This is a genomic window from Dehalococcoidia bacterium (genome assembly GCA_035310145.1).
In the GTDB taxonomy this organism is placed as follows: Bacteria; Chloroflexota; Dehalococcoidia; order CAUJGQ01; family CAUJGQ01; genus CALFMN01.
The window spans coordinates 1-46,586 of the sequence record DATGEL010000035.1 but is presented as its reverse complement, the minus strand read 5'-3'; the positions used below and the strand labels follow the sequence as shown (position 1 = coordinate 46,586).

The 46,586-nt window shown below is 70.2% G+C and carries 50 protein-coding genes and 1 pseudogene; 31 read left to right on the top strand and 20 right to left on the bottom strand.

Annotation, left to right across the window (positions count from 1 at the left end):
* Nucleotides 1–136: 136 nt before the first annotated feature.
* From VKV26_06390 to VKV26_06360, 7 genes are all read left to right on the top strand, one after another.
* The gene (locus VKV26_06390; protein HLZ69527.1) at nt 137–580 is read left to right on the top strand and encodes a hypothetical protein; all 444 of its coding nucleotides are present in this window, start codon (nt 137–139) and stop codon (nt 578–580) included.
* 167 nt (nt 581–747) lie between these two features.
* On the top strand, nt 748–945 hold the full coding sequence (locus tag VKV26_06385) for a DUF1059 domain-containing protein (protein ID HLZ69526.1): 198 nt from the start codon (nt 748–750) through the stop codon (nt 943–945).
* Between the two features lie 57 nt (nt 946–1,002).
* On the top strand, nt 1,003–1,308 hold the full coding sequence (locus tag VKV26_06380; protein ID HLZ69525.1) for a hypothetical protein: 306 nt from the start codon (nt 1,003–1,005) through the stop codon (nt 1,306–1,308).
* A gap of 66 nt (nt 1,309–1,374) precedes the next feature.
* Entirely contained in the window at nt 1,375–1,869 is a 495-nt protein-coding gene (locus VKV26_06375; GenBank protein HLZ69524.1) for a DinB family protein, read from the top strand.
* Nucleotides 1,870–2,126: 257 nt separating this feature from the next.
* Nucleotides 2,127–2,771, top strand: coding sequence for a hypothetical protein (locus tag VKV26_06370; GenBank protein HLZ69523.1), 645 nt, complete (start codon nt 2,127–2,129; stop codon nt 2,769–2,771).
* A 261-nt stretch (nt 2,772–3,032) separates the two neighbouring features.
* Nucleotides 3,033–3,272 (top strand): hypothetical protein, encoded by a 240-nt coding sequence (locus tag VKV26_06365; protein HLZ69522.1) that lies wholly within the window; start codon nt 3,033–3,035, stop codon nt 3,270–3,272.
* Complete coding sequence (locus VKV26_06360; GenBank protein HLZ69521.1) at nt 3,269–3,514, top strand: DUF2630 family protein; 246 nt, start codon at nt 3,269–3,271, stop codon at nt 3,512–3,514. Before VKV26_06365 ends, VKV26_06360 begins: the two co-directional genes overlap by 4 nt.
* A gap of 19 nt (nt 3,515–3,533) precedes the next feature.
* Here VKV26_06360 and VKV26_06355 read toward each other — a convergent pair whose 3' ends face one another.
* From VKV26_06355 to VKV26_06340, 4 genes are all read right to left on the bottom strand, one after another.
* Nucleotides 3,534–4,745, bottom strand: a complete 1,212-nt coding sequence (locus VKV26_06355; GenBank protein ID HLZ69520.1) for a CaiB/BaiF CoA-transferase family protein — start codon at nt 4,743–4,745, stop codon at nt 3,534–3,536.
* Nucleotides 4,746–4,886: 141 nt separating this feature from the next.
* Entirely contained in the window at nt 4,887–5,264 is a 378-nt protein-coding gene (locus VKV26_06350; protein HLZ69519.1) for a hypothetical protein, read from the bottom strand.
* Nucleotides 5,265–5,294: 30 nt separating this feature from the next.
* Nucleotides 5,295–6,053 (bottom strand): SDR family NAD(P)-dependent oxidoreductase, encoded by a 759-nt coding sequence (locus VKV26_06345; GenBank protein ID HLZ69518.1) that lies wholly within the window; start codon nt 6,051–6,053, stop codon nt 5,295–5,297.
* 161 nt (nt 6,054–6,214) lie between these two features.
* Nucleotides 6,215–7,156, bottom strand: a complete 942-nt coding sequence (locus VKV26_06340; GenBank protein HLZ69517.1) for a serine/threonine-protein kinase — start codon at nt 7,154–7,156, stop codon at nt 6,215–6,217.
* A gap of 611 nt (nt 7,157–7,767) precedes the next feature.
* Here VKV26_06340 and VKV26_06335 point away from each other — a divergent pair.
* On the top strand, nt 7,768–8,388 hold the full coding sequence (locus VKV26_06335; GenBank protein HLZ69516.1) for a hypothetical protein: 621 nt from the start codon (nt 7,768–7,770) through the stop codon (nt 8,386–8,388).
* A gap of 180 nt (nt 8,389–8,568) precedes the next feature.
* Here the strand turns inward: VKV26_06335 and VKV26_06330 are convergent, their stop codons facing one another.
* The 3 genes and pseudogenes from VKV26_06330 to VKV26_06320 form a co-directional block, all read right to left on the bottom strand.
* Nucleotides 8,569–9,738 carry an acyl-CoA dehydrogenase family protein gene (locus tag VKV26_06330; GenBank protein ID HLZ69515.1) on the bottom strand — a complete coding sequence of 390 codons (1,170 nt, stop codon included), beginning with the start codon at nt 9,736–9,738 and terminating at the stop codon, nt 8,569–8,571.
* A gap of 107 nt (nt 9,739–9,845) precedes the next feature.
* Nucleotides 9,846–10,235: pseudogene (locus VKV26_06325) on the bottom strand (SDR family NAD(P)-dependent oxidoreductase).
* Between the two features lie 621 nt (nt 10,236–10,856).
* Entirely contained in the window at nt 10,857–11,321 is a 465-nt protein-coding gene (locus VKV26_06320) for a VOC family protein (GenBank protein HLZ69514.1), read from the bottom strand.
* A 167-nt stretch (nt 11,322–11,488) separates the two neighbouring features.
* Here VKV26_06320 and def point away from each other — a divergent pair, with 167 nt between their 5' ends.
* The 6 genes from def (at nt 11,489) to VKV26_06290 (ending at nt 21,308) form a co-directional block, all read left to right on the top strand.
* Nucleotides 11,489–12,040, top strand: coding sequence for a peptide deformylase (gene def / locus VKV26_06315; protein ID HLZ69513.1), 552 nt, complete (start codon nt 11,489–11,491; stop codon nt 12,038–12,040).
* 16 nt (nt 12,041–12,056) lie between these two features.
* Nucleotides 12,057–13,559: an HD domain-containing protein gene (locus VKV26_06310; GenBank protein ID HLZ69512.1), complete on the top strand. Its 1,503-nt coding sequence runs from the start codon at nt 12,057–12,059 to the stop codon at nt 13,557–13,559.
* Nucleotides 13,560–13,601: 42 nt separating this feature from the next.
* Complete coding sequence (gene yajC, locus VKV26_06305; protein ID HLZ69511.1) at nt 13,602–13,955, top strand: preprotein translocase subunit YajC; 354 nt, start codon at nt 13,602–13,604, stop codon at nt 13,953–13,955.
* Nucleotides 13,956–14,044: 89 nt separating this feature from the next.
* Complete coding sequence (gene secD, locus VKV26_06300) at nt 14,045–16,759, top strand: protein translocase subunit SecD (protein HLZ69510.1); 2,715 nt, start codon at nt 14,045–14,047, stop codon at nt 16,757–16,759.
* A 20-nt stretch (nt 16,760–16,779) separates the two neighbouring features.
* Nucleotides 16,780–17,589 carry an enoyl-ACP reductase gene (locus VKV26_06295; protein HLZ69509.1) on the top strand — a complete coding sequence of 270 codons (810 nt, stop codon included), beginning with the start codon at nt 16,780–16,782 and terminating at the stop codon, nt 17,587–17,589.
* Nucleotides 17,590–17,897: 308 nt separating this feature from the next.
* The gene (locus tag VKV26_06290; GenBank protein ID HLZ69508.1) at nt 17,898–21,308 is read left to right on the top strand and encodes a carboxyl transferase domain-containing protein; all 3,411 of its coding nucleotides are present in this window, start codon (nt 17,898–17,900) and stop codon (nt 21,306–21,308) included.
* A gap of 25 nt (nt 21,309–21,333) precedes the next feature.
* Here VKV26_06290 and VKV26_06285 read toward each other — a convergent pair whose 3' ends face one another.
* The 4 genes from VKV26_06285 to VKV26_06270 all read right to left on the bottom strand — a co-directional run bounded on the left by VKV26_06285 (nt 21,334) and on the right by VKV26_06270 (nt 24,055).
* On the bottom strand, nt 21,334–22,155 hold the full coding sequence (locus VKV26_06285) for an anti-sigma factor (protein HLZ69507.1): 822 nt from the start codon (nt 22,153–22,155) through the stop codon (nt 21,334–21,336).
* Between the two features lie 42 nt (nt 22,156–22,197).
* Nucleotides 22,198–22,737: a sigma-70 family RNA polymerase sigma factor gene (locus tag VKV26_06280; protein HLZ69506.1), complete on the bottom strand. Its 540-nt coding sequence runs from the start codon at nt 22,735–22,737 to the stop codon at nt 22,198–22,200.
* Between the two features lie 335 nt (nt 22,738–23,072).
* Nucleotides 23,073–23,282 (bottom strand): hypothetical protein, encoded by a 210-nt coding sequence (locus tag VKV26_06275; GenBank protein HLZ69505.1) that lies wholly within the window; start codon nt 23,280–23,282, stop codon nt 23,073–23,075.
* A gap of 5 nt (nt 23,283–23,287) precedes the next feature.
* Complete coding sequence (locus tag VKV26_06270) at nt 23,288–24,055, bottom strand: hypothetical protein (GenBank protein ID HLZ69504.1); 768 nt, start codon at nt 24,053–24,055, stop codon at nt 23,288–23,290.
* 139 nt (nt 24,056–24,194) lie between these two features.
* On the opposite strand from VKV26_06270, the gene VKV26_06265 reads away from it, so the two are divergent.
* On the top strand, nt 24,195–25,202 hold the full coding sequence (locus tag VKV26_06265) for an LLM class flavin-dependent oxidoreductase (GenBank protein ID HLZ69503.1): 1,008 nt from the start codon (nt 24,195–24,197) through the stop codon (nt 25,200–25,202).
* An 88-nt stretch (nt 25,203–25,290) separates the two neighbouring features.
* Here the strand turns inward: VKV26_06265 and VKV26_06260 are convergent, their stop codons facing one another.
* A complete protein-coding gene (locus VKV26_06260; protein ID HLZ69502.1) occupies nt 25,291–25,956 on the bottom strand; it encodes a hypothetical protein in 666 nt (221 codons plus the stop codon).
* 106 nt (nt 25,957–26,062) lie between these two features.
* Nucleotides 26,063–26,941, bottom strand: coding sequence for a hypothetical protein (locus tag VKV26_06255; GenBank protein HLZ69501.1), 879 nt, complete (start codon nt 26,939–26,941; stop codon nt 26,063–26,065).
* Between the two features lie 171 nt (nt 26,942–27,112).
* Between VKV26_06255 and VKV26_06250 the strand changes: the two genes are divergently transcribed.
* From VKV26_06250 to VKV26_06205, 10 genes are all read left to right on the top strand, one after another.
* The gene (locus VKV26_06250; protein ID HLZ69500.1) at nt 27,113–27,859 is read left to right on the top strand and encodes a hypothetical protein; all 747 of its coding nucleotides are present in this window, start codon (nt 27,113–27,115) and stop codon (nt 27,857–27,859) included.
* 303 nt (nt 27,860–28,162) lie between these two features.
* Nucleotides 28,163–28,540: an iron-sulfur cluster assembly accessory protein gene (locus tag VKV26_06245; protein ID HLZ69499.1), complete on the top strand. Its 378-nt coding sequence runs from the start codon at nt 28,163–28,165 to the stop codon at nt 28,538–28,540.
* A 139-nt stretch (nt 28,541–28,679) separates the two neighbouring features.
* On the top strand, nt 28,680–29,552 hold the full coding sequence (locus tag VKV26_06240) for a sulfurtransferase (protein ID HLZ69498.1): 873 nt from the start codon (nt 28,680–28,682) through the stop codon (nt 29,550–29,552).
* Nucleotides 29,553–29,673: 121 nt separating this feature from the next.
* Complete coding sequence (locus VKV26_06235) at nt 29,674–30,117, top strand: iron-sulfur cluster assembly scaffold protein (protein ID HLZ69497.1); 444 nt, start codon at nt 29,674–29,676, stop codon at nt 30,115–30,117.
* Between the two features lie 355 nt (nt 30,118–30,472).
* On the top strand, nt 30,473–31,408 hold the full coding sequence (locus tag VKV26_06230; protein ID HLZ69496.1) for an FkbM family methyltransferase: 936 nt from the start codon (nt 30,473–30,475) through the stop codon (nt 31,406–31,408).
* A 160-nt stretch (nt 31,409–31,568) separates the two neighbouring features.
* A complete protein-coding gene (locus VKV26_06225) occupies nt 31,569–32,258 on the top strand; it encodes a class I SAM-dependent methyltransferase (GenBank protein ID HLZ69495.1) in 690 nt (229 codons plus the stop codon).
* A 406-nt stretch (nt 32,259–32,664) separates the two neighbouring features.
* The gene (locus VKV26_06220; GenBank protein HLZ69494.1) at nt 32,665–34,155 is read left to right on the top strand and encodes a PLP-dependent aminotransferase family protein; all 1,491 of its coding nucleotides are present in this window, start codon (nt 32,665–32,667) and stop codon (nt 34,153–34,155) included.
* A gap of 309 nt (nt 34,156–34,464) precedes the next feature.
* Nucleotides 34,465–34,755, top strand: coding sequence for a hypothetical protein (locus tag VKV26_06215; GenBank protein HLZ69493.1), 291 nt, complete (start codon nt 34,465–34,467; stop codon nt 34,753–34,755).
* A gap of 147 nt (nt 34,756–34,902) precedes the next feature.
* Nucleotides 34,903–36,015, top strand: coding sequence for an NDP-sugar synthase (locus VKV26_06210; GenBank protein ID HLZ69492.1), 1,113 nt, complete (start codon nt 34,903–34,905; stop codon nt 36,013–36,015).
* Between the two features lie 269 nt (nt 36,016–36,284).
* Nucleotides 36,285–36,434 (top strand): hypothetical protein, encoded by a 150-nt coding sequence (locus VKV26_06205; GenBank protein HLZ69491.1) that lies wholly within the window; start codon nt 36,285–36,287, stop codon nt 36,432–36,434.
* A 146-nt stretch (nt 36,435–36,580) separates the two neighbouring features.
* Here VKV26_06205 and VKV26_06200 read toward each other — a convergent pair whose 3' ends face one another.
* Nucleotides 36,581–37,285: a class I SAM-dependent methyltransferase gene (locus tag VKV26_06200; GenBank protein HLZ69490.1), complete on the bottom strand. Its 705-nt coding sequence runs from the start codon at nt 37,283–37,285 to the stop codon at nt 36,581–36,583.
* Nucleotides 37,286–37,362: 77 nt separating this feature from the next.
* Here VKV26_06200 and VKV26_06195 point away from each other — a divergent pair, with 77 nt between their 5' ends.
* Nucleotides 37,363–37,956, top strand: coding sequence for a TetR/AcrR family transcriptional regulator (locus VKV26_06195; GenBank protein HLZ69489.1), 594 nt, complete (start codon nt 37,363–37,365; stop codon nt 37,954–37,956).
* Between the two features lie 133 nt (nt 37,957–38,089).
* Here the strand turns inward: VKV26_06195 and VKV26_06190 are convergent, their stop codons facing one another.
* The gene (locus VKV26_06190; GenBank protein HLZ69488.1) at nt 38,090–38,455 is read right to left on the bottom strand and encodes a hypothetical protein; all 366 of its coding nucleotides are present in this window, start codon (nt 38,453–38,455) and stop codon (nt 38,090–38,092) included.
* A gap of 245 nt (nt 38,456–38,700) precedes the next feature.
* On the opposite strand from VKV26_06190, the gene VKV26_06185 reads away from it, so the two are divergent.
* Complete coding sequence (locus tag VKV26_06185) at nt 38,701–39,423, top strand: SUMF1/EgtB/PvdO family nonheme iron enzyme (protein ID HLZ69487.1); 723 nt, start codon at nt 38,701–38,703, stop codon at nt 39,421–39,423.
* A gap of 3 nt (nt 39,424–39,426) precedes the next feature.
* Nucleotides 39,427–40,131: a purine-nucleoside phosphorylase gene (locus tag VKV26_06180; GenBank protein ID HLZ69486.1), complete on the top strand. Its 705-nt coding sequence runs from the start codon at nt 39,427–39,429 to the stop codon at nt 40,129–40,131.
* A gap of 6 nt (nt 40,132–40,137) precedes the next feature.
* Here the strand turns inward: VKV26_06180 and VKV26_06175 are convergent, their stop codons facing one another.
* Together VKV26_06175 and VKV26_06170 are read right to left on the bottom strand one after the other, a co-directional pair.
* The gene (locus tag VKV26_06175; GenBank protein HLZ69485.1) at nt 40,138–40,734 is read right to left on the bottom strand and encodes an AAA family ATPase; all 597 of its coding nucleotides are present in this window, start codon (nt 40,732–40,734) and stop codon (nt 40,138–40,140) included.
* Nucleotides 40,735–40,740: 6 nt separating this feature from the next.
* On the bottom strand, nt 40,741–41,517 hold the full coding sequence (locus VKV26_06170; GenBank protein HLZ69484.1) for a serine protease: 777 nt from the start codon (nt 41,515–41,517) through the stop codon (nt 40,741–40,743).
* Between the two features lie 319 nt (nt 41,518–41,836).
* Between VKV26_06170 and VKV26_06165 the strand changes: the two genes are divergently transcribed.
* Nucleotides 41,837–42,010 (top strand): hypothetical protein, encoded by a 174-nt coding sequence (locus VKV26_06165; protein HLZ69483.1) that lies wholly within the window; start codon nt 41,837–41,839, stop codon nt 42,008–42,010.
* Nucleotides 42,011–42,094: 84 nt separating this feature from the next.
* Here VKV26_06165 and VKV26_06160 read toward each other — a convergent pair whose 3' ends face one another.
* Nucleotides 42,095–43,213 carry a hypothetical protein gene (locus VKV26_06160; GenBank protein HLZ69482.1) on the bottom strand — a complete coding sequence of 373 codons (1,119 nt, stop codon included), beginning with the start codon at nt 43,211–43,213 and terminating at the stop codon, nt 42,095–42,097.
* Between the two features lie 135 nt (nt 43,214–43,348).
* Here VKV26_06160 and VKV26_06155 point away from each other — a divergent pair, with 135 nt between their 5' ends.
* Nucleotides 43,349–44,332 carry a threonine/serine dehydratase gene (locus VKV26_06155; GenBank protein HLZ69481.1) on the top strand — a complete coding sequence of 328 codons (984 nt, stop codon included), beginning with the start codon at nt 43,349–43,351 and terminating at the stop codon, nt 44,330–44,332.
* Nucleotides 44,333–44,344: 12 nt separating this feature from the next.
* Here VKV26_06155 and VKV26_06150 read toward each other — a convergent pair whose 3' ends face one another.
* Nucleotides 44,345–44,614 carry a hypothetical protein gene (locus tag VKV26_06150; protein ID HLZ69480.1) on the bottom strand — a complete coding sequence of 90 codons (270 nt, stop codon included), beginning with the start codon at nt 44,612–44,614 and terminating at the stop codon, nt 44,345–44,347.
* 228 nt (nt 44,615–44,842) lie between these two features.
* Here VKV26_06150 and VKV26_06145 point away from each other — a divergent pair, with 228 nt between their 5' ends.
* Entirely contained in the window at nt 44,843–45,979 is a 1,137-nt protein-coding gene (locus tag VKV26_06145) for a class II histone deacetylase (protein HLZ69479.1), read from the top strand.
* Nucleotides 45,980–46,015: 36 nt separating this feature from the next.
* Here the strand turns inward: VKV26_06145 and VKV26_06140 are convergent, their stop codons facing one another.
* Entirely contained in the window at nt 46,016–46,441 is a 426-nt protein-coding gene (locus VKV26_06140; GenBank protein ID HLZ69478.1) for a hypothetical protein, read from the bottom strand.
* Nucleotides 46,442–46,586 lie beyond the last annotated feature (145 nt).

Here is a 46,586-nt window from a genome sequence, read left to right as displayed (position 1 = left end):
CCCACGCTGCGTCCGTCAGTTCTCCCCGCCCGACCATGCCCAGCTCCTGTGGTGTGCACACCCTCCTGCACAGGATACCGGGCAACGGGTCCATTCATCAGACAGACCCTAATCCCCCACCGCCGCGATTCGCTCCGTGGCCTTCGCCGCCCCCGTCCTGATCTCACGCGCCGCGCCGGCGGCCGATCCGCAACGCCAGAGCTTCACCGTCGTGGTGCAGGACTCGGAGGCGGCGGTCAGTCCGGCGGACTTCCTCGACCACCTCACCCAGGGCGCCCAGGAGGCGGAGGACGCTCCGCTCTACCGTGACGGCAAGAAGATCGGCCTGGCCGAGACCATCGTGATTGTGACCCGCGTCGCCGGCGACGACGTGGCCGGCCTGATCGCCTGCAGCGTCGAGCTGCCTGAGGGCAACCTGCTGTTCCACGGCTCTGCCCACCTCGCCGGCCTGGCCACGGGCGCCGCGCTTCCCGTCGTCGGCGGCACCGGAACCTATCGCGGCGCCAGGGGCACGGTGACCCTGATCGCCGCCGAGGACGGCACGCACACCACGCTGAACTTCGACATCTCCATGGAATAGAGGGGAATAGAGGGGAATAGAGGCGGGCGGCGCGCAGGTGGGTGGGCGCGCCGTCTTCGCAGTCGACGCTGCAGGCCCTATCCGGCCGACCTTCCCGCCGTATCTCACCACACGGACGGCCATCGCCGGTTCTTGCGCCCGCGGGCGGGGTCCAGGGGGTCGCCAGGATGCGCGTGCAGCAGGCCTTCATTTGCCGGGACACGGGAATCGACCCGGCCTGCGACTGGGAGGCGCGCGACACGGACGAGCAGGAGCTGCTGACGAGCGCCTGCGTGCACCTTCAGCGCCGTCACGCGGCCGCCTGTGATGCGCGCCAGTTGCGCTCGCTTCTGCGAGCAGCGGTGCGCGGCGTGGGCGGAATCTGACGGGCAATGGCATAGAGCTGACGGAACCGCTTCCGCCAGAGCCAGGAGAAAGTTGTCATGATCGTCGAGCGGTTGACATTTCAGGCAAAGTTTGGTCAGGGTGATACCATCACGCAGGCGTTCAAAGAGTTCAACGAGAAGTTCGCGCCACGGTACGGTGTCACCGGCCGGCTGCTGGTCGACGTGACTGGCCCGATGTTCACCGTCGTGGCCGAGACCGAGTATCGCGACATGGCGCATGTGGCCGAGACGGAAGCCGGGATGCAGGCAGCGTTCGCCGATTCGGAATGGCAAGGCTGGTTCGCCGCCTGGCAGGGCGCCGTGACGTCCGGCAGCCGCGAGCTGCTGCGAGTGGTCGCCTAGGATCGGGCGTGCGCCGGGCGCCGTCACGCCGCCCGGCGCACCGCATCGCACAGAGGAGCGCGCAGCATGGAGATCGCAACGTTGCGCCAGGCGCTTGAGACGTCTTTTCAAGAGAACCGCGCCCTGATCTCCGCCTTGAGCGACGCCGATCTAGCACGGCGCACACCAAACCCGAAGTGGCGCGTGCGCCAACTCGCGGCGCACATCGCGCAGGACGACGGCGGCACGACCTATGTCGGCAAGCTGCTGGCGAGGGGCAAGAACGCGAAGGCGCCGGACCTCCTGATCAACCTCGCCAACTGGTGGGGGTTGCGCAAGTACCGCAAGGCCCACGCCGCCGACCTGCTGCCGGTGATGGATCAGAAGCACCGCGACCTGCTCGCCTGGATCGAGACACTGACGCCGGAGCAGCTGCAGCGCGACGGCGAGATCTCACAGCTGGGCCGCATGACGCTGGGCGAATTTCTGGACAGGAATCAGCAGCACAGCCGCGAGCACGGCAACGAGATCCGCGCCGCGCTGGGCCAGTCGCGGCCTGCCCGCGAGCGGCAAGCCGGGTAATCCCCGGCCGCGCCGCTCGGGGCGACACTCGTCGCCCGTCCTGGCGGGCCAGGCGACGGCGAGGCTCTGGCAGCAGCCTCGCCGTCGCGGCGTGTCCCGTACCTGCTGACCGAGGCGATCGGACACGGCGCCGCCCGGCGAATCCAACCGCGCCGGCCCGGCGTACTCTCTGCGAAGCCTGCAGGCACTTCCCACACATCTGACCGTGGTGACTGCTGACGATCGCCGCAAGACGGCGCGGCGAGAGTCCGTCCTCGTTGGGCGCGCTCGCGTCGAACGGTCGGCAGTCGCTGCCCAAACTCAGGGAGAGATTCATGCCCTTCTCCTCGCTGCGCTCAGGGCGTATCCTCACCGCGGCCGTCGCGCTCGTGGGGGCTGCGCTGCTGTCACATGCCGTATCCGCCCAGCAATCTGGCGCCACGTTCGACATGGTGCCGGGTGCGGGCATCGCTTCCTGCCTTCCCAACGCCCACGGACACGTCAGCATCCGCTCCGAGGGCGTCGTCGAACGCATGCGCATCGACGTGCGCGGCCTTCCAGCCAATGCGCAGTTTGACCTCTTCGTGACCGAGCTGCCGAACAAGCCGTTCGGCATCGCCTGGTACCAGTCCGACCTGGAAACGAACAGCCACGGCGAGGGCCACGTGGAGGTGGTGGGCCGCTTCAACGTTGAGACGTTCTCTGTCTCCACCGGCGGCCCGGTGACCACCTTCCCGCCGACGCACATGTACCATCTCGGCCTCTGGTTCAACGACCCGCAGCTGCCGTTCGACCTCGGCTGCGAGCCGGGGCAGGCCAAGCCTTCCGTGACGCCGTTCAACGGTGAGCAGCACGCCGGCATCCAGGTGCTGAATACGTCGAACTTCCCCGACAACGCCGGCCCGCTCAGCCTGGTGAAGTAGGGCACCCGGCCGCGGCGCGGCCACTGCTCCATCCCGAGCCCTTGCCGACGCAGCGCAACCGTGCGCACGGTTGCGCTGCGTCGGCCGTGCTGCCAGGCCATGCTCACACCGAGGCTTCAGCGGTGCGCGGCGTGGCGGGCGCCTTCCACCCCGCCGCCCGCCGGCGCCCGACGCCAACTTGGGGACGCCACGGGCGGCGGCTCGGCCGCATCGTGTACGCTGCATGTGACCGCAGATCAACGGTGCGGCGCAGGGGGCACGATGTCCGCGCAAGATGACGGGGCAGCCAGGCCGGCTCACCCGGCGGAGTCAGCGGCCACACCGCCGGCCGAGGCGCCGCTCGATCCGGTCGAGGAGGCGGACGAGGAGTCGTTTCCCGCCAGCGATCCGCCGCCCGGCCCGGCGCACATTGGAGGGCCTTCCGCGCCGCCCGAGCGCGACGCGAAAGGCCGCGGCGGCTCGATCAGCCCCTCCGGCCGCAGCAGAGGAGATCACGCGTGAACGACCGCAGGATTCTGGACCACATCAACGAGCTGGTGGATGAGGAGCACGCGCTCTACCGCCGCGCTGAGGAGGACGGCGGCCTGAACGCGGCCGAGCGTGAGCGATTGCACCAGCTCAAGGTGCAGCTCGACCAGGCGTGGGACCTGCTGGACCAGCGCCGGGCGCTGCGCGGCGCCGGCCGCGACCCGAACGAGGCGCACGAGCGCTCCGCGAATCTGGTCGAGAACTACCAGCAGTAAGCGACCCGCCACCCCGGCGTCAGTCCGCGGCGGCGGGCAACCGCGGCGCGGCGATCACGCCCTTCTCGGCCAGCGCCGCGATCTGCTCGTCCGTATAGCCGAGCCGCTCGCGCAGGATCTGCGCCGTGTGACCGCCGGGGGCGTCGGCGCCGGTGTGCGGGCCGCCAGGGGTGCGCGAGAGCTTGACGGGTGTATTGGAGACGCTGAGCCGGGCGCCGTTCCAGGCGGGCAGCTCCACCACCATCTGGCGCGCCTGCACCTGCGGATCGGCTACCACCTGGTCGACGCCGTTCACCGGCCCCACCAGGCAGACCGGCGCCAGCAGCGCCAGCCACTCGTCGCGCGGCTTCTGCTTGAAGACCTCGATCAGGATCGGCTCCAGCGCCGCGTGGTTCTTCGTGCGCAGCCGGTTCGTCTTGAAGCGCTCGTCCAGGATCAGATCGTCGCGGCCGATCGTGGCGCAGAACAGCTCCCAGTCCTTGACGCCGGCCAGCACGAACCAGCCGCCGTCGCTCGTCTCGAATGCCTGAAAGGGCGTCGTCAACGGGTGGCGCGTGCCGATGCGGCCCGGCACCTCGCCCGTGGCGCAGTAGCGGATGATCGCGTTCTCCAGCAGCGCAACCTGAGCGTCGAGCATCGCCACGTCGATGCGCTGGCCCTTGCCGGAGCGGTCGCGTTCTACCAGCGCCGAGAGCACGCCGATCGCCGTGAACAGGCCGCCGGCCATGTCGCCGATCGAGTAGCCGGGCCGGGCGATGGGTCCATCCGGGTGGCCGGTGATGCTCATCACGCCGCCCATGCCCTGCACGATCACGTCCACGGCGCCGCGGTCGCGGTAGGGGCCGGTCTGGCCGAAGCCGGACGTTGACGCGTAGATCAGGCGCGGGTTCAGCGCGGCCATGCGCTCGTAGCCGAAGCCCAGCCGCTCCATCGTGCCGGGGCGGAAGTTCTCGGTGAGCACGTCGACCTGCGGCGCCAGGCCGTAGACGATCTCCTTGCCCTCGGGGCTGCGCAGGTCGAGGGCGAGGCTTTGCTTGCCGCGGTTGACGCTGAAAAAGTAGGTGTTGATGCCCTCCACAATCGGCCCGCCGCCGCGGTTGTCCTCGTTGGCGGCCACCTGCTCGATTTTCCAGACCTCGGCGCCGAGGTCGGCCAGTTGCATCACGCCGTAGGGTCCGGCCAGATGCCAGGTGAAATCGAGCACGATGATACCGTCGAGCGGTCCGGGCATGGTCTTTCCTCACAACATCACGATGCGACTTTTCGCTGCCGCCAGTATCCCCCACCACGCGGGCGCCAGGCACGCACCGGCGCCCCAATCGGCCGGCGGCGCGAGTGTCGCCAACATTCTCGCGGGCAGCCGCGCGGGCGCCTATGCCGGGCGCCCGCGCCGGGCGCGGGCCGGCCGTTTGGGCGCCGGTGCCGGGGCTTCCGCGGCCAGCGTGCGCAGCGCCTGCTCGGCCAGCTCCGGCCAGGCGGCTTCGTGCGCGTACGGCACCTGCACCCAGGCCCGCATCGGCCGGCCGGCCATCGGCTCGAAGAGCGTGGCGCCGGGCAGATCGAGCGCGGCGCGGTGCTCCGCGCCCGCCAGCTTGAACACCATCTCGCCCTGGTAGAAGCCGGCGAAGAGCTTACCGTTCAGCTTCAGGCAGGGCATGCCGAACGCTTTGCCGGCCGTCACGGGGCCGTCACCGCCGCCGAGCGCCGCGCCGATCGCGTGGTAGCGGCTCGCCGCCGCATCTTCACTCATCGCCGTGTCCTCTCCCGCCACCTGCGTCTCTCAGGCCATCGTCAGCCCGCCGCTCACCGAGAGCGTCTGGCCGGTGATGTAGGCGGCGTCGGGGCCGGCGAGGAAAGCGACGGCGCCGGCGATGTCCTCCGGCTTGCCCAACCGGCCCCAGGGCACCGCCCGCTGCAGCGCGTCACCCAGCCGCGGGTTACCCTCCTTCAAGCTCGCCAGCAACGGTGTATCCGTGGGGCCGGGGCAGATGCAGTTGACGTTGATCTGGTGCCGGGCCAGCTCGCGCGCCAGCGTCTTGGTGAAGGCGATGATGCCGCCCTTGGTCGCCGAATAGACCGCCTCGCCCGTCGAGCCGACGCGGCCCGCATCCGAGGCGATGCTGACCACGGCGCCGCGCCCGCGCTCGACCATTCCCGGCAGCACGGCCTTGCAGCAGTGAAACGTGCCCTTGAGGTTGATGGCGATGATCCGGTCCCAGGTCTCCGGCTCGCTCTGCAGAAACGGCTCGATCTTGTCCCAGCCGGCGTTGTTTACCAGCACGTCGATGCCGCCCAGCTCGCGCTCGACCGATGCCACCGCCTGGGCCACCGAGGCGGGATCGGTCACGTCGAGCTGGACGGCCAGAGCGCGATCGCCGGCCGCGTTCGCCGTCAGGGCGGTGGCGCGAGCAGCCTGGAAATCGAGATCGGTGCAGGCGGTGTTGGCGCCGTCCTGCGCCAAGCGCAGGGCGATGGCGCGGCCGATGCCGCTGCCCGCGCCCGTGACCAGCGCCACGCGTCCGCTGAGCGGTCCTGCCATGCTGCGCCTCCGGTCGGGAATAGGGACAAGGGAACAGGGAACAGTATAGGCGGTGAGCGGCTTGCGGAGGCGAGCCGTGGCCGAGACACAGGACTGAGCGCGCGGCGAAGCTGACGCTGCTGCCTGGTTGCTGTTGGCCAGCTAGAGGGAAGCCGACGCGATCAGCCGAGCGCCTGAGCGACGACCACGGCCGTGATCACGACGGCGATCAGCGCCACGAAGCCGACGGCCATGGCGCCGGCCAGCAGCAGCATGCGCCGCTCGGCGTCGGGCACACGCGCGGCCTGCTCTTCGGCGAAGGCAAAATCGGCGGACGTGAGCTGCTGGTAGCGATCGAGATCGGCGAGCAGCGCCGCGGCGTCCTGGTAGCGCTCGTCGGGGTTGCGGCGCATCGCCTTCGCCACGATGCCCGCCAGGCCCGGCGGCACGCTCGGCGGCAGCGCGTCCGCCTGGCCGGAAAGATGCTGCTGCATCACCACCAGCGGGTCGTCGCCGGGGCGGCCATAGGGCGGGCGGCCCTTCAACATCTCGTAGAGCAGGATGCCGAGCGCGTAGATGTCGGTGCGGGCGTCGCCGCGCTTGCCCTGGATCTGCTCTGGAGCCATGTAGGCGGGCGTACCGTGCGCGTTGGTCAGCCAGCGCCAGGTCATGCGCCGGGCGCCGTCCATTAAGGCGATGCCGAAATCGATGATCCGCGCCGTGCCGTCCGGCGTGACGATCACGTTCTCCGGCTTCAGGTCACGGTGATAGACGCGCTGTTCGTGCAAATACTGCAGGCCGGCGGCGAGCTGCCGTGCGATGCTGACCGCCTCGTCCACCGGCAGGCGGCCGCGCTCGCGCAGGATGCGGTGCAATGGTGTGCCGTCGACGTACTCGAGCACGAGGTAGGGCGCGGAACGGTTGTCGCCGGCGTCGACCGCGGCCTGGATGTTGGGATGGCGCAGCGCCCGCGTGATCTGCATCTCGCGGCGAAAATGCTCGAAGACCGTGGGATCGCCCAGCAGGCTCTCATCGGGCCACTTGAGCACGACCTGCTGCCCGTTGCGCGTGTCGCGCGCGAGATACGTCGCGGCGAAGCCGCCTTCGCCGAGCGGCCGCTCGATCTCGTAGTGGTCGATGCGCTCGCCGAGCTGGTGCAGTGGCCACCTCCCGGCTTCATCTTATCGCAGGCGCATCATTAGGTTCGCTGCATGCCGTACGTGCCCTGCTCCCAAACGCCGCCTCCTGCCGTACGCCGCGGCGGGGCCGGCCGAGCCCGGCAGCGAGAGATGGCAAGCGGAGAAGCTGGAGCGAGCATGCGCGCGTGCAGATGCTTACGCGGCGATTGGCTCCGCCGCTACGGCTGCCGCTGGCAAGCCGGTGGTGCCACCGACCGCGGTCGCTGTTGGCGTCGGAACGCGCGCGACGTAAACAATTATTAGCACTCAATCTTTCTGAGTGCTAAACTGACCAGCGGCGCCGGCACCCGGCGCCAGTGAAGCTGCGAGAGCGCCATCCCCGCCTCGGCAGCCACGGAGGAGGAAGGTGTTTGTTCTGTCGCGCATCCACCGTTCGCCCGCGGTCGGCGGCTCGCGCCTCCCGCTCGCGGGCGTGACCGCGTACTGTGTGCCGGTGATTCCCACGGTTCGGTTCGCCGGGGCCGCAGGCTCCGGCTGAGATTCGAGCCAGTTTCTGGAAGCGTCTTGGAGGCGCTCCTATGTTACGCAAAGTTGCAATGCCCCTCGATCTGGCGCTCGGCAGCCTGCTGGCGATCGCCGCGGCGGCGTTCGGCGTGGTCGGTTTCTTCGCCGGACTGAAAGATAATTCCCACACCACACAGTGGTTCCTCGCGGCGCTGATCCTCGGCGTCCTCTCCGGAGCCGTACTCGTCGACGAACTGCGCACGGCGGCTGGCGACCAGGCCCGGCGCGTCGATGCCTGGCTCGGCAGCCTGCTGTTCGTGCTCGCGCTCGCGGCGGGGGTAGTCGGCTTCATCGTCGGTCTGGCGAACAAGGCGCACGCAAGCACCTGGCTCGTGAGCGGCGTCATCCTGGCGGTCCTCAGCCTTGCCGCGACGATGGACGAGCTGCGCCGCAACCGTATGGCTGCCGGCGCTGACGCCTACGCCGGGCTGGGGGTAGCGTTTGGTCTGCTCGGCCTGGCGCTCGGCGTCGTCGGCTTCATCCTCGGCCTCGCGAGCAAAAGCCACGCCGATGTCTGGCTGTGGGCCGCGGTGGTGAGCAGCGTCGTGGCGCTCGGCTGGGTGTTCGAGGCCGAGCATCGGGCCGTGCTCGGTATCGCGCGGGAGGCTGGACCGCAGCCGCTCGGTGGCCCCGGTCTCGCCGGCACCAGTTGACACGGCGTGCCACTGCCCCCGGTAACGGCTGCACACGAGGCGGGGTTGCGAAGCCGCGGCCCCGCCTCCGCGATCTGGTGTTTGAGCGCCTCGACCCCGTCCGGCGAGAGAGACAGCCCCGCGACGCTCGCCCTCGCTCCGCATCCCTTTCGCGGCCGGAACTACTTTACGGAACCGAACTCAGAGGCCGCTGCCGCTCATGTCGAAGCCGAGCAGCGCCTTGCCGGCAAGCTCCAGGCTGAGCGGGCCGAGCATGTAGTGCTGCGTGGCGACGTGCACGTCACGGAAGCAGCGTTCCAGCGGGCTCGTTTCGTAGATGCTGCTGGCGCCGCCGGCGTTGTACATCAGGTCCACCGCCTGCGCCGAGGCCGTCGCGGCGTTCGCCGCGGCCAGCAGCACCAGCGCCCGCCGCTCCGCCGCAAGCTCGACGCCGGCGTTCGCGGCCCGCCATGCGTCGCCAAGCGCCTCTGTCCGAAAGGCGCGGGCGGAACGCAGCAGCGCCTCGGCGCGGGCCACGTCGGCCTGCACGGCGGCGCGCTCGCGCAAGAGGCTCGTCTGGCCGGTCGGCGTCTTCGCCTGCGCCAGCTCTTGCAGCGCCTCGATCGCGTGGCGGGCGATGCCGGTACAGGCCGCGCTCAGTGCGCTCGCCAGCAGGCCAAAACGGGGCAGGCGGTAGAGCGGCTCGGTCCGCAGCGGCGGCTCGGCGAAGTCGAAGCTGCGCGCCTCCGGCACGAACAGGTCATGAAAGGCGTAGTCGTGGCTGCCGCTGCCGCGCATCCCCGCCACGCGCCAGGTGTCGATGATCTGCACCTGCGCGATCGGCACAACCATGATGCGCGCCGCCGGCTGGCCCGCGGGTGTGAGGCGACGCTGGTCACCGTCGTAGATGAAGCAGCCGCCGACCATCCAGGCGCACTGCTGCACGCCGCTGCCGAAGGCCCAGCGCCCGTCGACGCGGTAGCCGCCGGGCACGGCCACGGCCGTGCCGCGCGGGCCGTAGACGCCGCCCGTGATCGTGTCCGGGTTGTCACCCCAGATCTCGCGCTGCGTCTCCGGCGGCAGCCAGCCGGCCACGATCGCGTTGCCGGCGCCGATCAGCACGTTCCATGCCGCGGAGCCATCGGCACGGGCCAGCTCATCGATCACCTCAATAAAGGTGAACGGATCGACGAAGCTGCCGCCAAACTCGGCCGGCGTCCACATGCGCCAGAAGCCCGCCGCGCGGAACGTGTCGATCAGCTCGGCCGGCAACCGCCGTTCGCGTTCGGTCTCGTCGGCCAGCACGCGCAGGCGCGGCGCCAGCGCCCGCGCCGCCGCGATCAGATCCGTTGCCGCGCCGGTACTCGTCATGCCGCTTCCTCGCCGGGTCATAGGTGACAGGGTACAGGATGGGCGGCACGTGCGGCCCGGTAATCGGCACGCGGTTTTACCCTACCCCCTACACCCTCATTACACCCTCAACCCTTCGACGTGAGGCGAGCAAGGCGCAGCGTGTAGAGGTCGTCGCGCTCGACCTCGCCGGCGTGGGCGAGCAGCAGTTCGAGGTCATCGGCGGCGTCGATGTAGCGGCCGCCGAGCCCGTCCACGCGGCCGCGGGCAATGGCGACGATCAGAGCCGCGACCCGTTCCGGCGGTTGCCACGCCAGCGACTGCCAGTGCGGATAGGCGGCACGGCCGGCCTCTGAGGCGAGGATGCGCTCGGTCAGCGCCGTGCGCACGCCGCCGGGGTGCACGGCGAAGACGCGGATGCCGCGCGGCTGCACGGCGGCGTGCAGGCTGTCCGTCAGGCGCAGGACGGCGGCCTTGGCAGCGGCGTAAGCGGTAGAGTACGGCCGCGGCTCGAGCGCGGCGCCGCTGGCGGCGGCCGCGGCCGCGCGCGATCATGCCGGGCAGCACCGCCCGGCAGCAGAGGAACGGCCCACGCAGGTTCGACTCGACATCCGTCCACCAGAGATCGGGATCGACTTCCCACAGTTCACCCACGGCCAGGTGGCTGCCGGCGGCGTTGACCAGCAGGTCGATCGGCCCAAGCTCTGCCGCGGCGCGGGCGGCCGCCGCTTCGACCTCGACCTGCCGCGTAACGTCCGCCGTCAGCGCCAGGCAACGACCGCCGTCCGCTGCGATCGGCCGCGCCGTCTCCTGCACTTCCGCCACGCTGCGGGCCAGCACGGCGATGGAAGCACCCGCCGCGGCAAGTGCCTGCGCGATCGCCCGGCCGATGCCGCGGCCCCCGCCCGTCACCAGCGCGACACGGCCGCGCAGTTCCCCGTCGTCAACCATCGTCTCTCTCGGTCCAGTCAGCGACTACAAACCGCCGTGGCAACGAGCGCCCCCGCTCCAGCGTACCGGAGCGGGGGCGTGGAAGGCGCCGCGGCGGTTCGGATCAGGCGTTCGACCGACTGTTCGTCAGAGACGTAACAGACGGCGCAACGTCACGCGGCGCATGGGCAACGATCTCGTCCGCCGATTCAGCCGGCGTACTTCGCCAGCTCGGCGTCGAGATCGAGATCGACGTTCTCGCCCCAGCGGGCGCCAGGAATGCTCCAGAAGACCTCGAACTCGATCCCGTCCGGGTCTTCGCCGTAGAGCGAGAGGCTCATGCCGTGGTTGGTGCCGCCCTTGTAGCAGCCGGCGGCCTGCATGCGCGCCTTCGCCTGCACGAGGTCGCGCACGTCGCCCACCTCCCAGGCGGTGTGCAGCAGCCGCGCCGCGCCCTTGTCAACCGGGCGGGCGTCGGGTTGGGGAACCAGCGCCAGGTCGTGGTCGGCGCCGCTGCCGGGGAGCACCAGGAAGGCCATGCCGTTCGGCCGGCGGCGGTGCAGCTCCATGCCGAGCACATCCTCGTAGAAGCGGATGCTGCGCTCTACATCCGAAACGATCAGCACCGCGTGTTGCAGGCGCTTGATGCCGATACCCGTGTTCGTCGCCGTCATTGCCGTCGCTCCTTCGTCCCGCCGCGCGACCATCTCCTGTACAGCCGGCGTGCGCTGACCATTGTAGCGCCCTGCCGGCTCATCGCCCGGCGCTATCGTCTGCGCCCCTGTTTCGTACAATCAGTGCGGGCGGCGCGGCCGAGCGGCGCCGCGGTGGAGTGTTTGCGGTGGCGATCCGGCCGATTGTGCAACTGGGTGACGCGAACGAGGCGGTGCTGCACCGGCCCAGCTCGCGCGTGAATCCGCGCGACTTGCAGAGCAAGTCGATGCAGCAACTGATCGACGACATGTTCGAGACGATGCGCGACGCCCCTGGCGTCGGCCTGGCGGCGCCGCAAATCGGGTTGCCCTGGCGGCTGGTGGTGGTCGAGAAGGTGCACGACGACTTCCCCGAGCTGGTGCTGGTCAACCCGGAGATCGTCAAGCGCACGGGCGAACGCCGCGTAACGGAGGGCTGCCTCTCGCTGCCCGGCTACCAGGGCGAACTCACGCGCGCCGAGTCTGTAGTGGTGAAGGCGCTGGACCGGCACGGCAAGGAGTTCCGCATCAAGGCGCCGCCCAACTCGCTGCTCTCGCAGGCGCTGGAGCACGAGATCGGCCATCTAAACGGCAACCTCTACATCGACAACCTCGCCAGCCGCGACGACCTGTACCGCATCACGCCCGCGCCGCGCCGTGGCGGCGGTGCCGCGCTGAAGGAGGCGGACGAGGCCGAGTGAGCCCGTCCGCGACCCCATGCGCACCGCCCAGGACGTTTTGAGCGCCGTGCCCGAGCGGCTGCTGCAGGCGCTGCGCGACGCGGCGCCGGCTGACGAGGCGCGCCTCTGGCTGGTCGGCGGCTGTGTGCGCGACGCGCTGCTCGGCCGGCCGAACCACGACCTGGACCTGGCCGTGGATGGCGATGTCTCCGCGATTGCGCGGCGGCTGGCCGGGCGGCTGGGCGGCGCCGCCGTGCCGCTTGACCCGGAGCACGGCACGTATCGTGTCGCCCTGCGCGAGCCGATCGAGGACATCCGTGAGCTCGACCTGACGCGGCTGCGGGCGCCGGCGATCGAGCAGGATCTGCGGCTGCGCGATTTCACGATCAACGCCGTCGCCCTGCCCGTCGCCGACTCGTCTCAATTGCTCGACCCGACAGGCGGCACGGGCGACCTCGCTGCCGGCAGCGTCCGCATGACGTCGCCGGAGACCTTCAGGGACGATCCGCTGCGGCTGCTGCGCGCCGCGCGCTTCGCCGTCGAGCTCGCGTTCACGATCGACGATCAGACCGCCGCCGTGGCCCGCCGGGACGCGCACCTGCTGCCCCGTGCCGCCGCGGAGCGGCAGCGCGACGAGTTCGCCCGCGTTCTCGCCACGGACCGGGCGGCGCAGGGCGTGCGGCTGCTGGACCGGCTCAGCCTGCTCCGCCTGTTGCTGCCCGACCTGGAGGCGGCGCGCGGCGTCGGGCAGCCGCGGGAGCACTACTACGACGTGTTCGAGCACAGCGTCGAGACGCTGGCCGCGCTCGACCTGATGCTGCGTCGCGCGCCGCCCGGTGAACGGCACGGAGCCGAGCGCTGGGCGGCGCTCTGGGCGCGGCTGGCGCACGTGCCGGATGTTGCTGCGCGGCTCGACGGGCTGGTGGCGGAGGGCCGGCCGCGGCGGGTGGCGCTCAAGTTCGCGGCGTTGCTGCACGACGTGAGCAAGCCGGAGACGAAGAGCATCGACCCGAAGACCGGCAAGGTGCATTTCTACGGCCACCCGGACCTGGGCGCTAAGCGCGCCGGGCGGCTGGCGCGAGCGCTGCGCTTCTCTTCCAGGGAGATCGAGCTGATCGAGCTGCTGGTCGCGGAGCACCTGCGGCCCGGCATGCTGGCTTCGCCCGGCGAGCCGCCGACGCCGCGTGCCCTCTTCCGCTTCTACCGCGATCTGGACGGCGCCGTGGAGGAGCTGCTGCTGCTCAACCTGGCCGACCACGCCGCGGCGCGCGGTCCGCGGCTGCGCTTCGAGGAATGGGTCCGGCACGTTGACTATATAACGTGGCTGCTGCGTACGCTGTATGAGGACGAGACGGTCTCGCACCCGCCGCGCCTGCTGGACGGCAACGACCTGATGCGTGAGCTGGCGCTGGCGCCCGGCCCGCTGATCGGCAGGCTGCTGGAGGCGGTGCGCGAGGCGCAGGCCGCGGGTGAAGTGCGCGACCGCGAGGCCGCGCTGGCGCTGGCGCGGCGCGAGCTGGCCGCGGCCGGCGAAGGCTAGTCCGGGGCAGCGGGCGGCGTGCACGGGCAGGGGAGAGACGCCATGGCGATCATGTTCCAGCTCATCCTCACCTCCGCCATCATCCTCGGCGGTTTCTACTTCATCCTGCTGCGGCCGATCTTGGACCAGCAGCGCAAGACGCGGCGCGACCTGCTCGCGCTGGAAGTCGGCGATGAAGTCGTCACCACCGGCGGCCTGATCGGACGCGTAAGCGACATCCGCCAGCCGGCCGACGGCCCGATCGAGCTGCTGCTGGAGCTGGCGCCCGACGTCACCGTGCGCGCCCTGACGACGGCGATTCTCGAACGGCGGGCGCCCGCCGCCGCGGCGGTTTCCGTCGAAGGCGACGCGGCCGGCGGCGAGTTGCCAGGCGGCGCGGCGCCGCACTCGGCATAACGGCGCATCCGGCTTGACGAGGCCGCGGGGCGCGGCCGAAGCTGAATGGGTTTCCCGTCCGCGGGTTGAAGCGAGGTTTGCACCCGGTCATGCGCAACAACACCAACCGTGCCATGCTCGCCTTCGTCGTGGCGCTCTTCGTCGTCGCGGTCTACATCATTTGGCCGAACGACCCGAAGAAGTACCTGCCGGGCTTCGTCCCCTGGCCCAGCGGCTCGGGTCTGCACCTGAGCGGCTTCAAGCGCGAGCAGATGCGGCTAGGCCTCGACCTCAAGGGAGGGGCGCGGACGGTGGTCCAGGCGCAGCTTCCCTCCGGCTACGACACGAAGAACCTGCCCGCCGCCATGGACGAGGCGGTCAAGATCTACGAGAACCGCGTCAACAAGTTCGGCCTCTCTGAGGCCGAGGTCACCAAGCAGGGCAACGACAAGATCGCCGTCGACGTGCCGGGCATCACCGCCGACGAAGAGCGCAACCTGATCGGCAAGACCGCGCAGCTCGAATTCAAAGAGCCGCAGATCGACCCCACCACCAGCGCGCCGAAGACCGACGCCAACGGTCAGCCGCTTTTCACCCCCGCCTGCCTCGACTACGGCTGCCCCAACGGCGAGCAGCCGCTCACGGGCAAGCTGCTCAAGCCGAACTCCTACGTCTCGCAGGACGCCGCCGGCCAACCGGAAGTCGCCTTCAACTTCACCTCCGAGGGCGGCAAGATCTTCGGCGCCGTCACCGGCCGCAACATCGGCAAGCAGATCGCCATCTACCTGGACGAGGACCAGATCAGCGCCCCGACCGTGCAGGCGCAGATCAGCGACAGCGGCGTGATCACCGGCCTCACCGCCAACTCCGCCAAGCAGCTCGTCGCCCAGCTCAACTCCGGCGCCCTGCCGCTCAACTTCAACGTCGTGCAGCAGACGACCGTGGACGCGACGCTGGGCAAGGACTCCGTCTCCAAGACGGTGTTCGCCGGCGAGATCGGCTTCCTCGCCGTCGCCTTCTTCATGATCGTCTTCTACCGGCTGCCCGGCGTGCTGGCCACGCTGGCGCTGATCGTCTACACCGCCGTGGTGCTGATGATCTTCAAGCTCGTGCCGGTGACGCTGACGCTGCCGGGCATCGCCGCCTTCGTGCTCTCGATCGGCATCGCCGTGGACGCTAACATCCTGATCTTCGAGAGAACAAAGGAGGAGTTACGCGCGGGCCGCGGCCTCAACTCGGCGATCGAGCAGGGCTTCCGCCGCGCCTGGCCCTCGATCCGTGACAGCAACGTCTCCACGATCATCACCAGCCTGATCCTGTTCTACTTCGGCGACCAGTTCGGCGCCGCGCTGGTCAAGGGCTTCGCCTTGAACCTGGCGATCGGCGTGGTGATCAGCCTCTTCTCCTCGATCCTGGTCACGCGGCTCTTCCTGCTGCTCACCGTGGGCACGCGGCTGGGGCGCAGCAAGTGGATGTTCGGCGCCCAGCGGCCGCAGTACGCCGCCCGCGCCGAAGAGCTGCAGCGCCGCGAGCCGCGTCGCCTGCCCGGCTTCCTCAACCTGGTGGGCAACCGCAAGTACTACTACGCGCTCTCGATCGCGATCATGGTGCCGGGGCTGATCTCGCTGGCGGCGCCGGGCGAGCGGCTGCGGCCGGGCATCGAGTTCACCAGCGGCACGACCTTCACCCTACGCTTCCAGCAGCCGCCCTCGCAGGCGCAACTCGCGCAGCAGCTCGCCAGCTACGGCTTCGGCGACCCGGCACTGGCGCCGAAGGGCAACGACGAGTGGACCGTGTCGTTCCCCGGCGGCTTCTCGGCCGACCAGTTGCAGCAGAAGCTGAGGGCCGACTTCTCGGTCGACAAGTTCGCGCCGAGCGCCGACGGCGGCGACCTCAAGCTGAAGACGCCGCCGAGCCAGGAGGAGCTGCGCAAGTTCGTGCAGAGCCCGCCGGACACGGTGCCCGCCGTGGTGCGCACGGCGGCCAAGGACGCGCGCGTGCAGGGCGCCTCGTCGGACGAGTTCCTCGTGCGCACGAAGGAGATTCCCGGCAACGTCACCAGCAGCGACGTCGGCCCGGCGCAGCCGACCGCGCTCGACAGCCTGCGCAACGCGATGATCGCGCAGTTCGGCCACCTGACGGACACGAACAACCGCGTCACCGACCGGCTGATCGACAGCAACACGGTCTCGTCGATCGTCTCGAAGCAGATCGTGAAGCAGGCGGCGCTGGCGGTGATCGTCGCCTCGCTCTTCATCCTGATTTACATCACCTGGGCCTTCCGCGCCGTGCGCAACCCGTTCCGCTACGGCCTCTCGGCGATCATCGCGCTGATGCACGATGTGCTGGTGGTGGTGGGCCTCTTCTCGATCTTCGGCCGCCTCTTCAACACCGAGATCGACACGATGTTCATCACCGGTCTGCTCACGGTGATCGGCTTCTCCGTGCACGACACGATCGTCGTCTTCGACCGCATCCGCGAGAACTTGCAACGCGGCATCAGCCGCGACTTCGAGGTCACGGTCAACGAGAGCCTGCTGCAGACGCTCGACCGCTCGCTGAGCACCTCGCTGACGGTAGTGTTCACGCTGGTGGCGCTGCTGCTGCTCGGCGGCACCACGATCCAGGCGTTCGTGCTGGTGCTGCTGATCGGCATCATCTCCGGCACCTACAGCTCGATCGCGATCGCCAGCCAGATCCTGGTGGAGTGGCACTACCACGACCCGACGCCGGGCATCACGCGCTTCCTCAACCGCCTCGGCATCCGCCGGCGGCGCCGCGCCCCGACGCCCGTGCGTCCCGGCCCGCGCCAGCCGGTGGTGTGAGCCGGCGGGCAGATTCGAGAATGAAGGACACTCCCGCCATGCTCGCCGGCAAGAAGGCCGTCGTCGCCGCCATCACCAACCGCTTCAGCCTCGGCTGGGGCATCGCCCGGGCGCTGCACGAGGCCGGCGCCGATGTGCTGATTACCTACCAGGGCGAGCGCACGGAGCGCAGCGTCTCGAAGCTCGCCGCCGGGCTGCCCGGCTGCCGCTCGGCGCCGCTCGACGTGCAAATCGAGGGCCAGATCGAGGCGCTGATGGAGACGGTGCAGCGCGAGCTGGGCGGGCTGGACGTGCTCGTACACGCCATGGCCTTCGCGCCCACCGAGGCGCTGAACGGCCGCTACGTCGACACCTCGCGCGAGGCCTTCGCCACGGCGCTGCAGGTGAGCTGCTACTCGCTGACGGCGCTGGCGCAGGCGGCCGAGCCGCTGATGGCGGCGCGCGGCGGCGGCAGCATCATCACGCTGACCTATCTCGGCGGCGAGCGCGTGATCCCGCACTACAACGTGATGGGCGTGGCCAAGGCGGCGCTGGAGGCGAGCGTCAAGTACCTGGCCTCGGACCTGGGCCGCCAGAACATCCGCGTCAACGCGATCTCGGCCGGGCCGGTGAGCACCGCCTCATCGCGGGCGATCGGCGGCTACCTGGTGATGGAGCATCACGTGGTCGCCGCCTCGCCCCTGGGCCGGCGCATGGAGCTGGGCGACATCGGCGACGCCGCCGTCTTCCTCGCCAGCGATCTTTCCCGCGGCGTCACCGGCGAGAACCTGCACGTGGACGGCGGCTACCACGCCATGGGCACCACGCTGCGGCCGGACGAAGGCGAGTAGCGGCGGGGGCGGCCCTCACCCTCACCTCATCTGTGTGGCCCCTCTCCCTCTCCCAATACTGGAGAGAGGGAGAGGGGCGATCCTGGGGAGGAAGTTCCGGGGCGGCATCGGGTCAGCGGGGGTTTGCCAGCGGCGCGAGGTCGGCGGCCGCGCTCGCTTGCGACGGCGCTGACCTGCTTGATACCGTCCGGGCAGAAGCGAGCATGCAGCGTGGCGGCAGCACGATCCTCCCCGCGGCGGCATGGCAAGTCGCGACGGAGACGGCTGGCTGCCGCGACCGGCGCACGGCGCGGCTACGGAAGGACGGCATGAAGCTCACGTCTCTGCTGGTTGCGAACCGCGGCGAGATCGCCGTGCGCCTGCTGCGCGCCGCCGCCGAGCTCGGCCTGCGCACCGTCGCCGTCTACTCCGAGGACGACGCCGAGGCGCTGCACACCCGCCGGGCCGACGCGGCCCTGCCGCTGCGCGGCGCCGGCGCCCCGGCCTATCTCGACGCCGAGCAGATCGTGGCCGTCGCCAGGGAGGCCGGCTGCGACGCGATCCATCCAGGCTACGGCTTCCTCAGTGAGAACGCCGCCTTTGCACGGCGCTGCGCCGAGGCGGGCATCGCCTTCATCGGCCCGCGCGTCGAGATCCTCGAGCTGTTCGGCGACAAAGTGCGCGCCCGCCAGGCGGCGGCCGCGGCCGGCGTTCCCGTGCTGCCCGGCACGGACGGGCCCACAAGCCTGGAGCAGGCGCGGACGTTCTTCCTGTCGCTGGGCGAGGGCGGCGCCGTGATGATCAAGGCTGTGGCCGGCGGCGGCGGGCGCGGCATGCGCGAGGTCGAGCGGCTGGAGCAGCTCGGGGACGCCTACGCGCGCTGCGCCTCTGAAGCGCGGACGGCCTTCGGCAACGGCGAGCTCTACGTCGAGCAACTGCTGCGCACGGCGCGCCACATCGAGGTGCAGATCGCTGGCGACGGCTCCGGCGCCGTCACGCACTTCGGCGAGCGCGACTGCAGCATCCAGCGCCGCCACCAGAAGTTGATCGAGATTGCGCCCTCGCCCGGGCTGCCCGCCGGCCAGCGCGAGCGCATCATCGCCGCCGCTGTCGCGCTGGCGCGGAGCGTGCGCTACGACAACATCGGCACCTTCGAGTTCCTCGCCGACGCGAGCCGTGACGACGATGCGGCGCCCTTCGCCTTCATCGAGGCCAACCCGCGCCTGCAGGTCGAGCATACGGTTACGGAAGAGGTGACGGGCGTCGACCTGGTGCGGCTGCAGCTCGAGCTAGCGGCCGGCGGCACGCTGGCGGCGCTGGGCATGCGCCAGGAAGACGTGCCGGCTCCGCATGGCTTCGCCATCCAGGCGCGCGTCAATATGGAGACGATGAGCGCGAGCGGCGAGACGCTGCCCTCCGGCGGCGCGCTCGCCGCCTTCGACCCGCCAAACGGCCCCGGCATCCGCGTCGATACCTTCGGCTACGCCGGGTATCGGACCAGCCCGCGCTTCGACTCGCTGCTGGCCAAAGTCATCGCCCACAGCACTCAGCAGCGCTTTCTTGACGCGGTGAACCGCTGCGACCGCGCCCTCAGCGAGTTCCGCGTCGACGGCGTCCCGACCAACATCCCCTTCTTGCGCGGCGTGCTGGCGCAGCCCGCCTTCCGCGAAGGGCGCCTTTCCACGCGCTTCATCGACGACCATCTTGCTGCGCTCGCCGGCGCGGCGACGGCCGAGCAGCAGCGCCGCTATGTCGAGCCGGCCGTGCCCGCGACTGCCGCCAACGGCGCGGCGGCCGGCCGCGCGGGCGTCCGCCTCGCCTCCGACGATCCGCTGGCGGTGCTCGCCTACGGTAAGGCGGCGGCTGTGGCCGATCGCGGCGGCGATGGCGGGGTTGCCGCCGGCGAACGCGACGCCAGCGGCGCCGCCGCCGTGATCACGCCGCTGCAGGGCACCGTGGTCGCGATCGAGGTGCTGGCGGGCGACACCGTTCGCGCCGGCCAGACGCTGGTGATCATGGAATCGATGAAGATGGAGCACGAGATCAAGGCCGTGGCCGGCGGCTTGGTGCGCAGCGTCGCCGTGGCCGTGGGCGACACGCTCTACGCCGATCAGCCGCTGCTTTTCATTGAGGAGAGCGAGGTCGAAGGCGACGAGGCGTCGGCCGCCGAAGCCGTCGACCTGGACGAGATTCGCCCGGACCTGCGCGAGGTGCTCGACCGCCAGGCGCTGACGCGCGACGCGGCGCGGCCGGAGGCCGTGGCCCGGCGGCGGGCGACGCGCCAGCGCACGGCGCGCGAGAACGTCGAGGATCTCTGCGATCGGGGCAGCTTCGTGGAGTACGGCCCGCTGGTGCTCGCCGCGCAGCGCAGCCGCCGCTCGCTGGAGGAGCTGATCGTCAAGAGCCCGGCCGATGGCCTGATCACCGGCGTCGGCCGCGTCAACGGCGACCTGTTCGAGGAGCCAGCCTCGCGCTGCGCCGTGATGGCTTACGACTACACCGTCTTCGCCGGCACGCAGGGCGGGCAGAACCACCGCAAGACCGACCGCATGATCGACATCGCCGAGCACGGCCGCATGCCGATGATCCTCTTCGCCGAGGGCGGCGGCGGCCGGCCCGGCGACACGGACAACACCGGCGGCAGCGGTCAGCGCACCTTCGCCCGCTTCGCCCAGCTCAGCGGCCTGGTGCCGATGATCGGCATCACCTCCGGCCGCTGCTTCGCCGGCAACGCCTCGCTGCTGGGCTGCTGCGACGTGATCATCGCCACGGCCAACTCGAACATCGGCATGGGCGGCCCGGCGATGATCGAGGGCGGCGGCCTCGGCGTCTACGCGCCGGAAGAGATCGGGCCGATGTCGGTGCAGGTGCCCAGCGGCGTGGTGGACCTCGCCGTGGCCGACGAGGCCGAGGCCGTGCAGGTCGCGAAGCGGTATCTCGCCTACTTCCAGGGACCGCTCGACTCCTGGGAGTGTCCCGACCAGCGCCTGATGCGCCGCATCGTGCCGGAGAACCGGCTGCGTGTCTACAACGTGCGCGAGGTGATCGAAACGCTGGCCGATACGGGCACGGTGCTGGAGCTGCGGCCGCGCTTCGGCGTCGGCATGATCACGGCGCTTATCCGCGTTGAAGGGCGATCGGTCGGCGTGATCGCCAACAACCCCATGCATCTCGGCGGCGCGATCGACTCCGACGGCGCCGACAAGGGCGCCCGCTTCATGCAGCTCTGCGACGCGTTTGACATTCCCTTGCTCTTCCTCTGCGACACGCCCGGCATCATGGTCGGGCCGGAGATCGAGCGCACCGCGCTCGTGCGCCACTCGAGCCGCATGTTCCTGATCGGCGCCAACCTCTCGGTGCCGTTCTTCACGATCGTGCTTCGCAAGGCCTACGGCCTCGGCGCGATCGCCATGGCCGGCGGCTCCTACAAGACCCCCGTCTTCAGCGTCGCCTGGCCGACGGGCGAGTTCTACGGCATGGGCATCGAGGGCGCGGTCAAGCTCGGCTTCCGCGGCGAGCTGGAGGCGATCGAGGATCCCGCCGAGCGCAAGCGGCGCTACGACGAGATGGTCGCGCGGGCCTACAACGGCGCCAGGGCGCTGAACAACGCCTCGCACTTCGCCATCGATGACGCGATCGACCCGGCGGACTCGCGCTTCTGGCTGGCGAGCCTGTTGCGTTCCTTCCGCCCGTCGCCACGCCCCACCGGTAAGCGGCGCCCGGCGATCGACGCCTGGTAGGCCGGAGCCTTGTGGTGAGTCCGAGCTATGACCCCAATGTGGCCGCCTCGATCGGCTGGCCGCTGGGCTGCAGACTGCCGCCGGCCGGTTCGAGCGTGACCGCGACGATCTGTGCGCCGGCGGAGCTGCCCTGCAGCGGCACGACGGAGACGCCGTCGCCGTTGAATACGCCGGCGCTCACCGGCTTGCCCTCGCGGATGAACCACGCCTGGTAGATCTTGCCCGCGGGCGCGGCGGGCACGTGCGTCAGCACCAGGTGGCCGGTCCCGTCCGGCGCCGCGGCGAAGGCCAGTTGCAGGCCGCCGCTGCCGCTGAGCGGCGTCACGTGCGCCGCCGCGGCCAGCACCGTCAGAGCCTGCGCCTGGCGGTGGTTCGCCGCGTCCCGGTCGTTAAGCCGCCGCTGCAGCGAGACGTTCCAGGCGCCGAGGCCGACGGCGATCAGCAGCGCGGCCGCTGCCGCCCAGACGCCCGGCTGCCGCCAGAAGCGGGAAGGTCGAGCAGGCGTCGCCCTCGCCGGTACAGGCGGCGCAGGAGCGGACGCCGGCGCTTGCCGCTCGTCCACGTGCGGCACGATTCGCAGCCGCGGCTGGCCGTCGGCCGACGGAGCGGCGCCGGCGGCAGCACCGTCGTTCAACGCGGCGGCGATCAGGTTCTGCTTGAGGCGAGGCGGCGGCTCGATCGCATCGACGGCAAAGGGCAGCAAGGCGGCGACCTGCCGCAGTTCCAGCAGGCTGCCGTGGTCGCGCTGACACGACGACAGGTGCTCCTCGACCCGGCGCGCCTCTTCGGGCGGCAGGGCGCCGAGGGCGATCGCGCCGGCCAGCTCATCGACCTCGCTGCAATCCATGCCCGTCTTACTCGTTCCTTCCCCCTCTGGCACCCGGCTGTCTCAGCGCGGGTCGGCGCGCAGATTCGGATTCTCCAGCAACCCCTGCAGCTTTTGCAGCCCGAGGCGCAGGCGGCTCTTCACCGTTCCCAGCGGCAGGCCAAGCTTCTCGGCGATCTCGGGATAGGTCAGCCCACCGAAATATGCCAGCTCGATGCTCTGACGCTGCTCCGCGGGCAGTTGCGCCAACGCGGAGCGGACCTCGTCGCGCAGCAGCGAGGCGTTCACGTCGGACCACACGTCCTGCACTCCCGCGAACTGCGCCTGGTCCTCCAGGGGAGCCGTTTGCACCCTGGCCGAGCGCCGCCGCACGGCGTCTACCGACCGGTGGTGGGTAATGCTCAGCAGCCAGGTGCGCACGGCCGCGCGCCCTGGCTGGTAGGTGGCGGCGCCGCGCCAGATCGAGAGGAACGCCTCCTGGACGATCTCCTCGGCCGTCTCCGGCGCGCCGATGATGCGCACCGCGAGCGAAAACGCCAGCCGGCCGTACCGCTCGTACAGCGCCTCGAGGGCAGTGGCATCCCGATCCGCGAGCGCTGCCACCAGATCTTCGTCGCTGCGTTCAACTTGCACGGTCTGCACTGCAACAGGTAGTACGACGGGCGCGGCCGCGCGGATCAGCGTCGCCGGCGCAAGTATAGCAGCGAGCTTGCAACGGCCTCGCCGCGCCTGGCCGTGGTTTCGCAGGCGAAACCTGTCCCTTCCCCTCATGTCACATCATGAGAGTCGCATCATGTCAGTCACATCATGTCACATGAGGAAGGGTTGTCCGCCGGACGCCGGGACACCTCGAAGCCCGCCCTTCCCGAGTCGGGAAGGGAATCCGAGCGCCTGCGCGAGGGAGGGACAGGCCCACGGCGGGGGTAGGCAGGGCGGGGTCAGGCCCCTGCTCTGACCGCCTTCCACAGCGCGTAGCCTTCGACGAGCAGCACGCCGGCCAGCACGATCGCGCCCGCGGCCCGCGCCGAGACGCCATGCACCACCGCGGCCGTGAGCAGCAGCACAATCACGACGCCGGCGGCGATGCGCCAGTCGTCGCCGATCAGGAAGTCGTACCAGAAGCGGAAGAACGCCTCGACGTAGCGCATCGCCGCTAGTCTCCCGGGTGCGGGCGCAACTGCGCCGGTGCCGGCGTCTTCACGGGCCGCGGGCGCACCGCCCAGACGGCAAACCACGAGGCGGCGACGAAGATCGCGAGCAGGCCGAGGATCGCCAGGTCCTCTCCCGGCCAGGAGACGCCGAGCCCCTCGCCCGCCCAGAAGGCGCCAAACGTCGTCAGCATCAGCCCGACGGCAAACTTGAGCGTGTTCTCCGGCACGGCAGAGAGTGGCCGGTGCAGCAGCACCCCGGCGCCGATCACCAGCACGGCGGCCACCAGCGCCCCCAGCGCGGCCAGCGGGATGTTCTTCGCGTTTGTGCCGAAGGTCACCACGATGAAGGCCACCTCCGCGCCTTCCAGGAAGACGCCTTTGAACGAGACGGTGAAGGCGTACCAGTCCATGCCCTGCGCCACGACCGCGTGCTGCGCCGCCTCCTCGCGCTCCCGGGCGAAGATCTTGTCTTCGTCGTGCGGCGCCTTGCGCCCCGCCGCCCGCAGCACGGCCTTGCGCACCCACTGCAGACCGAAAACGAGCAGGAAGCCGCCGACGACGAGGCGCAACGCGTCGATCGGCACGAAGGCGACGAGCGCCGCGCCGAAGATCGCGACGCCCACGCCCAGCGCCGCCGCCGCCGCCGCCACGCCGATCAGCGTGCTGCGCCACTGCCGCGTGAGCCCGACCGCCAGCACGATCGTCAGCGCCTCGACGAACTCTACCGCGCTCGCCAGGCCGACCGAGAGGAAGAGGAAGACCTCTTTCATCGTCACTCCCCCGTCGACAGGTGACAGGTGACAGGTGACAGGTGACAGGTGACAGGGAAAGTGTCAGCTGCTCCCGCGCGCCGGAACCCGCTCCCGCCCCTACTGTAACCTGTCACCAGTAACCTGTAACCTAACTCCCATGCAGGCGCCACGCAGCGGCTTCGTCGCCACCGTCGGCACAGTGCGCGAGATCGCGGCGCTGGCCGCCGAGGGCGAGCGGCTCGGCTACGAGAGCGCCTGGGTGGCGGAGACGGCGGGCTACGACGTCGTCTCGCTGCTCACGGCGATGGCGGCGAGCACCAGCCGCATGCAGCTCGGCACGGGCATCGCCGGCGTCTACCTGCGCAGCCCGCTGCTGATGGCGATGTCCGCCAACGCCGTGAACGAGTTCTCCGGCGGCCGCCTGCTGCTCGGCCTCGGCACCAGCACGCCGGTGATCGTCGAGCGCTGGCACGGGTTGCCCTGGAGCACGCCGCTGGGCCACATGCGGGCCTACACGGAACTGGTGCGGCGCCTGCTCGGCGGTGAGCGCATCAAGAGCGATGGCCCCTACGCGCTCAACGGCGCCCAGCTTGTTGTGCCCGCGGCCGGTGTGCCGCCGATCTACTTCGGCGCCCTCAACGACGGCATGCTGGCGCTGGCCGGCGCGATCGCCGACGGCGTGATTTTGAATTTCCCTACGCTGAGCTACGCCGGGCGCGCCATTGAGCGGGTGCGCAAAAGTGTCGCTGAGGCCGGGCGCGATCCGGCAGCGGTCACGATCGCCGCCTTCATCCGCACGACGGTCACCGAAACGCCGGACTCCGCCTTCCTGCGCGAACGCTACGAGCGCGAGCTGATCCAGTACGCGCTGGCGCCCGTCTACCGGCGCGTCTTCAGCGCCGACGGCTACGGCGCCCTCTGCGACCGCGTCAATGCGCTGTGGGCGGCGGGACAGCGTGCGGAGGCGCTGGCCGCGCTCACGCCGGAGTTCTTGTACGATCACACCGTCGTCGGCCCGCCCGCCGACTGCGCCGCCCGCCTGCAGGCGTTCCGCGAGCTGGGCGTCGACAACGTCGTCCTGCTCTGCCTGCCGGACAACGCCGACGACCCGCTGGGCAGCGTGCGGCACAGCATCACCGCGCTGGCGCCGGTCGCGCGGACCTGAACGCGTTTGGTGCGACTGCCGCAGGCGTCCGCCCGGCCGGTCCGGCCACTGCGGAGGCCGCGCCGGCGAGATCCGGGAAGGGCGGCGTCTACGGCGCCGGCGTGGGCGGCGCGGGCAGCAGTGTCACCTCTTCGCGGGCGATGCGCGTGGGGCCGTAGAACGCCTCCAGCCGCAGCGTGGCGCGGCCGCGCAGCGCCGTGACGGTGTAGGGGAAGCACCGGTCGGACGTGGAGGCGTCGGCGTCGGTGTCGAGCAGCGTCGTCGTCGTGTGCCCTTCGAGCACCTCCAGCAGCACGTGGCTGGGCTGGTTGACGTTCAGGCAGACCTGCACGCGGTCGCCGTTGTAGTAGGTAGCGTTCGCGCGCTGCGGCAGCACATACAACTTCGAGACGTACTGCGGCAGCCGTTCCGCCACGGCCGAGGAGCCGCCCGTGCCGCCACGGCCCGAGCGCAGCACAAACACGCCGCCCAGCAGCGCCACCGCGGCCACGGCGGCGGCGGCCGCCCCGGCGACCCGCGGCCAGAGCCGCCGCCGGCGCGTTTCGCGCGCGGCGGCGTCGGGAAAGGCGATGAGCGCCGCGAGCAGGTCGCTGGCGGCAAACTGCTCGGCGACCGCGTCCGTGAAGCGCGCCAGGCCGGCGGCGCAGGCGGCGCAGGTCGTGAGGTGCCGATCGATCTGCTGCCAGTCCGTCTCGGCGCCGCCGCGGGCCAGCGCCGCCAGCACCGCATCGCACCGCTCGTCTCGCGGGTTCATCGCCATCGCCGCCGGCTTCCAGGCGCCACGACCCGCTGCCGAGGCGTCATCCTACGGGCAAGAGGACGAGGCGCGACGCGGGTTTCTTGCAGGACGAACCCGGACATCATCCGCCGCCGCCGTAGCCGCGGTCACGCAGGTTGGCCTCCATCACCTGCAGGCCGCGGTGCTTCCACAGCGAGACCTGCGCCGCCGTCACCGTCGCCGCGCGCTCAGCCGAGAGCGCGGCGGCGATCTCGGCGGGCTTCTCGCCGCCCCAGAAGCTGCGCACCAGCGCCTCGCGCTGATCGCGGCTGAGCTTGCCCAGGCGGCACTTGCGCAGCAGCTCCTCGCGCACCGCGATCGCGTCCACTTGCCGCTCCTCGGCGTGATCGGCGGCGGCAGCGCCGAGCTGGCCCTCGCCCAGCGCATCCAGCGAGGCGGCGCGCAGCGAGCTGCCGCCCGTGGCGCGGCCGGAACGCAGCTCGTCGATCGCCGCGCGTTCGGCCACGCGCGCCGTCCAGCCCCAGAACGAATCGGCGTCGCGGCAGTCGGCGTAGCGGGCGCGCACCGTGGTCAGGGCACGGGCCGCGGCGTCGGCGGCAAGCTGCTCCAGCGTCGTCTGCTCGATGCCGCTGCCGGCCAGCCGGCGGCGCAGCACCGTCAGCGCGCTGCGGAAGAGGTAGCCGCCGTAGCGCACGTCCGTCGTCTCGGCCTCGAACCAGCGCACGCTGTAGAGCTCGTCCAACGCCTGCGCGGCTGTGGCGCCGCCGGCGGCGAGCACGGCGTGCAGGCGGGCGAAGCGCAGGCGGCAGCAGGTCTGTTCGAGCAGGCGCTCCGCTTGCCCCGGTTCGCCCGCCAGCGTCTCGGCAGCGTCTGCCACAAGCGCGGCTGCAGCAGCATGGTCGAGCCGCCAGCCGTAGCGCGCGGTCAGCCGCTCCACTGCCGCGCGGCAGCGGGCGGCCAGCGCAGGCTCGGGGCAGATGCGCCCGCGATCCGCCGTCATCCCGCCTCCGGCGGCCAGTGATCCACTCTCTGCCTCGTGCATCGCTCGCATGACATCTTCGCAGACGGCCGCGGCATCCGTCCCACGCGGCCGCTCGCGCGCTGCAAGAAATGGTGCAACGCCGCGTCCTCTGCTGCTGAACGGGTGACGAACGACGCAGGGAGGAGTGCAATGTTCACACGGCTTCAGCAGAGCTCATGGCCACGGATCGGCCGGCGCGGCCTCGTTGTGCTGCTCATGCTGGCGCTGGCCTTCGCCAGCCTGAGCGCGGCCGGCCGCCACGTCTCGGCCCAGAGCGACCCCGACTGTGAAGACCCGGACACCGTCGCCTGCATTCCCACCACGGCGGCCGGCGGCAGCGGCGGCAGCGCCGCCCCCGCCCAGCCGGCGGCGGCGCCGTCGAGCGCGGGCGCGGCGGCCGCGGCGCCCGCTGCCCCTCCGGGCATCGTGCCGCCCGGTCCTATCTGCCCGGTGCCGCCCGGCCCGCCGCTGCCGGTCGGACCCGGCGCGGCAGCAGCGCCCGCGCCGCCCCCGGTAAGCGGCTACTTCCCCTGCTTCAATGACATTTACGGCACGATCAACCGCGCGAACCTCGCCTACGCCCGCGCCATGCGCTCGCTCGACGCCTCACAGTTGCGGTTGTACTGGGGCCAGGACGCGCTGCAGGATCTGCTGAGCCAGATCGGCCAGTTGCGGGCCACGGGCAGCTACCGCGTGCTGCGGCTGCAGAGCATCCAGCTGATCGAACAGTCGGTGGGGCCGAACTACGCCTGGGTACACACCAGCGAGCACTGGATCGCGCAGACCTGGTCGTACGACGGCTATGAGTACGACTCGGCCGACGCCTGGTACGACAACCAGTACTACCTCTACCGCGTCGGCGAGCGCTGGCTGATCGGCTCGGACATCGTCAGCTAGGCAGGCGCCGGCCGGACAAAGACGAAGCCCCGGGCCGCGATCCAGGCGGCCCGGGGCAGCGATCGTCGCAAGACAGGGCCAGGGAGAGCACCGGCTCCGGCGACCAGGGGGCGGACCTGCCGCCGGACCTGAGCCTCGCCGCTGGCTGTTATTGCCTTGCATCTCTATTATTATTGCATAACAGGCCAAGTCAAGCGGTCTGGTGCTGCGATTTTGTTGCAGAATGCTGGGCGAGGCGACCGAGCGTGAGCCGGCGTGGCGTGGTACGGTGGGGCCAGCGAGCCATGCCGCAGGAGCGCCGCCATGACCGGCCCGCGCGAGGCCTCTCCGCTGGCAGCCGCCCTCTTCACCGTGACGCCCGTCGCCGCCGAGCAGGCGCGCCGCGTGCTGCACGAGCGCGGCCGGCCGGACGCCACGCTGCGCGTCTTCCTCGCCGCCAGGCGGGGCAACGGCTTTCAGTACGGGCTTGCCCTCGCCGGCGAACCAGAAGCCGACGACCTGGCAATCGAAGCGGGCGGCGTGCGCTTCATCGTCGACCTGGTCTCGGCGCCCTTCCTCAGCGGCGTCACCGTGGATTATGTCGCGCACGCGCAGGGTCGGGGCTTTGTGATCAGCGGCCCCGCGGGCGGCGCCGGCGGCTGCGCCTGCGGCCGCGGCGGCTGCGGCTGCGGCCGGCGCTGAGCCGCCGTCCGGCCGAGAAAAGGGCGCAACGGGTTGCGCGTTCGTTCGCCCGCGTGAATACTTGAGTTTGTTGCTATACTTGGTAGAGAAACGGTTGCCGGTGTGCGCCGGCGGCGAGTTTTCGAGTGAGGAGTCTGTCATGGTCTCTGGTAACGGCTACGCGCACCCCGAGGTGCTGGTCAGCACCGACTGGGTGGCGCAGCACCACGCCGACCCCGGTATCCGCATCGTCGAGTCCGACGAAGACGTGCTGCTCTACGACCTGGGCCACGTGCCCGGCGCCGTCAAGGTCGACTGGCACACCGATTTGCAAGACGCCACGATGCGCGAGTTCATCGCGCCGCAGCAGTTCGCCCAGCTCATGAGCCGCCTGGGCATCAGCAACGACACCACGGTGATCATCTACGGCGACAAGAACAACTGGTGGGCCGCCTACGCCTACTGGTTCTTCCGCTACAACGGCCACAAGAACCTGAAGATCATGAACGGCGGGCGCAAGAAGTGGGTGGACGAGGGGCGTGAGCTCTCCAAGGACACGCCCGGCTACCCGGCGACGCAGTACACGCCCGGCCAGCAGGACGCCGCCATCCGCGCCTTCCGCGACGACGTGCTCAAGCACATCGGCTACAGCGGCCGGCAGAAGACGGGCGAAGGCAAGCCGCTGGTGGACGTGCGCTCGCCCGGCGAGTTCAGCGGCGAGCTGCTGCACATGCCGGACTACCCGCAGGAAGGGGCGCTGCGCGGCGGACACATCCCCGGCGCCAGGAACATCCCCTGGGGCCGCGCCGTGGCCGAAGACGGCACCTTCAAGAGCGCGGCCGAGCTGAAGGAGCTGTACGGCGGACAGGGCATCAGCGGCGACAAGGACATCGTCGCCTACTGCCGCATCGGCGAGCGCTCAAGCCACACCTGGTTCGTGCTGCACGAGCTTCTGGGCTACCCGCGGGTGCGCAACTACGACGGCTCCTGGACCGAGTGGGGCAACGTGATCGGCGTGCCGATCGAGAAGTAGGCAGAACCAGAGCACGCCGGAGGGCTTCCGGCAGTAGGCAGCGGCCGTCGAGAGGTGGCATCATGCTCTCGACCGCCGCTGCCGGTTTTTCCCAGGGCAAGGCCGAGATCAGGACAGCATCATGGACATGGACCGGCAGGAACGGATCGAGTTCCTGCGCGAACACTACGAACACCCGCACAAGCGCGGCGCCATGCCGGCCGCCGACGCCGAAGTCGAGGGCGGCAACCCCGGCTGCGGCGACATCGTGCGCATTTACCTTAGCGTCGGCGACGACGGCAAGACGATCACGGACGTGCACTTCACCGGCGAGGGCTGCACCATCAGCCAGGCCTCGGCCAGCATCCTCATGGAGCTGATGGACGAAGACGGCAGGCCGCTCACGCTGGAAGACGTGGCCGAGATGGACTTCAGCGGCATGCAGGAGATCCTGGGCGAGGAGACGGTGAAGCTGCGGCCGCGCTGCGCCATGCTCTCGCTCAGCACGCTGAAGGCCGCCGTGCGCAAGTACCAGCGCGAACGGCTGATGCGCGAGCACGGCCTCGACCCGAACGCGGCGCGATAGTAGGGTCCTCGGCAGGTCTCAGCACCTCCGCAGGGGAACAGATCTGTCGCCGCCGATCAGATCGACGCCCGCCGGCTACGACGCGGCCAACAACGCAATCTCAGGCGGCCGCCACCGCGGCTGTACTTGTTGCAAACTCTGCGCCCATCCTGATCGCCTACCATGACCATACTGCGCGGTGTGCAACAAGGCACGGTATTCGTCTGACCGTGTTGCGGGTTGCAGCGAGAGCTGCTGAGATACACACGCGGTAACCTGCCGGTGTGTACGCGAAAGTCCCCGGCCCCGACACCTTTGCGATTCGCCGCCACGAGGCGCACTGCGCCAGGGCGATCATCCCCCGAGGCATCACCTCATGAAACGTGCCGCCGTCCGCTGGCTCGCGATGCAGAAACGTGGCGCACTGCGTCGAGCAATTATCTGCCGATGGCGGCTGGCAGATTCGCCACTCATCGACTCCGGCCCACTGCGCTTGCCGATGCGCTGGGTCGGTAATCGCTTCGATCCTTGGGCGGCGCGGTCTGCCTACACCACGGCGCCGCATCGCATTCACGGCGTGCAGCTGGCCATGACGCGACCTGACGCCAACGCACGCGGTGGTGAGTTTCATATGGCGTTGGGCACGTATGAATGTAGAGAGATCGACTATATACGTTCCGTTCTACGTCCCGGAGACGGATTTCTCGATATTGGCGCCCATATTGGCTACTATTCGCTCGTCGCGGCGTCGGTGGTAGGCGCCACAGGCACGGTAGTCGCCTTCGAGCCGACCCGGCGCTCGGCCGAATTATTGCGATATAATGCCGACTTGAACGGATATCCGTGGATGAAGGTTGTAGATGCGGCGGCAGCTCGAAGTGATGGCGAGATCGCATTGAACATCAATGATGTCACGCCAATGTGGAACTCGATCGCCGACACGAACGCCGGAAGCTCCGGCCAGTATGAGATTGTGTCAGCACGAAGCGTGGATTCTGTGATGGCAGAGCTTAACTGGCCAGCCATTTCAGGAATTAAGCTGGATGTTGAAGGATTCGAACTGGATGTTCTCGAATCCAGTATACAGACACTTACCCGCAACGAAGGTGCGTTCGTGCTCTTCGAGGCCGCCGGTCCTCCGTTACGCGCTGATACATCAGGTGAACTTGCGGTTCTGCACTTCTTTGAGTCGCGGGGCTACACGTTGCATTTCATTGGTTGGCACGCCAGACTCGAGGACACCACAGCCCAGCACATCTTGAGACGGCTCACCAGGCGCCCCTTGTTCAACGTGGTCGCCAAACGCCTGTAATGCGGCGGCGGCCGGTGTGGTCACGTGCCGCATCGGGGAGATCACGCCGAGCCGGCCTCGGACGATGCCGGCGGAACAGCTAAGAGGTTGCATCGCGCGACGCCGGATCAGCGCCTCCTCCCATGCGCTGCACGAGATGAGCAGAGGAGAGGTTGAGGTCATGCGCGCCCTTCCCAGCGACTACGACAGCAATCCGGAACGCTGGCGCATCAACGAAGAAGCCCTCGCCGCCTACGGGCTGGCGGGCGATGTGCATCCGCGCATCGCGCAGCGTTTCGCGGAGGCCGGCGCCGGCACGGTGCTGGACGTGGGCTGCGCCGACGGCCGGCTGCGCCTCTGCCTGCCTGCGGGCATGCGCTGGGTCGGCCTCGACTTCTCACCTACGCAGCTACGGCGCGGCGCGGGCGAGCGCCTGCAGGGCGAGGCGACGCGGCTGCCGTTCCGCGACGCCAGCTTCGACGGCGTGGCCGCGCTCTACATGCTCTATCACGTGGACGATCCGGCGACGGCCCTGCGCGAGGCGGCGCGCGTGCTGCGACCGGGCGGCCTCTTCGCCGCCGCTGCGCCCAGCCGCTTCGACGCGCCGGAGATGGCCCCGCTGTTGCCGCCGGAGCCGCCGCTCAGCTTCGACGCGGAGAACGGCCCGGAACGGCTGTGCGCGGTCTTTGCCGAGGTCGAGGTCGAGCGCTGGGACGGGCCGTTTACCCGCCTGCCCGACGCCGAGGCGGTGAGCCGCTACCTGATCGGCCATCTTGTCGCGCCGGCGCTGGCGGCGGAGGTGGCGGCGCGCGTGGAGACGCCGCTTACCCTGACCAAGCGCGGGGCGATGCTCTTCGCCCGCACCGCCTGACCCTGCCGAGCCTGCACCGCGGCCGCGGCTGGGCGCCAGCCGCGCCGCCCTGGAGTCGGCCTGGGAACCGCTCACCCGGGCGCAGGTGGCCGCACGCGTGGGGCAACGACCGGCTGCTTCTGGGCCCCGGACATGATCGATACGATCGATCTGGATGGCCCAGCGGCTGCCCTCTCTCCCACTCGCGCTTGGCCCGGCGCGGATCTCCAAGCCGCGGTGCAAGGGCGAGAGGGCAGGGAGAGCGGATCGCTTTCCAAGTTCCCTCTCGCCGCCCTCCTCAGGCTCCGGAGCATCTGGCAAGCCAGATTGCGATCCAATCAGTCGCTTTCCGGCCGCATGGCGAACCTTGTTCGGCATACTATGGTGTCCAATACGCGGATTCGACAGCCAAACTGGAGCGATTGGCATGAGGCGCACTCGCACGGTGATCGACAGCGATCGGCTGACGCGGCTGCTCGGCCACTGGCTGCTGGGCAACGGCCCGCTGTATCGCCAGCTCGCGGAAGCGCTGCGCGACCTGGTCTGCCGCGGCGAGCTGCCCGTGCAAACCTGCCTGCCGCCTGAACGAGCGCTGGCCGGCGTGCTCGCGGTCAGCCGAAGCACGGTGGTTGCCTCCTACGCCCTGCTGCGGGAGGAAGGCTGGCTGGAGAGTCGCCAGGGCAGCGGCACCTACGTCTGCCGCCAGCCGGCAGACAGCGCCACCGGCACCATCCACCATCCCCGCCTGCTGGGCCTCGGCCGCAACCCCGTCTTCCGCGGCCTCAGCGAGCAACCGGCCACCACGATCGACTTCTCCGTGGCGGCGCCGCCCGCCTCGCCGCTCGTTGCCGGGGCCATCCAGCGGCTGAGCGACGCGCTGACACGGGAGCTGCTGGCAGGTCACGGCTACGCACCCTCCGGCATCGAGCCGCTGCGCGCGGCTGTGGCGGCGCGCTTTGCCGCCTGCGGCCTGCCCACCCGACCCGAGCAGATCCTGATCACCAGCGGCGTGCAGCAGGCGCTTTCGCTGCTCTGCACGCTCTACCTGCAGCCCGGCGACACCGCGGTGGTGGAGAGCCCGACCTATCCCGGCGCGCTGGAGGCGCTGCGCGCGGCGGGAGCGCACGTGCTCTCGCTGCCGCTGGACGCGGGCGGCGCGCGGCTGGACGTGCTCGAGGAGCTGCTCGCCCGCGGAGGCGTGCGGTTGGTCTATTTAACGCCGACCTTCAACAATCCCACCGGCGCGGTGATGAGCCACCTGCGCCGGCGCCGGCTGGCGCAAATGGTGCGTCAGGCGCAGGTGCCGCTGATCGAAGATACGGTGCTGGCCGAGATCTCGTTCGGAGACGGCGCGATGCCGCCACACGTCGCCAGCCTCGACGAGGACAGCCCGATCGTTACCGTCGGCTCGGCCAGCAAGACCTTCTGGGGTGGGCTGCGCATCGGCTGGATCCGCGCCTCCACGCACGTGATCGCCCGCCTCGTCGGCCTCAAGGCCGCGGCCGACCTGGGCTGCAGCGTGCTCAGTCAGCTCGCGGCCGCACAGCTGGTGCCGCATACCGCCGAGGCCGCCTCCGGCCGACGCGAAGAATTGAGCGTCCGATTGGAGGCGCTCGGCGGCAGCCTCCACCGCTTCGTGCCGGAGTGGCAGTGGCAGGAGCCGGCGGGCGGTCTTTCGCTGTGGGTGCGGCTGCCCGCCGGCGACGCGGCGGGCTTCGCCCAGGTCTGCGAGCGTTTCGGCGTGACGATCGTGCCCGGTCCGGTCTTCGCCGCGGACGGCGTCCACCGCGACTGCTTGCGCCTGCCGTTCACGCTGCCGCCCGAGCTGCTGCAGGAAGGCGTGCGGCGCATGGCGGCCGCCTGGCGCGGCTACGTGCCCGCCGCCTCGGTGCTGCCGGCGCGCCAGGCGGTAGTATGAGGCGGGCCTATCCCTGGTTTCGCAAGCGAAACCTGTCCCTTCCCCCGTGGGGAACGGTTGTCCGAGGGCTACCGGATCTCCTCGACCCGCACCCTTCCTCATGTCACATGAGTCACATGAGTCACATGAGTCACATGAGGGGAAAGGACCGCCGAGCCCAAAGCGAGGCAGGGATAGGCGGCCCAGCCGCGCTATTGGCAAGTTCACGCGCAATCTGTGAAGGTAGCGCTACCGGTTTACTCCAGGCAGGACCGACACTTGCCGCGGCGCCCGCCCCACGGGTGCGGGCAGCGAAGGGGGAGCACCGCCATGGGTGACGACCACGTGGAGGCCTTGCTGCTGCGCGACGACCGCGGGCAGGCGTATCTGGTCCCTCGCGCCCTGCTCGAGCAGTGCCGGCTGTCGGCGCAGCAGTTCGCCGAGATGGAGCAGGAGACGGTGAGCGACGAGGTCGGCGGATATCTCTTCGGCGCGGCCGGGCTAGGGCAGGCGGTTGCGGGCACGTTCTTCACGCTGGGCGTCGTCTCACCGCGTGATGCCGCGACCGGCCAGGCCTCCGGCAAGCGGCAGTGGACTCCCGTGCACCTCATCCAAGAGTAACAGGAGTAACAGGAGTAACAGGAGTAAGGCACGCGGCTGGTTCCGCGTGCCTTCCCGTACATGACTCCGGCCGCGAGCTCGGGCGGCGCCTGCGCTCGACTCGGACTACACTAGGTACACAGGCGTAGCGCGGGAGGCCGGCAGCGGGTGCAGGGCGTCATTCTCGTTGGTGGTGAGGGCACGCGGCTGCGGCCGCTGACCCGGCGCACGCCCAAGGCGATGGTTCCGATCCTCGGCCGGCCCTTTCTGGAGCACATGCTCGACTACCTGCGCGGGCAGAGCGTCGACGAGGTCATGCTCGCGCTCGGCCACCAACCCGACGCGATTCAGCGCTACTTCGGCGACGGCAGCCGCTGGCGGATCCGGCTGACGATGCAGGTGGAAGCCGAGCCGCTCGGCTCCGGCGGCGCCATCGCCCAGTTCCGCGAGCGGCTGCGCGAGCCGTTTTTCGCCTTCAACGGCGACATCCTCACCAACGTGCAGCTTGCGCCGTTGATCGCGCGGCACCAGCAGTACGACGCCGCGGTCAGCATCTTCTTCATCGAGGTCGATGACCCCTCGATGTTCGGCGTGGCGCAGCTGGACGGCGAGGACCGCGTGCTGCAGTTCGTGGAGAAGCCGCCGCCGGGCACCGCTCCCTCGCACTGGGCGAACGCCGGCGTCTGGCTGTTCGAGCCGTGGGTGCTGGAACGGGTGCCCGCCGGCCGCCGCTCGATGGTGGAGACGGAGCTGTTCCCGCAGCTCATCGCCGGCGGCGAGCGGGTGCAGGCGTTCTGTGAGCGCTGCTTCTGGGTCGATATCGGCACGCCGGGCCGCTACCTCGAAGCGCAACTGCGGCTGCTGGCGGAGCCCGCGCTGCGCGTCCTGCCGTTGCGCCCATGGCCCGCGCTCGCCGCGCTCTGCGCCCACGACGATCCCGCCGCCTTGACCCCGCCCAAGGTCGCGCCGGACGCGGAGCTGGCCGGCCCCGTGTTGCTTGGCAGCGGGGTGCAGATCGGCGCCGGCGCCCGGCTGATCGGCCCGCTGGCGATCGGCGACGGCAGCAGCATCGGCCCCGGCGCGACGATCGAGCGCTCGGTGCTGTGGAACTCCTGCACGATCGATGCGGAGGCCCGCATCACGGGCTCCGTGCTGGCCGACGGCTGCAACGTCGGCGCCGGCGCGCGGCTCGATGCGGCCGTGGCCGGTCAGGCAGCCCTGATCGGGCCGGGTGTTCGCCTCAACGATCGCAGCGTTGAGCCGGAAGAAGTGGTTATGTGATCGGCGCGTAAAATCAGAGCGAGCGTGTAGGCATCTTCGCTCTTGTGAATCGCCGCCACCTGATCGATACTGAAGGTGAGGACAGCACAGGCGCGGCAGCGCGCCGCCGGAGCCTCATGAGACGCCAGACAACAGAAGATTGCAGACAGCCGAACACCGTCGAAGGCCGACGACGCTGGCGATGCCGCCGCGGGATGCGCTCCCGCGGCGGCTTTTGTGTTGCGCGCCACGGGTGTGCCGCCGGGCCGGGCAGGCGAGGAGGGGTGCCGATGTACCGGGTGATGCTGCAAACGCGGGAGAGCGACGGCGTGGAGCTGCGCGTGCCGAACCAGGATCTCGGCCGCGTGCTGGCCCTGGTCACACGCCTGCAGATGCTGAATCCGTCGTTCCGCGTCGCCTACACGCCGCTGCATGATTGAGCCGGGCGCGGCCGCAAATCGGCAACGGAGCCACGGACGTCCGTGCCGCAAAGCTGGAACGCCGCCGGCGCCGGCGGCGTTGCTTTCCGCCAGCGCCCGATGACTGCGGACGGCCGATCGGCAGGGTCACACAAACGGCACGCGGCCTAGCGTGCGAGCCAGGCCGTGATGCCGCCGCCCAGGACGCTGAGGAGCCGAGTGCTGCGACCGAAGCCGGCATCGCGCAGCAGGCGCTCGTACTCCGCCAATGGGGTCGCCGGCTGCGCCAAGATCTGGGCGATCGTCGCCGCCATCCGCTCGGCAGGCATCCCCTGCGCCTCCCCGTACTGCTGCCAGGCACCCAGCAGATCTTCCTCAAAGCCGCCGCCGTCGGGGCGGACGCCGCTGGCGACCAACAGGGGCGCCCCAGGGCGCAGTCGCCGCGCGATGCCCCGCAGGAGCGCCAGTTTGCCTTCATCCGGCAGGAAGTGCAGCACGAACATGCAGGTCGCCGCGTCGAATCGTGGCTCGGCCGGCAGCTCATCGACGCTGCCCCGCACCAGGTCCACGCGCTCCTGCAGGCCCAGTCGCCTGGCTTTGGCCTGCGCCAGCGCCAGCATCTCCCGCGACGGGTCCACGCCGGTGATCTGCCAGCCGGGATTGGCCGGCAAAAACTCCTCGAGCTCCGCCCCGCCGCCGGCTCCGACGACGAGCAGCTGCAATGCGGGCTGCGCAAGGGCACGTAAGCAGCACCTGGTCAGCGTAAAGAGCAGCTCGTAGCCGACGTTGACCCGCTTGACGACCTGCTCGTACTCGGCCACCGGCACGGGCGGTTGGGTGTCGAAGTCGGCCTGTTGCGGCACACTGGTCATGGTATGGTCCTCCTGCTCGCGTCACTGGGGTTTCTGATACGATGTAACGTAACATCGTCACGATAGGATGTCAAGCAATGGGGCGACCCAAGGAACATGATGAGCGGACCCGGCTCGCCCTCCTCGATGCCGCGGAACGCATGGTTGCCACGGACGGTCTGGAGGCGCTTTCGGTCCGGCGTGTGGCAGGCGCGGTCGGCACGACCACCCGCGCTGTTTACAGCGTGTTCGGTTCGAAGGACGGCCTCGTCGTGGCGCTTGGTGTCCGCGGCTTCGACCTGCTCCGGACCGCGCTTATCGCGTTACCGGTAACCGAGGATCCGGCTGTTGACCTGGTGGAGGCGGATGTACGGGACTTTCGTCGTTTCGTGCTCCAGCATCCGGCACTGTTCCAGCTCGCGGTGCAGCGTGTCGCGGCCCCATCGGAACTCACCGAGGGGTTCCGCGACGCAGCCGAGCACGCCTTGGACGGACTCCGGAGCAGAGTCAGCCGGCTTGCAGCGGCGGGGCAGCTCGGGTTACGCACGCTTCCCGACGCACTCTACGAGTTTCACGCGCTTTGCGAGGGCCTGGCCGCGCTCGAACTCCGCTGTGCGTTCCCCCAAGATTACGCGGAGCGGATCTGGCGCGACGCGCTGGCCGCGCTCGTGGCCGGCTGGGGCGCGTCGTAGCCGCCATCGCGTGCCAAACTCGACACGCTCGCGCGCACCTCGGCCGGTTGCAGGGCAGGCGGCAAGCAAAATCGCCGGCCGAAGCGAAGACTCCGGCCGGCGTGTTCAGCGGTTTCCGTGGTTCAGCCGTGGACTAGCGCAGCAGCCCCTTGCCGCTGCCCAGCTGCCGCCGCCGCGACGGGGGCGACACGACCTTCATGCCGGCCACCAGCACCAGCGAGCCAACCACCGTCCAGACGATCGGCAGGCTGGCGATGTGCGGCCAGGTCGGCAGGTGCAGCACCCTGGCGATCAGCCAGCCGATCACCGAGCCGACCAATCCTACTCCCACCGTGGTCAGGATGCCGTCGCTGTCGTAGTGCAGCATGTGCTCGGCGATGGCGCCGCACAGCGTGGCCACGAGCAGCAGAAACACCAGCCCGATCAGAAATGCGACCACTTTCGTGATCGCGAAGACCGCCAGCAAGAACGCCAGGATCGCGATCAGAGCTATGAGCATAGCCCCACTCCCAGGTTTACCGCCGCGCGACGCGCGACGTGGAGTCGAGCGAACACTCAGATGAGCATCCGCCTCCACCTCGATGATGCGCCGGAGTCAAAAACACGTCAAGAAAAATTGGGGCAGCGTCCGCCAGTCCTTTAGGACCGGATCGGGCAGTCCAATTGGCCCAGCGGCCGGCTCGGGTCCGTTCGATGAGCGCGTGGTACGCTCGCAGCGGCAGATCGCGCGGAGGATGTGGCGCGATGACGGCGAGCGACTCCCCGGCGGCCACGTTGCTTCCCGACCTGGTCGCCCTGCCGGGCGGCTGGTTCACGCTGGGCAGCCGCGACGGCCGCCCCGACGAACGGCCGCCGCGCCGCCTCTGGCTACCGCCGTTCGCGCTCGCCCGCACGCCCGTGGCCAACCACGAATACGCGGCCTTCGTCGCCGCCTGCGGCCGCCCGCCGCGCTTCTGGCGCGATCCGCGCTTCACCGATCCCGCGCAGCCCGTCGTCGGCGTGCGCTGGCAGGACGCCGTCGACTACTGCGCCTGGCTCTCCGCACGGACGGGTCGCCGCCTGCGCCTGCCGACGGAGGCCGAGTGGGAGTACGCGGCCCGGGGCGGCGTTGAGGGCGGGCTGTATCCCTGGGGCAACGGGCTGCCGCTGACCGCCTCCGGCCTGCCGCTGGCCGACGCGCCGATGGACCGGCCCGCGCCGGCGGGCAGCGGCCCCGCCAACCCCTTTGGCCTGCGCGACATGGGCTGGAACGTGCACGAGTGGTGCGGCGACTGGTACGCCGCCGACGCGTACGCCACGCTGGCAGAACGCGATCCGCGCGGCCCGGCCGCAGGCACCCGGCGCGTCTCGCGCGGCGGCGCCTGGCGCCACCAGGTCAAGGTCAGCCGCTGCGCGGCGCGCAGCGCCATTCCGCCCGCGTTCGAATACAACGACTACGGCTTCCGCGTCTGCGCCGAGCTGGAGTAGGCCGTGCCGATCCATCTCCACGCCAGCGCCGCCGATCTCGCGCCGGTCGTGCTGCTGCCCGGCGACCCCGGCCGGGCGCGGCGCGCGGCGGCGCTGCTCGCCGGCGCCCGCTGCTACAACGAGAACCGCGGCCTGCTCGGCTTCAGCGGCGCCTACCGTGGCCGCCGGGTGTCCATCCAGACCACGGGCATGGGCGCGCCCTCCGCGGCGATCGTAGCCGAGGAACTGGCGCAGCTGGGCGCGAAGACGCTGATCCGCATCGGCACGGCGGGCGGCGCCTCCGAGCGCATCCGCGCCGGCGACCTGGTGATCGCCACGGCCAGCGTACCGCTCGACGGCGCCACGCGCGCCTACCTCGCCGGCGATCCCTACGCGCCCGCGGCCGACTTCGCCGTCGTCTCGGCGCTGGCGAATGCGGCAGGGGAAGCCGAGGCCGCGCATCACATCGGCTTGATCGCCACGGGCGACGCGCTCTATGCGGAGAGCCCGGACCATGCCGCCCGCTGGGCGGCGCGCGGCGTGCTGGCCTTCGAGATGGAGGCGAGCGCCCTGTTCACCGTGGCCGCGCTGCGCGGCCTGCGCGCCGGCTGCCTGGTGGTCGTGGTCAATGCCGCCGGCGGGCGCGACTGGCTGGAGGGCGCCGCCTACGAAGCGGCAGAGCGGCGACTTCTCAGCATTGCCCTCGACGCGGCCTTTGCGCTCGCGTAAGCCGGGTTACCGCTCAGCAGGACTGGCGGCCCGCACAAAGCGCACGATCTCGGCGAAGCCCGGCGCGTAGTCGGCCGCCGTGGTCGTGTCCACCCGCAGCAGGGGTACGCCCAGATCGAGCGGCTCGTAGGCCGCCGTGCCGAGCAACTGCCGCAGCCGCGGCAGCGCCGCGCCATCGTGATGGCCGGGGTGGCGCTCGCCGCGCGCCGCCCGCGCCTGGTAGCGACGCACGATCGTCTCCACATCGCCGCCGCAGTGAAGCAGCACCGTGCGCGCCCGCGCGGCCAGCGGCCGCAGGTCGGCCTCGGCCAGGCCGCGCTGGTAGTTGGCCTCGATCAGCACGGAAACGCCCGCCGCCAGCAGGCGCGCGGCCACGTCGCTCAGCAACGCCAGCGCCGCCACGCCCAGCCGCCGCGAGGCCTCCTGGTCGCCGGCGCCAAGGCTCTCGTAGAGCGATTCCTTGAAGCCGTCCTTGGTGAAGACCGGCAGCGCCAGCGCCTCGCCCAGCCGCAGCGCAAGCGTCGTCTTGCCGCTGCCCGGCGCGCCGCCGAGGATCAGCAGCAGCGGCAACGGCGTACCGGCAGCCCGGCCCGTCGCGCGCATGCCGTCTTACTGGCCGCTGCGGTTCTTCATCGCCCAGCGCCGGGCGCCGAAGCCGGGGATGGAGAGGCCGGCGTTCTCGCTGCCGCCGATGCCGTTGGGAATCCGTGCCGTATTGATGCCGATCACCTGGCCGCAGCGGTTGAGCAACGGCCCGCCGCTGTCGCCGTGCTGCAACTGCACGTCGCTGACGATATACGCCTGGCCCGTGCCACGGTCCACCGTCGTCTGGATATAGCGGCCCTGCTCCTCAAACGGCACTGGCGCGCCGCCCGAGTAGCCGACCGCATAGAGCACCGAACCGTTCTCAAGCTTGCCCTCGTCGCCCCAGGTGGCGGAGGGCAGCGTGCCGGTATCGGTCTGCACCAGGGCGAGGTCGAGATCGGGGTCGGAGGCGATCACTTTGCCTGGGCTCTTGTGGCCGTCCACGTAGAACGTATTGACGAACGAGCTGGCGGCCGAGTCGATCACGTGCTGGTTGGTCAGCACCCAGCCGGTGTCGATGATGATGCCGGTGCCGGAGGAGTAGCTGCCGGCCGCGTCGGGCGGCGTGGTGATGCGCACCAGCGCGGGCAGCACCAGCGACAACGGATTGGCGTCCGGCGGGCAGGTGTCGCTGTGTACGCTGTTACGGCCGGAGAGCAGCTCGCCGGCCAGCGGCGTCGGCGTCTTCTTCGCGGAGGAGCCGCCGCAGCCTGCCAGGAGCAGCGCCGCCAGCAGCCAGCCCGCGGCGGCCGCCCGCAACGCCCTCAGCAGCACCGTGTCCTCGTTCCGCACGCCCACCACCACGCCCTCGACGTGAGCGCAGTATAGCCGAGATCACGCGCCAGACCACGATCGCACACATCCACAGCGGCCCGCTGAGACGTATTTCTAGCACAAGGAGACATGATCCTGCATCAGCACGCGCTAATCAGCGGCTGCCGGCCGTAGATATGGGTGTAACGGGGAAAACGCGCCGGGCGACGTTGCGTTCGCCCGACGTAAGGCGCGAGGTGGGCAGTTTCACAGCTCGTCCATAATTCAGGGAACAGCCCTATGCACTGCCGTGGCATACCCTTCGACTATCAACCCAGGGGAGGGCTCCAGGGCAGGAGGAAACACCATGTTTCGTTGTACGGTTTGCCACTTTGACGTTGAACTGGACGACGTGGAGATTCGCGGGGGCTACCGCGCCTGCATCTGCGTGCGCTGCTATTCGCGGCTCGTCGATAACGAGAAGCGGATGTCCAAAGAGCTGCGCCGCGAGCTCGTCGCCTTCATGGCCGAAGTCGCGTAGCCTTCCTCCTCTCCCTCACGGCCGCGGACACTGGCGCCGCGGCCACCAGCGCACGCCTTATTGGACCGAGGCAACGCAGCCGCCTCATTGCAGGCTGCGCAGCACCGCGAAGGCATGCAGGTACAGCTCAGTCAGGTCGTGCACCAACGTGATCGGATTCCCGGCGCGCTTCGGGTCCACGTGCTGAAAGATGGAGAAGGCCGAGCAGTACGGCTTCAGGCCCGCCGCCCGCGCCGCCGCGCACAGATCGCGTGAGCCGGTGAACGGCAGCAGGGGATCGTCGCGGTCGTACATGATGAACAGCCGCGCCCGCACCTGTGAGACGCGCGGCAGCGGCGAGAGCGCCGCCAGGTTCGCCTGCAACGACGCCGGCAGCGCCGGCACGTAGCTCTTCCCCTCGGCCCGATCGCGGCTGCTCAGCAACCCTTTGATTGCCTGGCCCTCCGGCGAGAGGTTCACTCCGTCGAGCGCGTGCACATCGCCCTCCACGAAGTACCCGTGCAGCGCCGCCGCCTCCTGCGCATCGTCCAGACCCGCCAGCAGCACGTTCGTCAGGTGCTCACTGGCGATGCCGTTGGGATTCCACGGCCGCACCGCGCCGCGATCGTCGAGCGTGTGCGTGCCGATGGAGAGCAGCGCGTCCCCGAGCGTGGCAAAGCTGCCGAAGGCGTCCACGTTGCGCAGCCGGTCGCGGATCGCCGGGTCCGTCGCCGCCACGATCGCCAGCGAGCCGCCCACCGAGAAGCCGAAGATGCCGACCCGATCCGGGCGCGTGTACGGCTGCTCGGCGGCGAACTGCACCCCTTCGACCAGCGCCCGCGGCAGATCGGGCGCCAGTCGGTCGCCGTTCAGCGCCTCGCTTTCCACCAGTACGGCGACCAGCCCGGAACGCGCCAGCCCGTCCATCAGCCGGACTACGCGCACGTCGTCCGGCGGCGCCGGGTCCAGGCCGAGCGAGAGCACCAGCGCCGGGTGACGACCGTGCGGCGGACGGTAGATGTGCGCCCGCACGTAGCCGTCGACCGGCGGCAGCTCCACGACCTCGCGCACGGGCCTGGCCGTCACCAGGTCGATCGGTGAGCCGGGCAAGGCAGCGAAGAACGAGGGCAGCAGCGTCAGCGTGCGCGCCGCCAGCCGCGTGGGCGGCGAGATCGCCAGCAGCGCGGCCCAGAGCAGCAGCGGCAGCAGGCAGCCCGCCGCCACGCCGCGCTGTGCCCGCCTTGCAGCCCGGCGGCGAGCGCGGACACTGGAATCCAATCTCACGCCCACTTCCCGCGCCCTGCGTCCTTCGCCCAACACCCCACCGGCTATAATGACGCGTCTGCGCGAGGTGAACCCATGCAACTCCCACGGCCGAGGCTGCGCGACGTGCTGCAGGCCCGCGGCGTCTTGCAGCGCTACCTGCCGCCCACGCCGCTCACCAACTACCCGGCGCTCGACCGGCTGATCGGCGCCGAGGTCTGGGTGAAGCACGAGAACAGCCAGCCCGTCGGCGCCTTCAAGGTGCGCGGCGGCGTCTATCTCATGTCGCGGCTCTCCGAGGACGAGCGCCGCCGCGGCGTGATCGCCGCCTCCTCCGGCAATCACGGGCAATCCGTCGCCTACGCGGCGAAGCTGTTCGGCGTGCCGGCGATCATCGGCGTACCCGAGGGCGCAAACCCGACCAAAGTCGAGTCGATGCGCAATTTGGGCGCCGAAATCATCGTTTGCGGCCACGACTTCGACGCCGCCCGCGAGCACGTCGAGGCGCTGGCCGCGGAGCGCGGCTACCGCTACATCCATTCCGGCAACGAGCCGCTGCTCGTGGCCGGAGTGGGCACGCTGACGTTGGAGCTGCTCGAAGCGCAGCCGCAGATCGAGACGATCATCGTGCCCGTGGGCGGCGGCAGCGGCGCGGCGGCGGCCTGCATCGTGGCGAAGGCGATCGACCCGGCGATTCGTGTGATCGGCGTGCAGGCCGCAGGGGCGCCGGCCGCATATCACACCTGGAAAGAGCGCCGGCCGGTGACGACACCGTCGATCGAGACGTTCGCCGAGGGGCTGGCGACACGCAGCTCGTTCTCCTATCCGCAGTCGATCATGGCCGAGCTGCTCGACGACTTCGTGCTGGTCAGCGACGCGCAGATCCGCGAGGCGATCCGGCTGCTGATCGAGAAGGCGCACACGCTGGCCGAGGGCGCGGGCGCGGCGCCGCTGGCCGCGGCCCTGCTGCTGCGCGAACGGCTGGCCGGTCGGCGGATCGCACTGGTGCTGAGCGGCGGCAACCTCAGCCCGGCGCAACTGCGCGAGATCATGAACGAGCCGCCTGCAACCGAGCGATAGCGCGTCGCCGGCTCACCAGCCGAGAGCGAGAACGAGCAGCCCGCCGGCGAACAGCAGCGCGGCCATCATGAAGGGAAATTGCACGCCGCGTTCCGGCCCCGCCAGCCGGAGAAAGACGGCCGGCGCCGCGGCCAGCAGCAGCAGCAGCGCCAGCGCGGCCGCCACGCCGCGGCGGGCGCCGCGGCGGAATCTGCGCACCCCCCGGCGCCCGCGCCGGCGCCTGAACAGCCAGGCCGTCAGCACACCGGCGCCGCACAAGCCGATCAGCGGCAGCACGACCATGGGGAGGATCCTCCGCGCGGCTCAGCCCTGGAACCGCGCAATCTTCGCCCACATCGTTGTACCGCAACAGGTGCATGCATCAGAGCCGTCCGCACCATTTCCCCTGGTGGCTTCGCACCGCGCCCGGCTTGACACCGCTGCTACCGTGAGGTTGCCCCACGCTCGGCCGGCCCGCGAATCGATGCCCGGCAGCGCACGGCGGCCGAACCATGCGACGGAGGCGGTTCTGTGGCAGAAGCGAGCGGCAACGGCAAGCGCACGGCGCTGGTGTTCGACCCGGCCTACCTGCTGCACGACACCGGACCGATGCGCCTCTCCGGCACGGGCGAGCCGTTCCCCTTCAATGAGTTCGAGCCGCACTTCGAGAGTCCGCGCCGCGTGGGCCGCGTCAAGGAGCTGCTGGACAAGTCCGGCCTGATCGCGCAGCTCGACGAAGTGCAGCCCTACCCCGCGCAGGACGAGGACGTCGGCCTCTACCACAAGCGCGACTACATCGAGCGGGTGAAGGCCGAGAGCCTGCGCGGCGGTAACGCCGGACCGGGCACGCCGGTAGCGCCCGGCTCGTTCGAGATCGCCTTGCTCTCCACCGGCGGCGCCATGAGCGCGGTCGATGCGGTGATGGCCGGCGGCGCGCCCAACGCCTACGGCCTGCTGCGCCCGCCGGGCCATCACGCCGTCGCGCACCAGGGCATGGGCTTCTGCGTCTTCAACAACGTGGTGATCGCCGCCCGCCACGCGCAGCGCAGCCACGGCGTCAAGCGCGTGCTGATCGTCGATTGGGACGTGCACCACGGCAACGGCACGCAGGACGCCTTCTACGACGACCCAGCGGTGCTGTTCATCAGCCTGCACCAGGAAGGGCTGTTCCCGGCGAACTCCGGCCTGGCGGGCGAGAGCGGCGCCGGCGCCGGCGAGGGCTACACCGTCAACCTGCCGCTGCCCGCCGGCACCGGCGACCGCGGCTACGTCGAGGCGTTCGAGCGCGTGGTCGTGCCGATCGCGCAGCAGTTCGAGCCGGAGCTGCTGTTGGTCTCGTCGGGCCTCGACCCGAGCCGCATGGACCCGCTCGGCCGCATGGTCGTGACCTCCGAGGGCTTCCGCGCGATGACGCGGATGATGATGGCGCTCTCGCGTGAGTTCTGCGGCGGGCGGATGGCCGTGCTGCACGAAGGGGGCTACGCGCCGACCTACGCGCCCTACTGCGGGCTGGCGATCATCGAAGAGCTGTGCGGCCGGCGCAGCGGCATCGACGAGCCGGGCGCGGCCAACGCCGCCGCCCTGCGCCCGACCTGGGACCTGGGCCGCGACACGCAGGACCGCATCGCCGAGATCGTGGAGCACCAGCGCCGCTACTGGACGTTGTAGAGACGGCGTTTCGCCACGGCGACTGCCCGGTTCAGGTCACGGTGCAAACCGGATATCCGCACCGGCAGCGGAGTAGACCCAGGCGCCACCTCCAAGGTCGAACCGTTGGTCGGTGGATTGGTAGGTGTCGGTTAGCGGGTCATAGAGTAAGACGAGATCGGCGCCAATCACACGGAGCGGAACCCCCGCATCGCTCGCCACCATCGTCCAGCCTGGGCTGACGTGGAGCGCTGAGGGGTCGGGACCGAACGCAGGCACATCTATCGGCGTTGCAGATGGCAGGAATACCCAGTAGCCGGCACCAACACCCCTGGCTGCGGGCGGACGGCTGCGATCGAATGTCACCGTTCGATAGCCGCTCTCGCCCGCTGCGAACGTGTAAACGGGCCCGCTGCCGATCTGTGTATCAATTCGGAAGGCCACCAGTTCGCTTACGATATTCCAGCCGGCGGGGAGGGTCACGTGCGTGAACCGCCCCGGGTTTCATAGAGACTCGGGTTATTGGGAAGCAGCCAGTGGAAGCGGCTGCTGCTCATCGTAGTACAGGGCCTCGAACTCCGCTGGCGGCGCCATGCCTAACTCTCCATGGAGCCGGCGGCGGTTGAAC

What these genes read in the sequence shown, in the direction of transcription:
- VKV26_06365 (HLZ69522.1), top strand. Translation starts at nt 3,033, where the DNA reads ATGTCCGCGCAAGATGACGGGGCAGCCAGGCCGGCTCACCCGGCGGAG.
- VKV26_06270 (HLZ69504.1), bottom strand. Translation starts at nt 24,055, where the DNA reads ATGAAAGAGGTCTTCCTCTTCCTCTCGGTCGGCCTGGCGAGCGCGGTA.
- VKV26_06155 (HLZ69481.1), top strand. Translation starts at nt 43,349, where the DNA reads ATGCAACTCCCACGGCCGAGGCTGCGCGACGTGCTGCAGGCCCGCGGC.
- VKV26_06385 (HLZ69526.1), top strand. Translation starts at nt 748, where the DNA reads ATGCGCGTGCAGCAGGCCTTCATTTGCCGGGACACGGGAATCGACCCG.
- VKV26_06260 (HLZ69502.1), bottom strand. Translation starts at nt 25,956, where the DNA reads ATGAACCCGCGAGACGAGCGGTGCGATGCGGTGCTGGCGGCGCTGGCC.
- VKV26_06190 (HLZ69488.1), bottom strand. Translation starts at nt 38,455, where the DNA reads ATGCTCATAGCTCTGATCGCGATCCTGGCGTTCTTGCTGGCGGTCTTC.
- VKV26_06220 (HLZ69494.1), top strand. Translation starts at nt 32,665, where the DNA reads ATGAGGCGCACTCGCACGGTGATCGACAGCGATCGGCTGACGCGGCTG.
- VKV26_06205 (HLZ69491.1), top strand. Translation starts at nt 36,285, where the DNA reads ATGTACCGGGTGATGCTGCAAACGCGGGAGAGCGACGGCGTGGAGCTG.
- VKV26_06380 (HLZ69525.1), top strand. Translation starts at nt 1,003, where the DNA reads ATGATCGTCGAGCGGTTGACATTTCAGGCAAAGTTTGGTCAGGGTGAT.
- VKV26_06285 (HLZ69507.1), bottom strand. Translation starts at nt 22,155, where the DNA reads ATGGATTGCAGCGAGGTCGATGAGCTGGCCGGCGCGATCGCCCTCGGC.
- VKV26_06175 (HLZ69485.1), bottom strand. Translation starts at nt 40,734, where the DNA reads ATGCGCGCGACGGGCCGGGCTGCCGGTACGCCGTTGCCGCTGCTGCTG.
- yajC (HLZ69511.1), top strand. Translation starts at nt 13,602, where the DNA reads ATGGCGATCATGTTCCAGCTCATCCTCACCTCCGCCATCATCCTCGGC.
- VKV26_06215 (HLZ69493.1), top strand. Translation starts at nt 34,465, where the DNA reads ATGGGTGACGACCACGTGGAGGCCTTGCTGCTGCGCGACGACCGCGGG.
- VKV26_06200 (HLZ69490.1), bottom strand. Translation starts at nt 37,285, where the DNA reads ATGACCAGTGTGCCGCAACAGGCCGACTTCGACACCCAACCGCCCGTG.
- VKV26_06165 (HLZ69483.1), top strand. Translation starts at nt 41,837, where the DNA reads ATGTTTCGTTGTACGGTTTGCCACTTTGACGTTGAACTGGACGACGTG.
- VKV26_06275 (HLZ69505.1), bottom strand. Translation starts at nt 23,282, where the DNA reads ATGCGCTACGTCGAGGCGTTCTTCCGCTTCTGGTACGACTTCCTGATC.
- VKV26_06225 (HLZ69495.1), top strand. Translation starts at nt 31,569, where the DNA reads ATGCGCGCCCTTCCCAGCGACTACGACAGCAATCCGGAACGCTGGCGC.
- VKV26_06245 (HLZ69499.1), top strand. Translation starts at nt 28,163, where the DNA reads ATGACCGGCCCGCGCGAGGCCTCTCCGCTGGCAGCCGCCCTCTTCACC.
- VKV26_06290 (HLZ69508.1), top strand. Translation starts at nt 17,898, where the DNA reads ATGAAGCTCACGTCTCTGCTGGTTGCGAACCGCGGCGAGATCGCCGTG.
- VKV26_06295 (HLZ69509.1), top strand. Translation starts at nt 16,780, where the DNA reads ATGAAGGACACTCCCGCCATGCTCGCCGGCAAGAAGGCCGTCGTCGCC.
- VKV26_06320 (HLZ69514.1), bottom strand. Translation starts at nt 11,321, where the DNA reads ATGACGGCGACGAACACGGGTATCGGCATCAAGCGCCTGCAACACGCG.
- VKV26_06250 (HLZ69500.1), top strand. Translation starts at nt 27,113, where the DNA reads ATGTTCACACGGCTTCAGCAGAGCTCATGGCCACGGATCGGCCGGCGC.
- VKV26_06150 (HLZ69480.1), bottom strand. Translation starts at nt 44,614, where the DNA reads ATGGTCGTGCTGCCGCTGATCGGCTTGTGCGGCGCCGGTGTGCTGACG.
- VKV26_06335 (HLZ69516.1), top strand. Translation starts at nt 7,768, where the DNA reads ATGCCCCTCGATCTGGCGCTCGGCAGCCTGCTGGCGATCGCCGCGGCG.
- VKV26_06375 (HLZ69524.1), top strand. Translation starts at nt 1,375, where the DNA reads ATGGAGATCGCAACGTTGCGCCAGGCGCTTGAGACGTCTTTTCAAGAG.
- secD (HLZ69510.1), top strand. Translation starts at nt 14,045, where the DNA reads ATGCGCAACAACACCAACCGTGCCATGCTCGCCTTCGTCGTGGCGCTC.
- VKV26_06355 (HLZ69520.1), bottom strand. Translation starts at nt 4,745, where the DNA reads ATGCCCGGACCGCTCGACGGTATCATCGTGCTCGATTTCACCTGGCAT.
- VKV26_06255 (HLZ69501.1), bottom strand. Translation starts at nt 26,941, where the DNA reads ATGACGGCGGATCGCGGGCGCATCTGCCCCGAGCCTGCGCTGGCCGCC.
- VKV26_06195 (HLZ69489.1), top strand. Translation starts at nt 37,363, where the DNA reads ATGGGGCGACCCAAGGAACATGATGAGCGGACCCGGCTCGCCCTCCTC.
- VKV26_06345 (HLZ69518.1), bottom strand. Translation starts at nt 6,053, where the DNA reads ATGGCAGGACCGCTCAGCGGACGCGTGGCGCTGGTCACGGGCGCGGGC.
- VKV26_06185 (HLZ69487.1), top strand. Translation starts at nt 38,701, where the DNA reads ATGACGGCGAGCGACTCCCCGGCGGCCACGTTGCTTCCCGACCTGGTC.
- VKV26_06240 (HLZ69498.1), top strand. Translation starts at nt 28,680, where the DNA reads ATGGTCTCTGGTAACGGCTACGCGCACCCCGAGGTGCTGGTCAGCACC.
- VKV26_06330 (HLZ69515.1), bottom strand. Translation starts at nt 9,738, where the DNA reads ATGACGAGTACCGGCGCGGCAACGGATCTGATCGCGGCGGCGCGGGCG.
- VKV26_06310 (HLZ69512.1), top strand. Translation starts at nt 12,057, where the DNA reads ATGCGCACCGCCCAGGACGTTTTGAGCGCCGTGCCCGAGCGGCTGCTG.
- VKV26_06265 (HLZ69503.1), top strand. Translation starts at nt 24,195, where the DNA reads ATGCAGGCGCCACGCAGCGGCTTCGTCGCCACCGTCGGCACAGTGCGC.
- VKV26_06350 (HLZ69519.1), bottom strand. Translation starts at nt 5,264, where the DNA reads ATGAGTGAAGATGCGGCGGCGAGCCGCTACCACGCGATCGGCGCGGCG.
- VKV26_06230 (HLZ69496.1), top strand. Translation starts at nt 30,473, where the DNA reads ATGAAACGTGCCGCCGTCCGCTGGCTCGCGATGCAGAAACGTGGCGCA.
- VKV26_06235 (HLZ69497.1), top strand. Translation starts at nt 29,674, where the DNA reads ATGGACATGGACCGGCAGGAACGGATCGAGTTCCTGCGCGAACACTAC.